Below are 55,397 nucleotides of genomic sequence, written 5' to 3' on the forward strand. Positions count from 1 at the left end.
CCGCCGCCCGGCCACACCCGGAATACGGAGTCCGCAGACCCCCTACGAATGCCCCAACTCCGCCGCGTCCTCGTCGAAGGCCCCCGGCACGGACCCCGAGTCCGCGGCCGGACGCAGCGGGAACGGGTCCACCGTCGTCTCGTCGATCACCGGCGGAGCCGGCCGGGGCGGCGTCGGCATGACCGCTGCCTCCGAGTGGCCGCCGCAGCCGTAGGCCAGGGACACCAGGCGGCCGTCGGCCGGGGAGAACTCGTTCGCGCAGACTCCGAAGGCCTGCCCCAGGGACCCTCCGACCGGCACGAGGAACCCGCAGCTCACGCAGGGCGCGGGCGCCGCCTGAGCCATCGGGGTCTTCGCGCCGTGCGCCTCCTCCCAGCGGTCGGCCGCGATGTGCAGGCCGTACCGGGACAGCACCCGGGCCCGCCGCATGCCGAGCTCCTCGGCGACCGCGGCGATGGAACCGCGCGCGGGGACGGCCGGAAGACCGGCCGGTGCGCCCGCGGTGACCTCGGCGTCCTCCGCCTCGGCCAGCTCGGTCAGCTCCTCCGAGACGGGCGCGTTGGGCAGCGGCTCGTCGTCGCCGGAGTAGCCGGGCTCCAGACGCAGGTCCTCGGCGTCCGTCGGGAGCAGGTCGCCCGGACCCATGTCGCCCGGCCGCAGGCGCTCGCTCCACGGCACCCACTCCGGCGCCAGGAGGGCGTCCGGCCCCGGCAGCAGGACCACCTCGTCCAGCGTGACGATCTTCGCTCGGGAGGCGCGGGCGACCGTGACGGCCCAACGCCAGCCCCGGTACCCGAGTTCCTTGCACTCGAAGAAGTGCGTGACCACGCGGTCACCCTCGGACACCAGACCCGAGTGCTCGCCGACCACGCCGGGCGCGGCGGCCTCCTCGGCGGCGGCGCGGGCGAGGTCGACGGCCTCGGCGCACAGGCGGTCGGGGGTGCGGCTTCGCGTGGTCGCTGCGCTCACAGGTATCGCTTCTCTCCTACGCCGTCTCTCGGGTGCGTCTGCCTGTCGGCGACGGGGCGGACGGAGCGGACCCGGGGACCGCGTCAACGTCCACGCCCGCTCACGCTCGGGCGCACCTGTACCACCCATTCTGCGGGATGGCTGAGATACGCACGCTACCTGTTCGTCGCCGGTTGGCCTACACCGACGGGACTGTTCACCGTCAGAAGTGCGCGTCCATACGCGCGGTAACTGCACTACGTGGGGCTTTCTCGGGGCACTATGACGGGGTGGCAGCCGCGAAGACGCCCCAAGGTGCCACCGGGATCGGTGGGTCCAAAGGGATCAGGGGGATCAGTCGAGGCAACGGATCGGGCCGTGTGGGCGGCTCTCTCCGCGCGATCGGCCGTGCCCTGCACCTTCCGGTGACCGGCCCCGCCCGCGGCATCCGCAAGGTGACCCACGCGCACGGGGCCGGCGAGTCCGGGCTCGGCAAGCTGATCGAACTTCACGGTGTGAACGGCGCCGGGGATGTGATGATCACCGTCGCGCTCGCCTCCACCGTGTTCTTCTCCGTCCCCACCGACGAGGCGCGGGGCCGTGTCGCGCTGTACCTCGCGATCACCATGGCGCCGTTCACGATCCTCGCCCCGGTGATCGGTCCGCTCCTCGACCGTCTCCCGCACGGCCGCCGCGCGGCGATGGCGGGCGCGATGCTCGCCCGGGCGCTGCTCGCACTCGTCCTGTCCGGCGCGGTGATCACCGGCAGCATCGAGATGTATCCGGCGGCGCTCTGCGTGCTGGTCGCGTCGAAGGCGTACGGCGTGGTGCGAAGTGCCGTGGTGCCCCGACTGCTGCCACCCAAGTTCTCCCTGGTGAAGGCGAACTCCCGGGTCACTCTGGGCGGTCTCCTGGCGACCGGGATCGCCGCGCCGATCGCGGCGGGGCTCCAGGCGATCGGGCCGCGCTGGCCGCTCTACGGCGCCTTCGTCATCTTCGTCGCGGGGACGTTCCTGTCCTTCTCCCTGCCGTCGAAGGTGGACTCCGCCAAGGGCGAGGACGTGGCGCTGCTCGCCGCGGACGAGGCTCATCTGCACGGGCCGCACCTGAAGCCGGTCAAGCGGCCCGGGCTGCGCACGGTCGGTATCGCGGTCACCCACGCCCTCGGCGCGAACGCCGCCCTGCGCTGCCTCTCCGGCTTCCTGATCTTCTTCCTGGCCTTCCTGCTGCGGGAGCATCCGCTGACCGGTGAGAGCGCCGCGGTGTCGCTCGGCGTGGTCGGGGTCGCGGCGGGGACCGGCAACGCGCTCGGTACGGCGGTCGGGGCGTGGCTGCAGTCGAAGGCGCCGGAGATCATCATCGTGACGGTGGTGGCGTTCGTGCTCGGGGTGGCGATCACGGCGGCCATCTTCTTCGGGGCGTTCCTGGTGGCGTGCCTGGCGGCGGCCGCCGGGTTCGCGCAGGCCCTCGCCAAGCTGTCGCTGGACGCCCTGATCCAGCGGGACGTGCCCGAGCAGGTGCGTACGTCGGCGTTCGCGCGCTCCGAGACGCTGCTCCAGATGTCCTGGGTGTTCGGCGGCGCGGTCGGGATCGTGATGCCCCTCAACGGCTCGCTGGGTCTCTTCGTGGGCGCCGGTTTCGTCGCCGTCGGCTGGCTGACCACGGTCCGTGGGCTGCTGAGTTCGGCCCGCCACGGAGGACCGGCCAGGTCGAGGGTGGCGTAACGCACGGCACGTCGCACCCCCGCGTAGGGGCGTGGGGGGACCTGCCCGATAACCTTCGGCCATGACCACGATGCAATCCGCTGTGCGACGCCGCCGCGCCGTCGCCGCCGCCGGCGCCGTATCCGCCGGACTGCTCGTCCTGTCGGCCTGTGACAAGCCGACACCGCGCACCACCGTCACGGTCGGCGGGAACTCGGTGAGCGCCGAGGCCAAGTGCTACGACGACGGCAAGAACCTCGGCCGCGAAAAGGCCACCAAGTGCGCGCTGAAGAAGGCGTCGGACGCGATCGAGGTGCCGCAGGGCGAGACCCTGCGCATCGGCGTCGACCCGGAGATCGCGGACACCGGCTGGGCCCTGTGGATCAACGGCCAGCAGGTCACCAGCGTGTACAAGAAGACGTACTACGCCTTCCAGGGCGTCGACCTCTTCGCCGACCAGCAGGGACAGGCCGCGCCGAAGACGCTGTACATCAGCGTCGTCCAGCAGAACAAGGCCGCCGACAGCTCCGAGTTCGAGGGTGTGTGGAACTTCAAGCTGGAGAACGGGGACGCCTGACCGGCGCCCGCGTCACGTCATGCGTGTCCTCGTAGCCACCGCCGTCCCGGCCGAACGGGACGCGGTGGCACACGCGTTCCCGGGGACCGCTCGGGAGGTGCGGCTGCCCGGAGCGGTCCCGCTCCGGCTGCCCGGCGGGTACGACCTCCTCGCCGCCGGTGTCGGCCCCGCCCTGGCCGCCGCCTCCACCGCCGCCGCGCTCACCGCGGCCGCCCTCGAAGGCGCCCCCTACGACCTGGTCGTCTCCGCCGGGATCGCCGGCGGCTTCGCACCGCGGGCCCCTGTCGGCTCGCTCGTCGTCGCCGACGAGATCACCGCGGCCGATCTGGGCGCCGAGACGGCCGAGGGATTCCTGCCGGTGACCGAGCTGGGCTTCGGGACCGTCACCCACCGTCCGCCGAAACCACTCGTACGGGAGGCCGCGTCGGCGACCGGAGCGCGTTCCGGCACCGTCCTGACCGTGTCGACCGTGACCGGAACCGCCGCCCGGGCAGCCGCGCTGCGGACCCGCCACCCCCGTGCCCTGGCCGAGGCCATGGAGGGCTTCGGTGTCGCCGAGGCCGCCGCCGCCCACGGGGTGCCGGTGCTGGAGCTGCGCGCGGTCTCCAACCCGGTCGGCCCGCGCGACCGCGCCGCCTGGCGTATCGGCGACGCGCTCACGGCCCTCACGGCGGGCTTCGGGAAGCTCGCGCCCGTACTGGAGAGTTGGAACCCACATGAGCCCCCTCACTGAGCCCCTGAAGATCGCCTACTCCCCCTGCCCCAACGACACCTTCGTCTTCGACGCGCTCGCCCACGGCCGGGTGCCCGGGGCGCCCGCGTTCGACGTGACCTTCGCGGACATCGACATCACCAACGGCATGGCCGAGCGCGGTGAGTTCGACGCGCTGAAGGTGTCGTACGCCGTGCTGCCGTACGTCCTCGACGAGTACGCCCTGCTGCCCTGCGGGGGCGCGCTGGGCCGGGGCTGCGGCCCGCTGGTGCTGACCCGGGAGGCGGGCGTCGACCTCACCGGCCGCACGGTCGCGGTGCCCAGCGAGAGGTCGACGGCGTATCTGCTGTTCCGGCTCTGGGCCGCCGACACCATCCGCGGCGGGGTCGGCGAGATCGTGGTCATGCCGTTCCACGAGATCATGCCCGCCGTGCGGGACGGGAAGGTCGACGCGGGACTCGTCATCCACGAGGCACGCTTCACGTACCAGAACTACGGGCTGCACAGGCTCGCGGACATGGGCGAGCACTGGGAGGCGACGACCGGGCTGCCGATCCCGCTGGGCGCGATCATCGCGAAGCGGTCACTGGGGGCGGAAAAGCTGACGCTGCTGGCCGATTCCATTCGCACGTCCGTCCGCGCGGCCTGGGACGACCCCGAGGTTTCCCGCCCGTATGTGATGGAGCACGCGCAGGAAATGGATCCGGCGGTCGCCGACCAGCACATCGGGCTGTACGTCAACGAGTTCACCGCCGACCTCGGTGAGGACGGCTATGCGGCGATCCGGGGGCTGCTCACACGTGCGGCGGCCGAGGGACTGGTACCGCCCCTCGGCCCGAACGCGCTCGATTTTCCGTAAGTCGCGGTCTCACCCGTCCAGTCGCGGTCTCACACGTCCAACTGGTCGGCGACCGCGCGCAGCAGGCCCGCGATCTTCGCGCCGGAGACCTTGTCGGGGTAACGGCCCTTCTCCAGCATCGGGGTGATGTTCTCGAGAAGGGTCGTCAGATCCTGGACGATGGACGCGAGTTCGTCCGGCTTCCTCCGCGTCGCGGCCGCGACGGAAGGCGTCGGGTCGAGAATCACGACCGAAAGCGCCTGGTCACCGCGCTGCCCGGCGACCACTCCGAACTCCACCCGTTGGCCGGGCTTGAGCATCTCGACTCCGGCGGGGAGGACCGAGGAATGGACGAAGACGTCACCGCCGTCGTCGCGGGAGAGAAAGCCGAAGCCCTTCTCGCTGTTGAACCACTTGACCTTGCCGGTAGGCACGTCTGTCCTCGTCCTCGTACTCGTCGGAAAACTGCTTCTGAAAGGGCTCTTGATAGCACTTGGGCGGGTCGTCGGGACCCGCCGGTACCAAGGCTAATGGTCTTCAGGCCGGTGACAAGACGTCACCGGGTTGTTCCTTCGCGCAGGGAACTACCCTGGTCCGGTGCGCGACAAAACCCAAACGAATTCCGCCGAGCCCGGTGACCGACTGATCCGCGCCGGTGCGCTCGTTTTCTTCATCGGTGCGGTGGCCACTCTGGTCACCGTGGCCCCGTTCCTCCTCGGTACGACGCCTTTTCCGACGTACATGTTCGGCCTGAGCATGCTCATGGGCGTCGGCTTCGTACTCGCCGGTGCGGGAGTGCTCCGGTCGATCGCGGCAGGACGCCGTCAGGCGCGGGTCGGACGGTAGGCGGAGAGCCAGGCCGGGAACTCGGTGAGGTCGGCGAGGACCACGTCGGCTCCGGCCTCGGTCAGTTCCGCGGTGTCGCACGGGCCCGTGGTGACGGCGACCGAGACGGCGTCGGCGGCCCGGGCGCCCCGGACGTCCCCGACGTGGTCGCCGACGTAGACACCGGCCCCGTGCTCGCGCAGCGCCTCCGCCTTCTGCTCGGCCCACAGATCGCCGACGACCGCGTCCGGTTCGATGCCCAGGTACTCCAGGTGCAGTTTGGCGTTGGGCTCGTGCTTGGCGGTGACGACGACCGCCCGCCCGCCGGCCGTGCGCACCGCCGCGATCGCCTCGCGGGCGCCGGGCAGCGCGGGCGTCGGTTCTATGGCGATCGCCGGGTACATCGAGCGGTAGAGGTCACTCATGGCCGCCACCTCGTCCGCCGGGAACCAGTGGATCAGCTCCTCGGCGAGCGGCGGCCCCAGCCTGGTGACCGCCAGGTCGGCGTCGATGTACGTCCCGGTGCGCTCGGCCAGCGCCAGGTAACAGGCGCGGATGCCGGGCCGGGAGTCGATGAGGGTCATGTCGAGGTCGAAGCCGACGGTCGGGGCGGAGAAGGCGGAAGAGGCTGAGGCGGAGGATGCGGGTTCGGTCGTCGAGGCCATACGGGCCATTGTGCCCAGGGCCGGTGACGGTCGGGCGTCCGCCCGGGGTGACCTGCGGCAGGCCTGCCCGGGGGCCGATGCCGATGGCTCACCGCCGTCCCAGGTCCACCGCTGGCCCACCCACTGCCGCACCCGCTGCCGCAGGCCTACCGCAGGCCTACCGCCGTCGCTGTGACCGCCACACCAGAAACAGCGCCGACGCGACGGCCGCGCCCCGGACCACCCACGGCCAGGTCTCGGAGATCGCGTCGTTCATGTGGCCCTCGGCGATCGGGGCACCCCAGCGGCCCTCGGTGCGGCCCCACAGCCAGACCAGCCCGGCCGTGACGGACAGGCTGGGCAGGATGATGACCGCCAACTTCGTCTCGGCGTCGCTCAGCCGCCGGGAGGCGTACGCGATGGCCCATCCCAGCACGAGGGCGATCCAGTTGCCGAGGAAGGCACCGGCGACGAGGAGTCCGGCGGCGAGCAGCAGGAAGGGGTTGGTCCAGCCGCCCGCGCCGACGGTCAGGAGCCGACGCCGGGTGGAAAGAGGGGCGTCCACGACGGCTTCCTCGGCCTTCGCGAGCGGCGCGGCTTTCCCGGCCTTCGCCTTGGGCCGCCACCAGGCCTTCCCGAACTTCCCCTGCTTCCCGGGCTTCCCCGTCGTCGTCCCACCGGCCCCGGCGGCCTTCTCCACGGCCGGGTCGGGCCGCCCCGCGGCCTCCTTCTCCGCCCCGGGGACCTCCTTCGGCGGTGGGGGCCGGAGCAGTTCCGGGATCTCCACCCCTCCGACGAACCCCGGCACGCTGTCCCCGACTCCGAAGGGGCTGCTGTCCACCCGCCACCAGTCGGGCTGAGTCCCGCTGTCGCCGAGCTCGTCCACACCCGCGAGGTGCGGCGAGAAGGGCGCGTTGTCGGCCGGCGCGGACTCCGCCGGGGTCTGGGCGGGGCGCGGGCGCGGCACGATCCGCCGCAGCCTCTTCGACCGGCCGGTGTCTCCGCTGCCCTCGCTGTCCCCGCTGTCCTCTCTCTCCACGGCTCGCTGTACGGGAACGGCGGCGGCCGTGGTCCGCGAGGCGCCCCCGGTGGCGTCGGCGCTGCCGCCCGCCGCGTCGACGACCTCGTCGGGGCTGCCGAGCCGGGAGATGATGCGGCGGACGGCGGCGGGGCTGTCGACGGGGGCCTTGGCGCGTCGCCGGTCGATCTCGTTGCGCAGTTCCGAGACCAGACGCATGCGCGTGGACGACGGCAGCTGACGCTGCTGTGCCACGTCGCCGACGCGGCTCAGATACTCGTAGACGACCTTGTCGCTCTCGATACCCACGAAGTTCCTCCGGGGGGCAGCGCATTGAGACCCCGTTGGATGACCGTACCGCGTCCGCGCGGCTGCCCGGAGCCGGTGCGGGGGTCGCCGGACGCTGCCCTCGCGGACCCCCGCTTCGGCCCGCGCGGCCTCGTCCTCGAACGCCGGACGGACGGGGGCACCCGCTACCGTGGGTTCGATGAGCACCCCGGCCACCTCGCCCCGTTCCCTCGCAGAGGCACTCCGCGTGCGGGACGACGCCTCCCTGGCCGCCCTGCTGTGGGCCCGTCCCGATCTCATCACCCCCGTTCCGACCGACCTCACCCAGCTCGCGACCCGCGCAGGCACCCGCGCGTCGGTCGTCCGGGCCCTGGAGCGGCTGGACCGGTTCGCGTTGCAGACGGCGGAGGCGCTGGCGGTGGCGGCGGACCCGGCGTCGTACGCGGAACTGCTGGGTCTGATGGCCGGCGACCAGGAGGACGGGGCGGTCGCCGCCGCGCTGCCCCGGGCCCTCGGCGCCCTGCGCGAACAGGCCCTGGTGTGGGGCGGCGACGACCGGCTGCGGCTGGTCCGCACGGCCCGTGAGCTGCTCGCGCCCTCGCCGCAGCACCCCTCGCCGACCGGCCTGGGACCGACCGTGCAGGAGGCGACGGCGGGCATGTCGCCGGGCCGCATCCAGGAGATCGTGACGGCGGCCGGGCTTCCCTCCACCCACGACTCGGTGTCCGCGGTCACCGCGCTCACCCGGCTGTTCACCCACCGCAAACGGATGGCGAAGCTGCTCGCGGGCGCCCCCGAGGAAGCCACGGAGGTGCTGTCCCGTCTCGTCTGGGGTCCGCCGTACGGGCAGGTCACCGCCGACCCGGCGACCCACCTGCGGTGGCTCCTCGACCGGGGGCTGCTGCTGCCGACCGCGCCCGGGACGGTCGTACTCCCCCGGGAAGTCGCCCTGCACCTGCGCGGCGGGCGCGCGCACCGCGCCGCCGAACCGCTGCCGCCCACGGTCGAGGTCGCCGCCACGCACCGTCCACAGGTTGTGGACACGACCGCGGCCGGGCAGGCGTACACCGCGCTGGCGACCGTCGAGGAGCTGCTGAAGGACTGGGACGAGGGCGGTCCGGCGGTGCTGCGGGCGGGCGGCCTCAGCGTCCGCGACCTGAAGCGGACCGCCGTCGCCCTGGACCTCCCCGAGCCGGCCGCCGCCTTCTGGGTGGAACTCGCCTACGCGGCCGGACTGATCGCCTCCGACGGCGAGACCACCGAGCGGTACGCGGCGACCCCGGCCTACGACGAGTGGCTGGAGCAGTCCCCGGGCCAACGCTGGACCCGGCTCACGGAGGTGTGGCTCACGGCCACCCGGACATCCGGTCTGGTGGGCGGGCGGGACGCGAAGGAACGTACGTTGTCGGCGCTCGGTCCGGGTCTCGACCGCTCCGCCGCGCCCGAGGTACGGCACCGGGTGCTGGCCCTGCTGGCCGCGCTGCCGGATGGCGCCTCACCGTCCGCCGAGTCGTTGCTCGCCCGGCTGCGCTGGGAGCGCCCGCCGCGCGGCCGGGTGGGGGTCCCCCCGCGCGAGCGAAGCCGAGCGTGGGGGAGCGAGGACGACCTGCGGACCCGGCTCGCCCGGTGGACCCTGTCCGAGGCGGAGCTGCTGGGCGTGACGGGCCGGGGCGCGCTGTCGGCGCACGGGCGGGCCCTGCTGGGCGCGCCCGCACCGGGGGCCGCGGGCACGACGAACGCCTCGACCGCATCCGGTGCGTCGACCCCGTCCGACACGTCGACCGGATCGGACACGCAACCGACCGGTCCCGGCGACAAGCTGCCCGTCCACCATCACCGCACCCCCCTCGAGCCCCTCGCGCCCCTCGAGCCACTCGCCCCTCTCTCGTCCCCCGAGCAGGCCACCGCCTCCGCCACCGCCGCCCGGCTCCTCGCCCCGCTCCTCCCCGAGCCCCTGGACCACGTCCTGCTTCAGGCGGACCTGACGGCGGTGGCGCCCGGTCCGCTCAAGCGCCCGCTGGCGGACATGCTGGACGTCCTCGCGGACGTGGAGTCGAAGGGCGGGGCCACCGTCTACCGGTTCACGCCCGGCTCGGTGCGCCGCGCCCTGGACTCCGGTCTGGCCGCCTCCGACCTTCAGGACTTCCTCACCGCGCACTCGCGCACGCCGGTTCCGCAGCCTCTCGCGTACCTGATCGACGACGTGGCCCGCAAGCACGGCCATCTGCGGGTGGGCGCCGCCTCCGCGTACGTCCGCTGCGACGACGACGCGCTGCTGAACGAGATCATGGCCGACAAGCGCGCCGCGGGCCTGCGGCTGCGCCGCCTCGCCCCGACCGTGCTGGCCACCCAGGCCGACCCGGCCGCCCTCCTCGACGGCCTGCGCGCGATGGGCTTCGCCCCGGCCGCCGAGTCCGCCGAGGGCGACGTACTGATCACCCGCGCCCTCGCCCACCGCACCCCGCCGCGCACGGCGCCGGAGCCGGTCCCGGACGGCCCCCCGGCCCCCGACGCGACCCTCCTCGCCGCCGCGATCCGCGCCATCCGCGCCGGAGACCTCGCCTCCACCACCCCCCGCAAGGCGAACGCGACCCCGGCCGGCTCGGGCGAACTCCCCCGCACCAGCGCCGCCGAGACCCTCGCCACCGTGCAGGCCGCCGTCCTCACCGGCGAGACCCTGTGGATCGGCTATGTCAACGCCGAGGGCTCCGCCACCCAGCGCGTCATCGCCCCGATCCGCGTCGAGGGCGGCTTCGTCACGGCGTACGACCACACCGCGGACGAGGTCAGGACGTATCCGCTGCACCGGGTCACCGGGGTCGCGGAGCTCGCCGACGACTGACCTTGATCGTCGCCGGTTGAGGCACACTGGACGTTTGGCCGTGCAGAGCCGTTGCAGAGCCACGCAGGTACCGCAGAAAGGCAGCCGCGCGTGAATGGTCCCCTCATCGTCCAGTCCGACAAGACCCTGCTCCTGGAAGTCGACCACGAGCAGGCCGACGACTGCCGTCGGGTCATCGCGCCGTTCGCGGAACTGGAGCGGGCCCCGGAGCACATCCACACCTACCGGGTGACGCCGCTCGGCCTGTGGAACGCCCGGGCGGCCGGACACGACGCCGAGCAGGTCGTGGACGCGCTGGTGCAGTACAGCCGGTACCCGGTGCCGCACGCGCTGCTCGTGGACATCGCCGAGACGATGGACCGCTACGGGCGGCTGACCCTCAGCAAGCACCCGGCGCACGGGCTGGTGCTCACCTCCACCGACCGGCCGGTGCTGGAGGAGGTGCTGCGCTCCAAGCGGATCGCCCCGCTGGTCGGCAACCGCATCGACCCCGACACCGTCGCCGTGCACCCCTCCGAACGCGGGCAGATCAAGCAGACGCTGCTGAAGCTGGGCTGGCCGGCCGAGGACCTCGCGGGGTACGTCGACGGCGAGGCGCACGCGATCGAGCTGGCCGAGGAGGGGTGGGCCCTCAGGCCGTACCAGAAGCAGGCGGTGGAGAACTTCTGGCACGGCGGGTCCGGTGTGGTCGTCCTGCCCTGCGGGGCCGGGAAGACGCTCGTCGGCGCCGGGGCCATGGCGCAGGCCAAGTCGACCACCCTCATCCTCGTCACGAACACCGTGTCCGCCCGGCAGTGGAAACACGAGCTGATCAAGCGGACGTCGCTGACCGAGGAGGAGATCGGCGAGTACAGCGGGACGCGGAAGGAGATCCGGCCCGTCACCATCGCCACGTACCAGGTGCTGACGACCCGGCGTAAGGGCGTCTACCCGCACCTGGAGCTGTTCGACTCCCGGGACTGGGGGCTGATCCTCTACGACGAGGTGCACCTGCTGCCGGCGCCGGTCTTCAAGTTCACGGCGGATCTGCAGGCGCGGCGGCGGCTCGGCCTGACCGCGACGCTCGTCCGTGAGGACGGTCGCGAGTCGGACGTGTTCTCCCTCATCGGGCCGAAGCGGTTCGACGCGCCCTGGAAGGAGATCGAGGCGCAGGGCTACATCGCGCCCGCCGACTGTGTCGAGGTCCGGGTGAACCTGACCGACTCCGAGCGGATCGCGTACGCCACCGCCGAGACCGAGGAGAAGTACCGCTTCTGCGCGACGACCGCGACCAAGCGGAAGGTGACCGAGGCGATCGTGCGGCGGTTCGCCGGGCAGCAGATCCTCGTCATCGGGCAGTACATCGACCAGCTGGACGAGCTGGGGGAGCACCTGAACGCGCCCGTGATCAAGGGGGAGACCAGCAACGCCCAGCGCGAGAAGCTCTTCGGCGCGTTCCGGGAGGGCGAGATCAGCGTGCTGGTGGTGTCGAAGGTCGCGAACTTCTCGATCGACCTGCCGGAGGCGACGGTCGCCATCCAGGTGTCGGGGACCTTCGGGTCACGGCAGGAGGAGGCACAGCGGCTGGGGCGGGTGCTACGGCCCAAGGCGGACGGGCACAAGGCCCACTTCTACTCGGTCGTCGCCCGCGACACCATCGACCAGGACTTCGCCGCGCACCGGCAGCGGTTCCTGGCGGAGCAGGGGTACGCCTACCGCATCGTCGACGCGGACGAGCTGCTGGCGGAGAGCTGACGGAGCGCAGGCCGACGCCTGGCCGAGAGCCGGCCGAGAGCTGACCGGCGCGGAGAACTCGCCGGTGCGGCGGCTTCTCCGGTCGGCCGAGGCGGTCACCTGCGGCGGACGCCCGCCTCTTCGCCGTACTCGCCGAGCACGACGACGTCGAACGCGGCGCCCGCGAACACCTTGACGGCACGCAGGGCCTCGCCGAACACGTGCCGGTGGCTGCCCAGGACAGGGGTGGCGCCGGCCGGGCGGGGCGGGCGCGGAGCTGGGGTGATGGTTGCTGCGCTCATGCCTCCATGGTCGCTCTCCCGGCATAAGAACAGCATCGGTCTGTGGGACTGACCCGCGCGGTCACCGCGTAGTACTTGCGGGCGAGAGCCGGCCCTCAGGGTGGAGGGGAGTCCCTGACGTCTCCCCCTAGGGGAAAGCCGGAGGCAGGCGGGGGCCGGAGTCCCTGTGAGTGGCCGCCTTCCGCTCCTGCTCCGTCAGCGGCGGCCCCTCCAGGTGCGGCTTCTTCGGGCCGAACAGCATCGGCACGAGCATGTCGGCGGAGAACAGGCGGGTGGCGGGCTTCTCCAGGCTCATCACGTCGAGCAGGGCGCCGAGGGCTCGCGGGCTGCGGGCCCCGGTGGCGACGGCCCGGTCCACGAAACGGGCGAGGCCCCTCTCCAGGGCGGTCGGGGGTGTGTCGCTCGCGCCGGGGTAGCGGGCGTCCTGTCCGACGGCCAGGTCCCAGGCGGCGGCCACGGGACGGGCGGTCGCGCGCTGGAGACGGCGTGCGGTGCCGGGGGCGGTGAGCGGGGCGGCACGCAGGACATTCCGGACGGCGAGGGCGCTCTGCGCCGCGACGGTGATGCCGTGGCCGTAGACCGGGTTGTATCCGGCGACGGCGTCCCCGAGGACCGTGAACCCGTCGGGCCAGTGCCGGGTCTTCTCGAAGTACCGGCGCCGGTTGGCGGTGCCACGGGTGGTCATCACGTCGGTCAGCGGGGTGGCGCCCTTGATCAGCTCACCGATGACCGGGTCGCCGAGACCGAGGGCGAAGTCGACGAACGCGTCCGGGTCGCCGGTGGGCGTCCCGCCCCGGGTGCCGGCGAGGGTGACAATCCAGCGGCCGTCCTCGATCGGCAGGATGATGCCGCCCCGGCCTGGGGCCTCGGCGGGGTTGGCCTGCACGTTGACCACCGGGAAGTCGAGATCCGCGGTGGTGCCGGGCGCCCGGAAGAGACGGGTGGCGTAGGCGACACCGGCGTCGACCTCCCGTTCGGCGACCGCGGGCAGGCCGAGGTCCGTCAGCCAGCGCGGGGCTTGGGAGCCTCGGCCGGAGGCGTCCACGACGAGGTCGGCGTTCAGGACGCTCTCCTGGCGGGAGGCCACGCCGTTGTCCTGACCTGAGGCAGGGTCGGCCCTGTCCCCCGTTGTCGTGCGTAACCGGACTCCGGTGACACGGCCGGCGTGGCCCTCCAGGCCCACGGCCGTGCGGTTCTCGCGGAGGGTGATGCGTGCGTCGCTCAGGACCCGCTCGCGGATCACCGAGTCCAGCAGGTCCCGCGAGCACACCAGGTTGCGATGGTGGGTGGCCGTGAAGCGCCGGAACCAGATCTCGTTGGGCGACCGCGAGACCATGTCGCCCATGATGTGGACCCGCCGAGCCCCCCGAGCGACGATCTCGCCGACGAGCCCAGGCAGCAGCTCGTCGAACGCTCGCACCCCGCCGCTCCACACCAGGTGGGCGTGGCGGGCCTGGGGCACCCCGCGCCGGGAGCCGGTGCCCTCCGGGAGGGTGTCGCGTTCGACGATCGTGACGTCGGCGAATTCAGCGAGCGCGGCTGCGGCGAGCAGGCCGGTGACGCTACCGCCGACGACGAGCGCGGTGGGCCGCGGGGCGGCTAATCCTTCAGGCATGTGGTGTCAGGCTTTCGGGCAGGAGGCGCGCTTCCCTGGAGGACACTCCCGGGTTCTCGCGCAGCCTACTTCCGCGAAAATCCGTTGGCCCCCGCCTCCCCCACTCACCTAGAATCTCCGCTCTTGCCCGCCTCCCGTACGGAGTGCCGCCGCCCGGACGGAAACCGGTCGGCATCTCGCAGTCACGTATGCGCGGTCACGTATGCGCAGCCGCGTACTTCGCAGCCCTGCACGTCTCAGCCACGTACCTCGCAGCCATGCGCTTCGCAGGCTGCATTCCGCTGGTCCACCGGAGGCACCACCTTGTCCACGCACGTCGGCGACGATCCCCTCGCCCGAGAACGCTCCCACCTCGCCGGCTCCCGCGCCGCCCTGCGGGCCATGCGGGAGGACGTCGAATCCCTCGACATCAGAGACGTCACCGCGAACTGGGTCAACGCCGAGGTCCTCTCCCGCCAGATCGACGACCGCATCAAGGCCCTGGCCGACCTGAGCGAGACCCCGCTGTTCTTCGGCCGCCTCGACTACCTGCACGCTCCCGGCGCCGAGCAGGCCGAGGGCGCGGAGGGCGAGCGCTTCTACGTCGGGCGCCGGCACGTGCACGACCACGACGGCGACCCGATGGTCATCGACTGGCGCGCACCGGTCTCGCAGCCGTTCTACCGGGCCTCCAAGAAGGACCCGATGGACATCACGCTGCGCCGCCGCTTCGGCTACACCGGCGGTGACCTCACGGCGTACGAGGACGAGCACCTCTCCGACCCGGCCGAGGCCGCGAAGACCAGCAAGCTGCTCCAGCGGGAGATCGAACGGCCGCGTGTCGGCCCGATGCGCGACATCGTGGCGACCATCCAGCCCGAGCAGGACGAGATCGTACGCAGCGGACTGGGCGGGACCGTCTGTGTGCAGGGAGGCCCCGGCACCGGGAAGACCGCCGTCGGCCTGCACCGGGTCGCCTACCTCCTGTACGCCCACCGCGAGCGGCTCGCCCGCACCGGCACCCTCGTCATCGGACCGAACCGGTCCTTCCTGCACTACATCGAGCAAGTGCTGCCAGCTCTGGGCGAGTTGACGGTGAGTCAGGCCACCGTCGACGACCTGGTCGGGCATGTCGAGGTGCGCGGCGCGGACGACGCGACGGCGGCGGTCGTCAAGGGCGACGCGAGGATGGCGGACGTCCTCAGGAAGGCCCTCTACTCGCACGTGACCATGCCCACCGAGCCGGTCGTGGTGGTGCGGGGCTCCCGCCGCTGGCGGGTGGCCGCGTACGAGGTCGAGGACATCGTCCGCGAGTTGCTGGAGCGGGGCATCCGTCACGGCGCCGCCCGCGAGGCCCTCCCGCAGCGCATCGCGCACGCCGTACTGGTGCAGATGGAGCGGTCGGGGGAGGCGCCGGACGACCGGGTGCAGGACGCGGTGGCCCGCAACGCTGCGGTGAAGGCGGTCGTCCAGCAGGTCTGGCCGCCGGTCGACCCGGCGAAACTGGTGCTGCGCCTGCTCACGGACGCGGACTTCCTCGCCACGCACGCGGAGGGGATCCTCACCGAGGAGGAGCGGAAGACGATCCTGTGGGCGAAGCCCGTCCGCAGCGTCAAGGCGGCCAGATGGTCACCCGCGGACGCGGTGCTGATCGACGAGGCGCAGGACCTGATCCAGCGCACCCACTCCCTGGGCCATGTGGTGCTGGACGAGGCGCAGGACCTCTCCCCCATGCAGTACCGGGCCGTCGGCCGCCGCTGCACCACCGGTTCGGCCACCGTCCTCGGCGACCTCGCGCAGGGCACCACCCCCTGGGCGACCCGGAGTTGGGACGAGGCCCTGGCGCACCTCGGCAAGACGGACGGCGTGATCGAGGAGCTGACGGCCGGTTTCCGCGTCCCGACCGACGTCATCACGTACGCCTCCCGGCTCCTCCCCCACATCGCCCCCGGCCTGACCCCGGTCGCGTCGGTCCGGGAGAACCCCGGCTTCTTCGACGTCCGCCCGATCACCGGTACCACCGAAGTCGTAGCCGCCTGCGAGGAGTTGCTGCGCAACGAGGGCTCGACGGGCCTGATCGCCGCCGACGCCCGCGTCCCGGCCCTGGCGCAGGCGCTCACGGCGGCCGGCCTCGGCCACCTGGCCCCGGGTGAGGAGACGACACAGGAGACCCGCCTGACCCTGGTCCCGGCCTCCCTCGCCAAGGGTCTGGAGTACGACTACGTGGTCCTGGACGAGCCCCAGGCCGTGGTCGACGGCGAACCCGACGAGCGCACCGGCCTGCGCCGCCTGTACGTGGCCCTGACCCGAGCGGTCTCGGGCCTGATCGTGACCCACGCGGCCCCGCTGCCACCGCAGCTGTCGTAGCCGGGCGCCGCGCTGCCCTCGCACCTGCCGTAGCCGGGCGCGCCGCTGCCATCGCAGCCGGGCGCCCCGCTGCCACCACACCCGTCGTCGCCGAGCGCAACGCTGCCACCACACCCGTCGTCGCCGAGCGCAACGCTCACCCCCGTCACCCCCCGTCCAGCACCCGCCGCCACTCCGTCACCGCGTCCGCCGACACGGGCCGCCCCCAGCCGTCCGGCCGGGCGGCTCCGCCGATGTGGAAGCCGTCGATGCCGGCGGCCAGCAGTCGCGGTACGTGATCGAGTCGCAGTCCGCCGCCGACCAGCAGCCGCTGCTCGTACCCGGGCTCCCCGCGCCGCGCCGCCTCCGCGAGCAGCGTGGGGAGGCCGTCGTCCACGCCCGACGCCGCACCGGCCGTCAGATACGTGTCGAGGCCCGGCAGCCCGTCCAGCTGCTTGCGCAGCGCGTCCCGGTCGGCGGCGTGGTCGATGGCCCGGTGGAAGGTCCACCGGCACCCGTCCAGTACGCCCGCCACCCGTTCCACGGCCGGCAGGTCCACCCCGCCGTCCGCGTCGAGGAACCCGAGCACGAACTCCTCGGCCCCGGCCTCCCGCAGCTCACCGGCGGCCCGGACCACCCGGTCCACCCCGGCGGCACCGCCCGCCGCGAACCCGTCCGTCAGCCGCAGCATCACCCGCAGCGGGATGTCGACGGCCGCCCGGATCCCGGCGACGGTGCCGAGTGACGGGGTCAGCCCGTCGGCCGCCATGTCGGTGACCAGCTCGAGACGGTTCGCGCCTCCGGCCTGGGCGGCGACCGCGTCCTCGACGCCGAGGGCGATCACCTCCAGGACTGCACGGTTGCTCATGGGACCCCATTCAACGACGACGACAGGTCTAGTCCAATTGAAAGACTACGCCCCTACGATCCACGCCCGCCCGCGCCACGAACAGAACACGGTGAGACCTCGAGGAGACCAGGACGAGCCCACGACGAGCCCACGACGAGCCCACGAGGAGAATGGGCCCATGGCCGACCTCGACGCCCTGCGCACCCGCTTCACCCACGCCCTCGAAGGAGCCCGGTCCCCCGAGGCCACCGGCCCCGACCCGGTGCCGTACGCCGACAACCTGCTCGCCCGCTGGCAGGAACCGCAGCGCCGCTACCACACGCTCACGCACCTCACCGCGGTCCTCGACCACATCGACGTCCTCGAAGCGCACGCCGCCGACCCGGACGTCGTACGCCTGGCCGCCTGGTTCCACGACGCGGTCTACTTCCCCGACCGCTCCGAGAACGAGGAACGCTCGGCCCGCCTCGCCGAACGCGCCCTCCCCGAGGCCGGGGTCTCCGCCGCGAAGACGGCCGAGGTGGCCCGCCTGGTCCGCCTCACCGTCACCCACGACCCGGCCGACGAGGACCGCGACGGCCGGGTCCTGTGCGACGCGGACCTGGCGATCCTGGCCGCGCCGCCGTCCGCGTACGCCGCCTACACGGCCGCCGTCCGGGAGGAGTACGGCTTCGTCCCGAACGACGCCTTCCGCCCGGGCCGCGCCGCGATCCTGCGCCAACTCCTCGACCTGCCACGGCTGTTCCGGACGCCGTACGGACAGGCGGAGTGGGAGGCGACGGCCCGCTACAACCTGCGGACCGAGCTGGAAATGCTGTCGACGTGAGGACACGGCCCTGCCTACGCTCGCGGCATGCGAGACATGGGCGGGGAACGGGTGGAGGAAGCCGTCGCGAGCTCCGTGGCGCTGCTGCGGACGGCGACGGACCGGGCCTGGGAAGGGGTGCGGGCCGGCGGGCTGGAGTGGAGCTGCCGCAGGACGGTGGAGCATCTTGCCGAGGCGCTGCTCAAGTACGCCAGTCAGCTGGCGGGACGGGCCGCCGAGCACCGGGTGCCCCTAGTCTTCGCCCTCGCGGACGGCACCGACGACGAGGGGGTGCTCGACGTGCTCCGGACGACCGGTTCCCTGCTCATCGCCGCTCTCCGCACCACCCCGCGCGAGGTCCGCGCCTTCCACCCGTTCCCCTTCCTCAGCGCGAACCGCGAGGGCTTCGCCGCGATGGGCGTCGCCGAGGTGCTGCTGCACACCCACGACATCGCCGAGGGCCTCGGGCTGCCGTACGAGCCGCCGGCCGGGCTCGCCGAGTACGTCCTGACGGGGATCTTCCCGCACGTCCGTCCCGGCCCCGACCTGTGGCGCACGCTGCTGTGGGCGACCGGCCGCGGCGAGTTGCCGGGGCGCGCGCGGCTCACCGAGTGGCACTGGAGCAACAACCTCGTCCTCGCCACCGACCGGCTCACCCTGGAGGGCGTCACCCCCGCCGCCGCCGCCGATCTGCGGGCGGGCGGCGACGGCGGCTTCGAGTGGCTCGACGGCGGCCCGTACGAGGGCACCCGGGAGGCCTCGGAGTGGATGATGAAGGCCTACGAAGGCGGGATACACCGCCCGGAGTTCGGCCTGTTCGTCCTGGTCCGCCGCTCGGACGGCCGGGCCGTCGGCGGCCTGGGCTTCCACAGCGCCCCCGACGAGGAGGGCCGCGCGGAGATCGGCTACGACCTGGTCCCCGGCGCCCGCGGCAACGGCTACGTCACGGAGGCACTGCGCGCCCTGTCCCAGTGGGCGCTGGCCCGCGCCGACGTACGGTCCCTGTTCGCGACCGTCGAGCGGGGCAACACCCCGTCCCAGGCGGTGCTCTCACGCGTCGGGTTCAGGCAGGTGAGCGAGGACCTCGACGACGAGGGGCTGCTGGCGTACGAGCTGCGCGACTGAGCCCACCTCCGCGGGCCTACGCGCCTCGCCACCGAGCCCGCATCCACAGACCTACGAGCCTCCTCGCCGAGTCCGCTCGCTCACGAACTGCGCGGCTGAGTCCGCCCCTTCGGTCTGCGCAGGCCCGCCCCGTGCAGCAGCCGCACCACCTCGCGGCTGCTGACCTCGACCGCGCCCGCCGCCACCACGTCCCCGTACCGATGCGAGGGAATGTCGTAGTGGTCGCGCTCGAAGGCCCGCCGGGGCACCCCGAGCGTGTCCGCGAACGCGTGCAGTTCGTCGTACGAGACATCGCTGACGAGGTGGGACCACATGCGTCCGTGGCCCGGCCAGGTCGGCGGGTCGATGTAGACCGTCACGACGGGTCCGGCCCTCCGATGGCGGCCCCCAGCGAGCCGACCGCCGCGACCTTCACTCCCGCCTTGTGGCAGACCCAGCGCGGATCCGGGCCGAGCTCCGGCTCCACCTCCAGCGCGTGCGGATCACCGCCCCCGCACACCGGGCACAGCGGCCAGCGGCCGTAGGCCTCCAGCAGGGCGTCCTGGACGTCCTGCGCGACCAGCCCGGCGACGAACTGAGCGCCCTCCGGCCACTGCTCGACCCACCAACGGCGCTGGACGACGGACTCCTCGACCATGGACACCACGTCGGCGGCGGCGACCTCGTTCGATGCCAGGTCGGCGAGCACGAGGGCCCGGGCGGCGTGCAGCGCCTGCTCCAGGGGGCTGATGGGGTCCGGGGCGCCGCTGGGGTCGTCGGCGGGGTCGTTGGTGGGGTCCATGCACCCATTGTGCGCACTCTTGACCGAGACACCGAGCCGAAAATATCTTTCACTCGTGACGCGCGAAGTGAAGGAAGTTTTCAGCCGGGGCGGCTCAGGCCCTCCGCCCGCGCCCGCCGCCCTCGCCGCCAAGGTGCGCACGCTGGCTCCGTCCATGACCCGTTCCATGCAACGGGTCGCCGAGGCCGTCGCGGGCGACCCGGCCGGCTGCGCGGCCCTGACCGTCACCGGCCTCGCCGAACTCACCGGCACCAGCGAGGCGACCGTCGTCCGCACGGCCCGGCTGCTGGGCTACCCCGGCTACCGCGACCTGCGCCTCGCGCTGGCCGGTCTCGCCGCCCAGCAGCAGTCCGGCCGGGCGCCCGCGATCACGACGGACATCGCGGCCGACGACCCGATCGGCGACGTCGTCGCGAAACTCGCCTACGACGAGCAGCAGACCCTCGCGGACACGGCGGCGGGCCTGGACACCGTGCAGCTCGGGGCGGCCGTGACGGCGCTGGCCGGCGCGCGCCGGACCGACGTCTACGGCGTCGGGGCCAGCGGGCTGGTCGCCCAGGACCTCACCCAGAAGCTGCTGCGGATAGGGCTGATCGCCCACGCGCACAGCGATCCCCACCTGGCGGTGACCAACGCGGTGCAACTGCGCGCGGGGGATGTCGCCATCGCGATCACCCACTCGGGCTCGACCGGCGACGTCATCGAACCGCTGCGGGCCGCCTTCGAGCACGGGGCGACGACGGTGGCGATCACCGGACGGCCGGACGGGCCGGTGGCCCAGTACGCCGATCATGTGCTGACCACCTCCACGGCCCGGGAGAGTGAACTTCGCCCGGCCGCCATGTCCTCGCGGACGAGTCAGCTGCTGGTGGTGGACTGTTTGTTCGTCGGGGTGGCACAGCGGACCTACGAGAAGGCGGCACCGGCCCTGTCGGCCTCGTACGAGGCGCTCGCCCACCGGCATCGCCGGTAGCCACCCCTGCCACCCCTGCCGTCCCGTGGACAAGACATCACCCCGGCGCATGTAGAAAGAGCCACCTTTCACCATGACCTCGCCCTCCGACTCCCGTGATCTCCAGGCCCAGTTGGGATCCCTCACCACCGAGGCCTTCCGTCCCGAGCTCGCCGACATCGACCGGCTGCCCACCCTCGAACTCGCCCGCCTCATGAACGGCGAGGACACCTCCGTGCCGACCGCGGTCGCGGAGCGGCTGCCGGAGATCGCCGCCGCGATCGACGCCGTCGCCGAACGGATGGCGCGCGGCGGACGGCTGCTCTACGCGGGCGCCGGTACCGCCGGACGGCTGGGCGTCCTGGACGCCTCCGAGTGCCCGCCCACCTTCAACACCGACCCCTCCCAGGTCGTCGGACTGATCGCGGGCGGCCCGAAAGCCCTGGTCACCTCCATCGAGGGCGCCGAGGACTCGGCGGAGCTGGCCCGGACCGACCTGGACGCGCTCGCGCTGACGCGGGACGACACGGTGGTCGGCATCTCCGCGTCCGGCCGTACCCCGTACGCCGTCTCGGCGGTGGAACACGCCCGCGCGCAGGGCGCGTTGACGGTCGGGCTGTCCTGCAACGCGGACAGCCCACTCGCCGCGGCGGCCGAGCACGGCATCGAGATCGTCGTCGGCCCCGAGCTGCTCACCGGCTCCACCCGCCTGAAGGCCGGCACGGCACAGAAGCTGGTCCTCAACATGCTGTCGACGATCACGATGATCCGGCTCGGCAAGACGTACGGGAACCTGATGGTCGACGTCCGCGCCTCCAACGACAAGCTCCGCGCCCGCTCCCGCCGTATCGTCGCGCTCGCCACGGGTGCGGAGGACGCCGAGGTCGAGCGGGCCCTCGCCGCCACCGACGGCGAGGTGAAGCCCGCCATCCTGACGATCCTCGCCGACGTCGACGGCCCGACGGCCGCCCGTCTCCTGGCCGACTCCGACGGCCATCTGCGCGCGGCGCTGGCGGCTGCGGCCCGCTGAACTGGCGCCGGCCCGCGCGCCTGAACGGGCTGCGGCTGCGGTGGCCGCGATCTGAAGGTGACTCAGACAGTGCTGCCCGAGGGCGTTCCTGTGGTGTCTCCAGAAGAGCGTTCACCCTCAGTTCATTGCAACGAACAGAGGTAGTGCTATTGCGTTAACTCTTGAACATTGCAACGAATTCATCACTCTCACCTGCACTGATGGTGATCACGCGCAACGAATCGATTGCCATATCTAGAAATGCAACGTAGCTTTTCCATCATCGGAAACAACGAGCCGAAGGAAAACACGATGCAGAAGTTCGACACCCCCGCCCCGGTGACCGCCGTCCTCGACATCCCCGCCGGCCGCATCCAGTTCATCGCGGCCGACCGGGCCGACACCACAGTCGAGGTCCTCCCCGCGAACGCCTCCAAGAGCCGCGACGTGAAGGCGTCGGAGCAGACCGAGGTCGCATACGGCGACGGCGTCCTGCGAATCACGGCCCCGCAGGCGAAGAACCAATTCCTCGGCCCTTCCGGATCCATCGAGGTGACCGTCCAGCTGCCCACCGGCTCCCGCATCGAGGCGACGGCGGCCCTCGCCGATTTCCGGGGCGTCGGACGGCTCGGCGACGTCTCCTTGGAGGGCGCGCAGGGCGCGGTCAAGCTCGACGAGGCCGCAAGCGCCCACCTCACCCTCCAGTCCGGCGACGTCTCGGTCGGCCGCCTGGGCGGCCCCGCACAGATCAGCACCCAAAAGGGCGACCTCCGTATCACCGAGGCCGTGCGCGGCACGGTCACGCTGCGCACCGAGTCCGGCGAGATCTCGGTCGGCGCCGCCCGAGGAGTCTCCGCCTCCCTGGACGCCGGCACCTCCTACGGCCGGATCCACAACGCGCTCAAGAACACGGACGGCGCCGACGCCGTCCTGACCATCGACGCGACCACCGCCTACGGCGACATCACCGCCCGCAGCCTGTAGGGGCACCCCCTCAGGCCCGACGATCCCGTCCGTTCAGTTGAATTTCATAACAGTTCTGAAGGAGCACACCACCATGTCCATCACCCTTACCGACCAGGACCGCCCGGAGCTGCAGAAGGCCATCGAGGAAATGGTCGATTCCGGTTTCACCGGGGTGACGATGCGCGTGCACGACGAGCGGGGCGAGTGGGTCGGCAGCGCCGGGGTGCGCAAGCTGGGCGAGACCGCGAAGCCGCCGACGAACGGGCACGTCCGGATAGGCAGTAACACCAAGACCTTCACCGCGACCGCGGTGCTGCGACTGGTGGCCGAGGACACGATCGGGCTGGACGACCCGGTGGCCGACCACCTGCCCGGGTTCGGGCTGGACCCGAAGATCACGGTGCGGATGCTGCTGCAGCACACCAGCGGGGTGTTCAACTTCACCGGCGAGTACTACGACGACGGGACGTTCGTGGCGGGGATCCCCGCCACGACCGCGGGCCAGGAATGGGTGGGCAACCGGTTGAAGTCCTACCGACCGGAGGAGCTGGTACGGCTGGCGTTGTCCAAGCCGGCGCGGTTCGAGCCGGGGACGGACTGGAGCTACTCCAACACCAACTACGTACTGGCCAGGCTGCTGATCGGGAAGGTCACCGGCCGCTCGCTCGCCGAGGAGATGCAGCGGCTGATCCTGGGACCGCTCGGACTGTCGGACACCGTGGTGCTGGACACCAGCCCGGAGATCCCCGAGCCGCACGCCCACGCCTACTACCGGTACGAGGACGCGGGCCGGGAGAAGACGGTCGACGTCACCCGCCAGAATCCCTCCTGGATCTCCAGCGGCGGAGACATGATCTCGACCACCCAGGACCTTCACACGTTCATCTCCGCACTGATGGGCGGCAAGCTCCTGCCGGCCCCGCTGCTCGCCGAGATGTGCAAGCCGCATCCCAAGGTCGGCTACGGGCTGGGGGTGTTCGTGCAGGACGCGGACGGAAACGGCGGCACCGTCATCACCCACAACGGCGGCATGGCGGGCCACGGGGCGCTGATGTACAGCACGCCCGACGGCAGCAAGACCCTGACCGCCGCGCTGAACTATGTGGACGACGCCGCACTGTCCCTGGCAGGGGCGTTCCAGACGGCGACGCAGAGACTCGTCAAGGAGGTGTTCGGCGGCGGGCAGGCCGGGTCGGCTGACGCGGCCGAGCCGGCTCAGTAGACAGGGTGGAGCGGCGTGGACCCGCACGGGTCAGGCCAGCTCGCTCACCCTGGCCGATGCCCGCCGGCGTCGACGGCCCGACGGCCGCCCGCCTCCTGGCCGACTCCGACGGCCATCTGCGCGCGGCGCTGGCGGCTGCGGCCCGCTAGGAGGCTCCGCTGCGGACGAGGATCGCGTGGGTGACGTTCGCGGAGCTGACCAGCTCGGACACCCGGTAGCCGTCGATTCCGTCGCCCAGGTCGTCAAGCAGCCGCTCCCCACGTCCGACGAGGAGTGGCGCGATCACCAGGTGGAGTTCGTCGATCAGCCCGGCGCGCAGATACTGCCGAATGACCGCCGCCCCGCCGCCGATCCGGACGTCCTTGCCGTCCGCGGCGTCGAACGCGCGCCGCAGGACCGCCTCCGGCGGCTCGTCGGTGAAGTGGAAGGTGGTTCCGCCGGCCATCTCGAGTGCCGGGCGCAGATGGTGGGTGTGGACGAAGACGTCGTGGTGGTAGGGCGGATTGTCACCCCACCAGCCCTGCCAGGACTCGTCCTCCCACGGCCCGCGCTGCGGCCCGAACATGTTCCGCCCCATGATCGTGGCGCCGATGTTCTGATCACCGCGGACGAAGTGGTCGACATCGATCCCGGACTTCCCCGCGGCCGCGTCCTGCGACGCGGACATGAACCAGCTGTGCAGGTCGTCGCCCCAGCCGACGCCGTCGCCGAACGGGGCGTCCAGCCGCTGGTTCGGACCGGCCATGAAGCCGTCGAGGGAGATCGTCACGTTGTGTACCCGGACCTTGGGCATGGCCTTCGCCTCTCGTGTGGTGTCGTGCTCTCACCCCTGCGTCGTTCCGAGCCTGCCTGGATCGACATCCCCGCGCACCTTTTTCCAGACGACCGTGTAGCGCCAGAAGAGCCGCCGCCTCAGCCGGGCGCCGGGGAGGAGGCGGCGGACCTCGCGGGCGAGCTCGGTGTACGAGACGTCCGGGTGGCGGGTCACGGCGGTCATCGCGACGGGACGGGGTGCCTTTCGTCCCCGGTTCTTGACCCACCCGAAGATCAGGTTGAGCGGGACGGAGGCGAGGCCGAGCAACTGCTGGGCACGGGTGTCCTCCTGGGCACAGCCGACGACCACCAGGGTTCCACCGGGGGCCAGTTGCTTCCGGAAGTGGGCAAGGGCGTCGGCCAGGGGGAGGTGGTGGAGTACGGCGACGCAGGTTACGACGTCGTAGGGGGCGCCTTCGTCGTACGACAGCCCGTCCGCGACGGAGAAGGTGACGGGGAGATCGGGACCGGTCGACTCCCTCGCCTCGCCGATGATCCGCGCGTCGCTGTCGATGCCGTGCACGTGGGTCGCCCGCGTGACCAGCAGCCGGGCCAGGTCGCCGGCACCGCAACCGACGTCGAGGGCACGGTCGAAGCCACGGGGCAGCTGGCGCATGATCCACGGGTGATAGTGAGCGTTGTGGCTCCAGGGGTGGGCGTTGTTGAAGCGGGCGAGGGCGTCCAGGAGAGGCATGGGTTCATTTCAACAGGGCATGCGGCCCTCGTTGTTGACCTTGCGCACCCTGGCCCGCAGCACGTCGGCCTGCGGCGCGGGCCCGGTGGACTCCGGCGGACAGTCCCACTCCCGGCCCCCGGCGACGGGCCGCAACTGCACCCTGCCCCCCACATGCCCCATGACCTCCCCGAGCCGTCCGTCCCGTACGTCCACGACATGCGTACCGATCGCCGGCCGCTCCCCACGCAACACGGAGGCCAGCCGCTCGGCGGTACGGACGTTGCACCGCCCCAGCTCCACCAGGGCGAACGGCTCGTCACTCGCACCGGTCACGGGATCGACGCACAGCGACGGCAGCACGATCCCGACGCCCACGAGGGCGTCCCGCAGGGTTTCCACGACTTCTTCGGTCGGCCGCACGGCCATCTCTCTCTACCTCCACGGTGAGTTGACGGTTCACCACGCAGCGTGTCCGGTACGCCTCTAACCTGGCCAGACCGGACGACCCAACAACCTCATCTGTCGGACAGGGAGTTGCCATGGCCGGACCGAAGGACCTCGACCCGTCTTCTTCGCCTCGCGCACTTCTCGGGGCAGAGTTACGTCACGCCAGGGAGAAGGCCGGACTGAGCCAGGAGGACCTGGGGGCAAGCTTGTTCGTGAGCGGGTCGTTCATCGGCCAACTGGAGGCGGCGACACGACGGATGCAGTCGGAGTACGCGCGACTGTTGGACGAGGCGCTGGATACGGGTGACTTCTTCCTGCGGAACTGCGGGGCAGCGAACAAATCCCGCTACCCCGAGCACTTCGCCGAGGCGGCGGAGGCGGAAACGATTGCCACGGCTATCCGCCAGTACGCGCCGATGCTGATCCCCGGCCTGGTCCAGACGCCCGCGTACGCACGGGCTGTGAACCGCGCCTACGATCCGACGGCGCCGGAGGAAACCATCGACGAGTGGGTCGAAGGCCGAATGGTGCGGACCCGTCTACTGGACCACCCAACAAAGCCGTTGTTGTGGCTGGTGCTTGACGAGGCGGTGTTGCGTCGGGAGACGGGTGGCCGGGCGGTGATGGCGGAGGCGCTGCGCCACGTCGCGGGCCTGGCCCGCCGGAGCCGGATCATCGTGCAGGTCCTGCCGTTCAGCGCGGGGGCGCATAAAGGGATGGAGGGCTCGATGAGGCTGATGGACTTCGAGGAAGCACCTCCGCTGGTCTACCTCGAAGGGCCCAGCACCGGACGGCTGGAGGACGACCCGGCCACAGTCGCCCAACTGAGGTTCACCTTCGACCTCCTCACGGCTTCAGCGCTCTCCCCAGAGAAGTCCTTGGCCCTCATCGAGGCATTGGCGCAGGATTACGCCCATGAGGAACATCCCTGACTACGACCTGAGCACGGCCACCTGGCGCAAGTCGACGTACAGCGGCGGCGGCGGCAACGAGTGCCTCGAAGTCGCCGACGGTCACCCCGCCCTCGTTCCCGTCCGCGACTCCAAGAACCCCTCCGGCCCGAAGCTCGCGTTCCGGCCGGAGGCATGGTCCGCGTTCGTCGAGAACCTCAAGCGCGTCTGACGCGACCAAGAGGACAGGATCTGGCCTATATGACTCCTAGCGTGTGGCCCTACCGACGGAACGGCAATCCACGGAGGGCCCACACCATGACCAGCACCACGAACGCCACCCTGACCACCACCGAGCGCACCGACCTGCTGGAGGCGCTGGCCAAGCAGCGGCACTTCCTGCGCTTCACCACCCGCGATCTCACCGACGAGCAGGCCGGGCAGCGGACCACCGACAGCGAACTGTGCCTCGGCGGCCTGATCAAGCACGTCACCTCAGTGGAACGCAACTGGGTGGCCTTCATCCAGAACGGCCCGTCGGCGATGGGCGACTTCACCGCCATGACCGAGGCCGACTGGGCCCGGCGGGCCGACGAGTTCCGGATGCTGCCCGGCGAGACCCTGGCCGGCGTACTGGCCGACTACGCGGAGACGGCCAACCGGACGGACGAGCTGGTCGCCGCCCTGCCCAGCCTGGACGCCGCCCATCCGCTGCCCAAGGCCCCGTGGTTCGAGTCGGAGGCCCAGTGGTCGGCCCGCAGGGTGCTGCTGCACGTCATCGCCGAGACCGCTCAGCACGCCGGTCACGCCGACATCATCCGGGAGTCCCTGGACGGCGCCAAGAGCATGAGCTGACCCACCGACCGGCCCGGCCCGAAGCTCAAGTCTCCAGCTCCGAGCCCTCTTTTCAAGGAATGGGTGGAGGGCCCCAACCCACCCACCCACCCCGCGTGTTGACTTGACGCGTTCAGCTTGCGACGCAGAGTCACGATCGTCTAGCGTGCCCGGATAACGAGACAGAACAGCCCCCGTCAGGTGCTGGAACACCTGCGGGGGCTTGACCTACGAGATCGAAGGAAAAGTTCGATCCCATGGCTGACGCCAAGCTTAGTGCTGCCTTCCTGCCCGCGCACGCCCTCTCCCACCCCTTCGCCAATCCGGGTTACGGCAAACGCTCCGCCCCCGACCAACGCCCCCGCACCGCACACGACTTCGCCCACCTCCCGCCCCGCGAAGCCGCCATCGCCGCGTACATCGACCGCCTCCCCGACGGCGCCGACATGGCCGTAAAGACGCTGGCCAAGCACCTCCCGTACGGACAGTGCGCACTCCGCACGGCCCTCAACCGCCTGCAAGAGGCAGGACACTTGCGTCGAGGACGGGAACACCTGGCGGCGTCCGACGGCGGCTCCCGTTGGATCACCCGAACGTGGTTTTCCCGTACCGCACGTGACGACGACTGGTGGGCGGGCTTCGTGCGGGGTGACGTACCGAAGGAGCAGCCGCCGGACTCACCCCGCCGGACCCGCTCCCGCGCCCACATCCTCCTGGCCGCCCTCGGCCGTACGAACCCCGCGCTCTCCCTCTCCGCGGCCGACTGCGCGAACCTCGCCCCGCTGCTGACGGAGTGGTTCGCGCGGGGTGTCACGGACGAAGCCGTCGTGCACACCCTGACCTCCGGCCTGCCCACCCCGGTCCACCACCCGGCCGCCCTCATTCACAACCGCCTGACCACCAAGCTCCCACCGGAGCCCGCACAGCCGCCACGCCCACCCCTCCGCATCCTGGAGTGCGCCAAGTGCGGCATCCCGGGCCGACCGGAGGCCCTGCCTGGCGGCGTCTGCGGTGCGTGCCGGGGCGAGCCCGTGCCCGCCCGGCACACCGGGTCCACGCCCCGCCCAACAGTCCACGCCCACGCCGCCGAGGTCCGCGCGGCGATGGCGCCACGATCAGAAAGGCCACGCGCATGACCGCACCGACCATCCACCGACATGCCGGTGCGTACAGTCTTGGTATGGACACGCATCCACTCGTGGAAGCCCGTAACCAGCTCGGCCAACTGGTCGGCCGGGTCCGGCACGGCCAGGAGCACATCCTGATCACGGAGTACGGCAGGCCCGCCGCCGCGCTCATCCCGATAAGCGAGCTGGAAGAGCTGCAGCGGCTGTGCGACGAGGCCGACATCGCCGAAGCCCGGGCCCGTGAGGCGGCTGCGACCGGCCCTGCCTTGACCCACTACGAGTTCATGGCTCAACTGGAGGCAGAGGACCGACAGGAAGCCCGGAGCCACACCCCATGAACCACGCCCAGCTCACCGCCCTAGGCCGCGCCCTCCGGGTCCTCGGAGAACACGGTGACGCCCTGACCGGCGACACCCCCGACACCAAGCTCCACGAGGTCAAGGCCGACATCAAGCGTGCCCTGGACCTGCTGGACGACAGCGTGAGCGGCGCCGCGCCCTCCACCCGGTGTCTGGAGCACCCCAACGGGCCGGTGGACGAGAACGCCCCCGACCTGTGTCTGCTGTGCGAGACCCGGCGACGGGCTGCTCGGCGTTCCGAGATCAACGGGCCCGCACCCGCGCACGCCCCCGACCCCACGCCCTCCCGGTACGGCGTACGGGAGGACCGGCCGCAGCCCCAGCAGCGGTGGCTGCCGGAGCTGTGGAACGGACAGGTGTGGCAGCTGTGCGGCACCCCGCGCCGGGACCGGCACGAGGCCGAGCTGTACATCAACGCCCAGCGACGCGGGCCCCGCGCGGCCATGGCCTACCGGCTGGTGCACGAGTTCACCGACTACGAGGTCCTGCGGGTCTGGGGCACCCCGGTACGCGTCGACATCGAGCCGCTCGGCAACCTCTAGAGACCTCGACCCGGCAGGGCAGCCGGTCAGCCCAACAACGGCAGCGCCGCGAACTCGTGACCCTCCCACAACCGCCTCGACTCCTCCGGGTACGCCCTGACCTGCGGCTGCGCGTCCAGCACCTGCACCAGCCGCGCCTCGGTGTCGTACGCCGGCCAGCCCGGGTCGCCGGTCTTCGCGAACGCCGTCCAGGACTGCCGGAAACGGGCCGACAGCGCCTCCGCCTCCGCCGTGACCTCCCCGGCGAACAGCAGCAGGCCGAGATCGGCGTTGAACGTGCCGAAGAGCAACGGGACATCGAGGCCGTGACAGGCACCCATGGCGCCTGAGATGGCCGGCGCCGACCAGGTCAGTTCGTAGACGTGCGCCCGGCCGCCGCCCGCGACCTGTGCCTCGGCCAGATGGAGACTCGGCATGGCGAACAGCCAGTCGGTGTGGACGCGTTCGTAGAGTTCGCCCGGCGAGGCGTCGGGGAACGCGGCACGGTACCTGTCCTCGCCCGACTGACCCGCCGCGCCCGACTCTCCCGCGGCGCCCGGCACACCCGCCGCGCCCGGCGCGAACATCCGCAGCGCCCCCCGCGCCTGATCCTCCGTGATCTTCCCCAGTTGCCTGCCCATCGCCAGGAACAGCCGGAACTCGTCCCGGTTGTGGCCGACCACCAGTTCCACGTCCCGGGCCGCCCCGGCCTTCAGCGCCTCCCAGGGCGTGACCGGCAGGACCTCACCGTCGACCACCGGGGAGAACGGGGTCACGGTGGGGGCGGCCTGGCCCCACCTGTCCACGTACTGGAGCATCTTCGCGCCCAGTGCCGCGCCCGCCGAGGTCAGCCGGTGCGGGGCGATCGTGGACAGGTCGGCGACCGTCGGACGCAGGCCCGCCTCCGCGGCGATCGCCGTCGCGATGTCACGGGCCAGCGGCTCGGAGAAGTACGTGCCCGGCACGCTCTGGGCGATGCCCCGCCGGAACAGTCCGGACGCGCTCTCCACGGCGAGCAGGGCCGCCAACGATCCGGCGCCTGCCGACTCGCCGAAGACGGTCACCTGGCCGGGGTCGCCGCCGAACGCCGTGATGTTGTCCCGTACCCACTCCAGCGCGGCGACCTGGTCGAGCAGACCGCGGTTGGCGGGCGCCCCCTCGATGAGGGTGAAGCCCTCGATGCCGACGCGGTAGTTCAGGGTGACGACCACGACGTCGCCGTCCCGCGCGATGCGGTGGGCGTCGTAGCCGGGGCTGCCCGTGTGGCCGAGCTTGTAGGCGCCGCCGTAGATCCACACCATGACCGGGCGGCGGGCGGCCGGATCCGGATCGGGCGTCCAGACGTTGACCGTCAGCCAGTCGTCACCCAGCGGGGCCTCCGGTGGGACGCCCTCGCCCAGTCCTGCCGCGTCCTGCGGGGGCGGCGGGCCGAAGGCGTACGCGTCCCGGACGCCGTCCCACGCCTCGGGCGGGCGGGGCGCCTGGAACCGTGCCCCGCCGACCGGTGGGGCGGCGAACGGGATGCCGCGAAAGACGGCCAGCCCGCCCTCCGCGCGCCCGCGCACCGCGCCCGCCACGGTGCGGACCTCTGGGTTTCGGGCCTCGGTAGTCGTCACGGTGGGCGCTCCTCGCCGTCAGGTCGATGGTTGGTCGCCTGAATCATTGCTGTCACCCACGACTTTGTCACCCATGTCCTCGTGGCGTACTCATCCCGCGTGATCCGCGACCACCCACAGACAGGGCCCGGCCCCCGCCGGAGGCGGGGGCCGGGCCCTGTCTGAGACATAGGCGGGGCGGGAGCGGGGACTCAGCTGAGAGTCGCCAGCGCCGCCGCGTCGTACGGCTTCAGCTCGTCGACGCGGCCGGCGAGGACCTTCGCGGCCCACTCCGGGTCCTGGAGCAGGGCGCGGCCCACGGCGATCAGGTCGAACTCCTCTGCCTCCAGGCGGTCGAGCAGGTCGTCGATGCCCCGGAGCGGAGCACCCTCGCCCTGGAAGCCCTTGATGAAGTCGCCGTCGAGGCCGACCGAGCCGACGGTGATGACGGGCTTGCCGGTGAGCTTCTTGGTCCAGCCGGCCAGGTTGAGGTCGGCGCCGTCGAACTCGGGGAGCCAGTAGCGGCGGGTGGAGGCGTGGAAGGCGTCGACGCCGGCCGCGGCGAGCGGGGCGAGGATGGCCTCCAGCTCCTCGGGGGTCTCGGCGAGGCGGGCGCGGTACGCCTCCTGCTTCCACTGGGAGTAGCGGAAGAGGATCGGGAACTCGGGCGAGACGCTCTCGCGGACCGCCGCCACGATCTCCTCGGCGAACTTCGCCCGGGCCACCGGGTCACCGCCGTAGGCGTCCGTACGGCGGTTGGTGCCCGCCCACAGGAACTGGTCGATCAGGTAGCCGTGGGCGCCGTGCAGCTCCACACCGTCGAAACCGATCCGCTCGGCGGCGGCCGCGGCCTCGGCGAACGCGCCGATGACGTCGTCGAGGTCCCGCTGGGTCATCGCCTTGCCGGTGGCCTCGTCGGCGCCGATGCGCAGTCCGGAGGGGCCGACGGCGGGGGCGTCCGCGTAGGGCGGCTGGCCCTGCTCGCGCACCATGCCGATGTGCCACAGCTGCGGGACGATCGTGCCGCCCGCCGCGTGCACCTCCTCGGCGACCTTCGCCCAGCCCGCGAGCTGCTCCTCGCCGTGGAAGCGCGGGATGGTGTCGCTCTGCCCGGCCGACGCGTGGTCGACGTACGTGCCCTCGGTGACGATCAGGCCGACACCCGCGGCGGCGCGGCGCGCGTAGTACGACGCCACGTCCGCGCCCGGGATCCCGCCCGGGGAGAACGCGCGGGTCATCGGCGCCATGGCGATGCGGTTCGGGACGGTCAGACCGCCCAGGTCGACGGGCCGGGACAGGACTTCGGCCGCACGGGAGGCGGAGGCGGCGACGGTCACGTGGGGGCTCCTCGGGGTTGGACCGGTGGGTATGTGCATGCGCATGGACAGTGCGTAGGCGTCAACCGCCATGTCCACGCTGGCATTCCGCCGATGTTGTGACCCCGGACACGCCCGAGGGCGGCACTCCCTGTCTCCAGGAAGTGCCGCCCTCGGTCAAGGACGGTTGATCAACCCTCAGGTCGATCAGAAGTCCATGTCACCGCCCGGCATGCCGCCGCCGGCCGGGGCAGCGCCCGCCTTCTCCGGCTTGTCGGCGATGACGGCCTCGGTGGTCAGGAAGAGCGCGGCGATGGAGGCGGCGTTCTGCAGCGCAGAGCGGGTCACCTTCGCCGGGTCGATGATGCCTTCCTTGATCATGTCGACGTACTCACCGGTCGCGGCGTTCAGGCCGTGACCGACGGGCAGGTTGCGCACCTTCTCGACGATGACGCCACCCTCGAGACCACCGTTGACGGCGATCTGCTTGAGCGGGGCCTCCAGGGCCAGCTTCACGGCGTTGGCGCCGGTCAGCTCGTCACCCTCCAGGTCCAGCTTCTCGAAGACCGAGGAGGCCTGCAGCAGGGCCACGCCACCACCGGCGACGATGCCCTCCTCGACGGCCGCCTTCGCGTTGCGAACGGCGTCCTCGATGCGGTGCTTGCGCTCCTTGAGCTCCACCTCGGTGGCGGCACCGGCCTTGATGACCGCGACACCGCCGGCGAGCTTCGCCAGGCGCTCCTGCAGCTTCTCGCGGTCGTAGTCCGAGTCGCTGTTCTCGATCTCGGCGCGGATCTGGTTGACCCGGCCCTGGACCTGGTCGGAGGAGCCGGCACCGTCGACGATGGTGGTCTCGTCCTTGGTGATGACGACCTTGCGGGCCTTGCCCAGGAGGTCGATGGAGGTGTTCTCGAGCTTGAGACCGACCTCCTCGGAGATGACCTCGCCGCCGGTGAGGATGGCGATGTCGTTCAGCATCGCCTTGCGGCGGTCACCGAAGCCCGGGGCCTTGACGGCGACGGACTTGAAGGTGCCACGGATCTTGTTGACGACCAGGGTCGACAGGGCCTCGCCCTCGACGTCCTCGGCGATGATCAGCAGCGGCTTGCCCGACTGCATGACCTTCTCCAGGAGCGGCAGCAGGTCCTTGACCGAGCCGATCTTGGAGTTGGCGATCAGGATGTACGGGTCGTCGAGCGACGCCTCCATACGCTCCATGTCGGTGGCGAAGTACGCCGAGATGTAGCCCTTGTCGAAGCGCATACCCTCGGTGAGCTCGAGCTCCAGACCGAAGGTCTGGGACTCCTCGACGGTGATGACGCCTTCCTTGCCGACCTTGTCCATGGCCTCGGCGATGAGCTCGCCGATCTGGGTGTCGGCGGCGGAGATGGAGGCCGTGGAGGCGATCTGCTCCTTGGTCTCGACATCCTTGGCCTGCTCGAGGAGGGCACCGGAGACGGCCTCGACGGCCTTCTCGATACCGCGCTTGAGGGCCATCGGGTTGGCGCCGGCGGCTACGTTGCGCAGGCCTTCCTTGACCAGGGCCTGGGCGAGAACGGTCGCCGTGGTCGTACCGTCACCGGCGACGTCGTCCGTCTTCTTGGCGACTTCCTTGACCAGCTCGGCGCCGATCTTCTCGTAAGGGTCCTCGAGCTCGATCTCCTTGGCGATGGAGACACCATCGTTGGTGATCGTGGGGGCGCCCCACTTCTTCTCGAGGACGACGTTGCGACCCTTGGGGCCGAGCGTCACCTTGACGGCGTCCGCGAGCTGGTTCATGCCGCGCTCGAGGCCGCGCCGTGCCTCCTCGTCGAACGCGATGATCTTGGCCATGTGAAGTGGTCCCTCCAGGACTGGGGGTGATTCCTTCGGACCGCGCCCGCGCCCGCGACGGACGGCTCGCATGCCTCGTGGTTCCTTGCCCCACCTGGCCTGCGGGCCTCACCGACTCGGTCCTTCTTGTCACTCTCACCTTCAGAGTGCTAACGCCAATGATTAGCACTCGCCCCCCGAGAGTGCAAGGCGCACTCGCGAAGCGAGTGCTCGTTGAGGGGTGGTGGTCGGGCGACGGGCGGGCGCAAGCGCCTCGGAAGGATCCGCAGGTGAACAGCGTCCGACGGCCGCGCCCCGAGGGCGGCCCGCCGCGCCCCGGACACGCTCCGGGCGAGCACCCCGACACACCGGCCGGCCCGCACCCGGACACACCGAAGGGCTCGCACCCCGTGAGAGGTGCGAGCCCTTCGAAGAAGAACAGAAGAACGTCGCTGCTTACCCGGCGCGATTCAGCCGGTCGCCAGACGAACCATGTCCGCCTGCGGCCCCTTCTGACCCTGTGAGATCTCGAAATCGACCCGCTGCCCCTCTTCCAGGGTGCGGTACCCGTCCATCTGGATGGCGCTGTAGTGGACGAAAACATCCGCACCACCGTCGACCGCGATGAAGCCGTACCCCTTCTCCGCGTTGAACCACTTGACGGTGCCCTGAGCCATGCCTAACTCCCCTATTACTGGCCCTTGCACAGATCCACACTTCATGGATCCGGGTCAGACCTCACCCCCCACATGATTGGGGGCGTGCGCCGGAACGCGTCGACCGCGGCCGAATGTATCCGCCCAACTGCCGTCTGCAACAGGTCAATCGGACGAGAATTCTGGACGCGAGCGATCCGGAATGTGGTGAGAATTCACCTGAATTCGGGGCAAGTCGGACCCCACAAAGAACACAAAAGCCACGAAAGAGGCGCACACTTTGGCTACATCTTGTCGGGCGTAAGGAAGAAATCAAGGCTGCCGACCTGTAAAACGGCGGCGCCTTCCCCAACTGTACCGCGCTCAACCACATTGAATTGCCCCCTCCGCTTCTCTTACGGAGGGGGCAATTCGATGAACGCTCGGTAACTGAAGTTACCGAAGGTAATGATCAGCCGCCGGCGACGGCCGGAATGATGGAGACACCGGCGCCGTCCGGGGTCGCGGTCTCCAGACCCTGCTCGAAGCGGACGTCGTCGTCGTTCACGTACACGTTGACGAACCGGCGCAGCTTGCCCTGGTCGTCGAGAACGCGCGCGGCGATGCCGGTGTGGTTCTTCTCCAGGTCGGCGATGACCTCGCCGAGGGTGCCCCCCTCGGCGGCGACCTCGGCCTTGCCGCCGGTGTAGGTGCGCAGGATGGTGGGGATGCGGACGTTGACGCTCACGATGTGACCTCCGGTCGGGGTTACTGGCCTAGGGCGCGGGGCTGTGTGGGATGTGCGGCTGCCGTCGCGCGGGCGCGACCGGCCGCACCGGCCCGCAGACGGACGACTACCTCTCAGACGAGCCCGGCCTCACGGAACGACTCCAGGTTGGGACGAATGGTCGCGGTCAGCCCCGTTCCCGCCACCGCGTCCAGCGTCTTGAGCCCGTCGCCGGTGTTGAGCACCACCGTGGTCTTGGCCGGGTCGAGAAGACCGTTTTCGATCAGCTTCCTCGTCACACCCACCGTCACGCCACCCGCGGTCTCCGCGAAGATGCCCTCGGTCCGCGCCAGCAGCTTGATCGCGTCGACGACCTGCTCGTCGTTCACGTCCTCCACCGCACCGCCGGTGCGACGGGCGATGTCGAGCACGTAGGGACCGTCGGCCGGGTTGCCGATCGCCAGCGACTTGGCGATGGTGTTCGGCTTCTGGGGCCGGACCACGTCGTGCCCGGCCTTGTAGGCGACGGACACCGGCGAGCAGCCCTCGGCCTGCGCACCGAAGATCTTGTACGGCTTGTCCTCGACGAGCCCGAGCTCGATGAGCTCCTTCAGACCCTTGTCGATCTTCGTGAGCTGCGAGCCGGAGGCGATCGGCACGACCAGCTGGTCCGGGAGCTGCCAGCCGAGCTGCTCGCAGATCTCGTACGCCAGCGTCTTGGAGCCCTCGGCGTAGTACGGCCGCAGGTTGACGTTGACGAAGCCCCAGCCCTCGCCGGCCGGGTCGCCGATCAGCTCGGAGCAGAAACGGTTCACGTCGTCGTAGTTGCCCTCGATGCCGACGAGCTCTCCGCCGTAGACGGCGGCCATGACGACCTTGCCCTGCTCCAGGTCGTGCGGGATGAACACGCAGGAACGGAAGCCGGCCCGGGCGGCGGCGGCGCCCACCGCACCGGCGAGGTTGCCGGTGGAGGAGCAGGACAGGGTGGTGAACCCGAAGACGCGGGCGGCCTCGATGGCCTGGGCGACGACCCGGTCCTTGAAGGAGTGCGTCGGGTTGCCCGAGTCGTCCTTGACGAACAGCTTGCCGGCGTCGACGCCCAGCTCACGGGCCAGGTTGTCGGCCTTGACGAGCTTGGTCCAGCCGGGGTTGATGTTGGGCTTGTCGGCCACGTCCGCCGGGACGGGCAGCAGCGGCGCGTAACGCCAGATGTTCGCGGGGCCCGCCTCGATCCGCTTGCGGAGCTCCTCGGCGTCGTAGGCGGAGAAGTCGTAGGCGATCTCGAGCGGGCCGAAACACTCCTCGCACGCGAAGACCGGGCCGAGGGGCACGCGGTGACCGCACTCGCGGCAGCTCAGCGCTGCGGCGGGGCCGAGGTCTACGGTGTTCGTGGTGCTTGCATCAGTCTGCACAGCCATGGAGGCGAGGCCCTTTCTCCTCATCTTCCTCACGACGCACTTCGCCGTGAGACGGATTTGGCACCTTCCCTAGTCGGGAGCCTCGCTGGTGACGAGAACCGACTGGAGGGTTGCCGGGGCTTCATCGGGCCGTATCCCTCTGCCCCTCTGGATGAGCGGTATGTGGTTGTTGATCGGTGAAACGAGGCGGCGACCCCCGACATGCGATGGTCATCCGCGTTGTTCAAGACTGTAACCGAAGGCCAGGACAGTTGAGATAGCCGTCCGAACCGCGAGATGGATCACATGGCCCACACGAGGCCATGGACAGCAGCTCGCCGAGAGAACGCAGAGGAGCCGCGCACTGTGCTGAATGAAGTCGAGCGCTGGCTGAGCACCCGCTCCTGGTCGAAGACCGATCGCCCGCTCCACAAGATCCTGGCAGCGAAACGCGCCACGGGCCAGTCGGTCAGCGTGGTGCTGCCGGCGCTGAACGAGGAGGAGACGGTCGGTGACATCGTCGCCGTGATCCGTCACGACCTCATGCAGCAGGTCCCGCTCGTCGACGAGATCGTCGTCGTGGACTCGGGATCGACCGACCGCACGTCCGAGGTGGCAGCCGCGGCCGGGGCGAGAGTCGTCCACCGCGACGACATACTGCCCCGCATACCGACCGTCCCCGGCAAGGGCGAGGTGCTGTGGCGCTCGCTCCTCGTCACCGGCGGCGACATCGTCTGTTTCATCGACGCCGACCTGAAGGAGTTCTCCTCGGACTTCGTCTCCGGGATCGTGGGCCCGCTGCTCACCGACCCCGGGGTCCACCTGGTCAAGGGCATGTACGACCGTCCGCTGGGCGGCGCCGCCGGTCAGGGCGGCCGGGTCACCGAACTGATGGCCCGCCCACTGCTGAACATGCACTGGCCGCAGCTGGCCGGTTTCGTCCAGCCGCTGGGCGGTGAGTACGCGGCCCGCCGCTCCCTCCTCGAACAGCTGCCGTTCCCCGTCGGGTACGGCATCGAGCTGGGCATGCTGGTCGACTCCCTGCACCTGGTGGGCCTCGACGCCCTCGCCCAGGTCGACATCGGCGTGCGCATCCACCGTCACCAGGACGGACAGGCGCTGGGCCGCATGTCCGCCGCGATCTACCGCACGGCCCAGCTCCGGCTGGCCCGCGGCCACCTCATCCGGCCCTCCCTCACCCAGTTCGAACGGAGCGGGGACGGCTTCGAGCCACGCACCTACTCGGTCGACACGGAGGAGCGCCCGCCGATGGCGGAGATCGCGGAGTACACGGCACGGAAGGTCGCCTGACGCGGGTGTGCCGTCGTATGCCATCGCCGTGTGACGCGGACCGTAGTACGTGCTTCTACGGTCCGTGGCGAAGGTCATCCGTACGTTTGAGCGTTTCCGGGCCGGGCTAGGTTGTGGCGTATGGCCTCCACCAGCGGTGCTGCTCAGGTACTCGTCGCGTCCAACCGCGGCCCGGTTTCGTACGAGGTGCGCGAGGACGGCTCGCTGCACGCCAAACGGGGCGGCGGCGGGCTGGTCTCGGGGCTGTCCGCGATCGGCTCGGACGCGGGTTCCCTGTGGGTGTGCTCGGCGCTGGGTGACGGCGACCGGGAGGCGGTGCGGCGCGGGGTCGGCGAGGACGGCGTGCGGATGCTGGACATCCCGGCCGACGTGCACGCCGACGCGTACAACGGCATCGCCAACTCGGTGCTGTGGTTCGTCCACCACATGCTGTACCAGACCCCGCTGGAGCCGGTCTTCGACACGGAGTTCCGGCGGCAGTGGGCGTCGTACGAGACGTACAACCGGGCCTTCGCCGAGGCGCTGGCCGAGGAGGCGGCGCAGGGCGCGTCGGTCGTGGTCCAGGACTACCACCTGACGCTGGTCCCGGGCCTGCTCCGGGAACTGCGCCCGGACCTGCGGATCGGCCACTTCTCGCACACGCCGTGGGCGCCGCCGGAGTACTTCCGGATGCTGCCGGACGACATCGGGCAACAGGTCCTGCGGGGCATGCTGGGCGCCGACCGGCTGGGCTTCTTGACCCACCGCTGGGCGGACGCGTTCACCGCGTGCGCCGAGGAGTTCGCCGGGGGGCTCGGGAGCACCCGGATCGGTGTGCACGGTCTCGGCGCGGACGCGGACTTCCTGCGGAAGCGGGCGCACGAGGCGGACGTCGACGAGCGGATGACGGCACTGCGGGCCGAGATCGGCGAGGGCCGGAAGGCAATCGTCCGGGTCGACCGCACCGAGCTGTCGAAGAACATCGTGCGCGGGCTGCTGGCCTACCGGCAGCTCCTGGACGACCATCCGGAGTGGCGCGAACGGGTGGCGCACGTGGCGTTCGCGTACCCCTCGCGGCAGGACCTCGCGGTGTACCGGGACTACACCGCCGACGTGCAGCGCCTGGCCGAGGAGATCAACTCCCAGTACGGGACGCCGGGCTGGACCCCCGTCGTGCTGCACGTCAAGGACGACTTCGCCCGCTCGCTGGCGGCCTACCGGCTGGCCGACGTGGCCCTGGTGAACCCGATCCGGGACGGCATGAACCTCGTCGCCAAGGAGATTCCGGTCCTCTCCGAGGAGGGCTGCGTGCTGGTGCTGTCGCGGGAGGCGGGGGCGTTCGAGGAGCTGGGGGACGACGCGATCGCGGTGAACCCGTACGACGTGGTGGCGACGGCCCGGGCCCTGCACGAAGCGCTCACCCTGCCGCCCGGCGAACGGGCCGAGCGCACCAAGCGGCTCGCCGCGGCGGCCACCGCGCTGCCCCCGGCCCAGTGGTTCCTGGACCAGTTGCACGCGCTCGACGCTCAGTCCAGCTGAGCCGCCAGCGCCTTCAGCAGCCGCACGACACCCGCCGGTCCGTCCACCACCAGGTCCGCCCGCTCCCTCAGCTCGGTCACCTCGTCGCTTCCGCTGCACACCAGCAGGCCGGGGGTGCCGTCGGAGCGGAGTTTGTCGACCGCGGCGAAGGCGGGGAGGTCGCCCAGGTCGTCGCCGCCGTAGAGGACGGACTCGGCGGAGATCTCGCGCGCGTACTCGATGAGGGCGACGCCCTTGTCCATGCCGGGCGGGCGCAGTTCGAGGACCATCCGGCCGGGTTCGACGATCAGCCCGTGCCGGGCGGCCAGCTCGGTGAGGGGGGCGCGCAGGGCCTCGAAGGCGGCCTGCGGGTCCGAGGCCCGGCGGGTGTGGACGGCGAGCGCGCGGCCCTTCTCCTCGATCCAGGTGCCCTGCCAGGCGTCGATCCGGTCGAGGAAGCCGGGCAGTTCGGCGCGGGCGGCGGCGACGCCGGGGTGCGGGGCGGGGGCGTTGACGGTGCCGGTGACGGCGTCCCAGCGTTCGGCGCCGTAGTGGCCGAGGACGACGAGGTGTTCCAGGCCCGGGACGCCCGCGAAGCCGCCGTGGCGCACCGCGACGCCGGCCGGGCGGCCGGTGACCACGGCGACGGCGGCGACCTTCGGTGCGAGCGCGGCGAGCGCGGACACCGCGTCCGGGTGCGCCCGGGCCTGTTCGGGGTCCGCCACGATCGGCGCGAGTGTCCCGTCGAAGTCGAGCGCGATCACCGCGTGGGCGGGGTGCGCGAGGATGGCGTCGAGTCCGTCGCGGCCGGCGGGAGTCGTCGGCGTCGGCAGAGGGTCAGTGGCGTGCGGGTCCGTGGAGTCCGTGTGGCTGCCCATGGATCGACCTTATCCGCGAACGGGGCGCGCACTCTCGGTACACCTCGGGCTTTTTCGATCAGGTCTCGACCGGGCGTTCACTGATCGACCGCTCACCGCTCACCTCGCCGTGCGTCCCGTACCCGGCGCAGCCGGTTCACCGTCACCGGGTCGAACGCCAGCGCCCTCTCGTCGTCCAGCAGTGCGTTGAGCAACTGGAAGTACCGCACCGGCGCCAGCCCCAGCTCCTCCCGTATCGCCCGCTCCTTCGCGCCGGGCCCGCTGAAGCCCCGTCGTTCCAGCGCGAGGATGTCCCGCTCCCGGCGGTCGAGCCGCTGCTGCTCCTGGTCCATGCCCGGCACGCTAGCCGCCGCCACTGACAGCGACCACCGTGCTCCGGGCACCACCGTGCACCGTGCAGGCCCCGGCTACTCCGCGCTCTGTGCGGTGGTCGCCGTCGCCTGGAGCTGGTCCAGGACCGACGACGGGCTGCCGTTCGGGGCGACGGCCCGGCCGATCCGCTGCTTGATGTCCGCGCTGACCTCCGCCCAGGAGGTCTGCCCGGCGGGGTACAGCTCGGAGACGGGCAGCTCGTCGAGGAACGGCTTGAGGGCCGCGTCCCGCTTCGTCCCGCTCATGACCTGGGACGCGGACGTGGTCACCGGCAGCAGGTCGTACTCCCGCGAGAAGTCGAGGACGTTCTTCTCCTCGTACACGAAGTCGAGGAAGTCGCCGATCTGCTCGGCGTGGCCGTTCTTCCGGAACGCGGTCATCCAGTCGGCGACGCCCATCGACACCTTGCTGGGCCCGTCCTGGCCGGGCATCGGCACCATGCCGAACTTCACGCCCTTCTTCTCGGCCATCTTCATCAGCGAGGGATGTCCGTTGAGCATGCCGACGTCCCCGTTGGTGAACGCGGTGAACGCGGCGGCACGGTTGAGCTCGCCGGGGGCGACCGGCCCGGTCAGGCCCTTGTCGACGAGGTCGCTCTTGAGCCAGGTGAACGTGTTGACGTTCTGCGTGGAGTCGAGGTCGTAGCCGCCGCTCTCCGCGGTGTAGCCGCCCCCGCCGCTGAGCAGCCACTGCATGGTCTCGGCCTGCGCCTCCTCGGGGCCGAGGGGCAGCGCGTACGGGTACTTCACGCCGCGCGCCTTCAGCGCCGCGGCGTCGGCGGCGAGCTCGTCCCAGGTGGTGGGCGCGCTGAGGCCCGCCTTGGAGAAGAGGGTCTTGTTGTAGAAGAGCACGCGGGTGGAGGCGGCGAACGGGAGGCCGTACTGCACCCCGTTGACCTGGCCCGCCCGGCCGAGCTGGGAGACGAAGTCGGCCTGGGTGGATATGGAGAGCAGGTCGTCGGCCGTGTAGAGGAGGTTCTTGGCGGCGTAGTCGGCGTACGAGCCGATCTGCGCCATGTCGGGCGGGTCACCTGCGGCGACCATCTTCTTGACCTTGCTGTCGATGTCGTTCCAGGAGTACACGGTGACGTCGACCTTCACGCCCTCGTGCTTCGACTCGTACTCCTTGACGAGCTCGTCCCAGTATTTCTGGGAGCTGTTCGCCGAGGCGTCGCCGTAGTCGGCGGCCACCAGCTTCAGGGTCACCTCGCCCGAGTCCCCGGTGAGGCCGCAGCCGCCCAGGACCGCCGTCATGCCCAGCGCGGACACCACCGCGATCGTTCCCGTCCTACCCCGCCGCCGCTGCACTGCCAACCGCCCCAAGATCACTGATCGAAACTTTCGAAAGGTCATACATATTAACGAACAAGGTCTACACCACGTAAGTGGACTAGACCTCTTGTGGGTACTCGGGCCACACTAGACCCCGTGAGACATGTCATCGCCCTCGACGTGGGCGGCACCGGGATGAAAGCCGCCTTGGTCGGGCCGGCGGGCGAGCTGCTGCACCGCGCTCGCCGCGCCACCGGGCGCGAGCGCGGACCGGACGCGGTCGTCGAGGGGATCCTCGACTTCGCCGCCGAACTGCGCGCGCACGGCGTCCGGCACCTCGGTGAGCCCGCGGCCGCGGCCGGTGTCGCCGTCCCCGGGATCGTCGACGAGGAGCGGGGCGTCGCCACCTACTCGGCCAACCTGGGCTGGCGGGACATACCGCTGCGCGAGCTGCTCGCCCAGCAGCTGGGCGGCCCGGTCGCCCTCGGTCACGACGTGCGCACCGGCGGCCTGGCGGAGGGCCGGATCGGCGCGGGCCGGGGCGCGGACCGCTTCCTGTTCGTGCCGCTGGGCACCGGCATCGCGGGCGCCATCGGCATCAGCGGCCGGGTCGAGGCGGGCGCGCACGGCTTCGCGGGCGAGATCGGCCACATCGTCGTACGGCCCGGAGGGGCGGCCTGTCCGTGCGGGCAGCGCGGCTGCCTGGAGCGGTACGCGTCCGCGGCGGCCGTCAGCGAGGCGTGGGCGGCGGCCTCCGGGGACTCAGAGGCGGACGCGGCCGACTGCGCGAAGGCAGTCGAGTCCGGCGACCCGAACGCCGTAGGCGTCTGGCGGGACGCGGTCGACGCGCTCGCCGACGGCCTGGTCACCGCCCTCACCCTGCTGGACCCGCGCACCCTGATCATCGGTGGCGGCCTGGCGGAGGCGGGGGAAACCCTGTTCACACCACTGCGGGACGCCGTCCGGCAGCGGGTCACCTTCCAGAAGCTGCCGACGATCGTCCCGGCGGCCTTGGGGGACAGCGCCGGCTGCCTCGGTGCGGGCCTCCTGGCCTGGGATCTGCTCGACACCACACCTACGACGCCCGAGGAGCCCACGTGACGGCCACCCCCTCAGGGGCGCGGGACCGCGCCGATATGCGGCCTCGCCGCGGGGCGCGACCAGCCACACTCGCCCCGCACCCCGCGACCGGCCATGCGCCCCTGGTCCTCTCCGGCGCCAACGTGGTCATGCCGACCGGAATTGTCGAAGAGGGCCGGCTGGTCGTCGAGGGCACCCGCATCTCCGCCACCATCCCGGAGAACGCCCAGGTCATCGACGTAAGCACCCACTGGCTCGTCCCCGGCTTCATCGACCTCCACAACCACGGCGGCGGCGGGGCTTCCTTCACCTCCGGGACGGTCGACGAGGTCTTCAAGGGCATCCACACCCACCGACTGCACGGCACCACCACGCTCGTCGCCTCGACGGTCACCGGTGACATGGACTTCCTCACCCAGCGGGCCGGCCTGCTGTCCGAGCTGGCCGAGCAGGGCGAGATCGCCGGCGTCCACTTCGAGGGGCCGTTCATCTCCCCGTGCCGCAAGGGCGCGCACTCCGAGGCGCTGCTGCGGGATCCGGACCCGGCGGAGGTGCGCAAGCTGATCGACGCGGCGCGGGGCCGGGCGAAGATGGTCACCCTCGCCACCGAGCTGCCCGGCGGCATCGACTCCGTACGGCTGCTCGTGGAGCACGGCGTGATCGCGGCGATCGGGCACACGGACGCGACGTACGAGCAGACGACGGCGGCGATCGACGCGGGCGCGACGGTGGCGACCCACCTCTTCAACGCGATGCCGACGCTCGGCCACCGCCACCCCGGCCCCGTCGCGGCCCTGCTGGAGGACGAGCGCGTCACCGTCGAGCTGATCAACGACGGCACGCATCTCCACCCCGCCGCCCTTGAACTGGCGTTCCATCGCGCGGGCGCGGACCGGGTGGCGTTCATCACGGACGCGATGGACGCGGCCGGATTCGGCGACGGCCGTTACTGGCTCGGTCCCCTGGAGGTCGAGGTCGCCGACGGGGTGGCCCGGCTGGTGGAGGGCGGCTCGATCGCGGGCTCCACCCTCACGCAGGACCGCGCGTTCCAGCGGGCGGTGACGGTCGACCGGCTGCCGGTGGAGGCCGTGGTCGCGGCCCTCTCCGCCAACCCGGCCCGGCTGCTCGGCATGGACGACCGCATCGGCTCCCTGGAACCGGGCAAGGACGCCGACCTGGTCCTGCTCGACGCCGACTTCGCCCTCAAGGGCGTCATGCGCCGGGGAGAATGGGTGGTCGATCCCCAACTGGGGTGATTGATTCCGCTGTTGAGGAGGAGGGTCGTCCTGCGAAACTGGGACGACCGTCGTCCGTTTGAGATGATCGCTCTCCGGACAGCCAGACGGGAGGGGAGGTCGGTCCAGTGATTCTCACAGTCACGCTGAACACCGCTCTCGACATCACCTATCGCGTGGGTTCCCTGCGCCCGCACGCCTCCCACCGGGTCACCGAGGTGACCGAACGGCCGGGCGGCAAGGGCGTGAACGTGGCCCGGGTGCTCGCCGCCCTCGGACACGAGGTGACGGTCACCGGTTTGGTCGGCGGCGCCACCGGACGTTCCGTACGGGAGGGGCTCACCGTGGTGCCGGGGCTGGTGGACGCCCTGGTCCCGGTCGGCGGCCCGACCCGGCGCACGATCGCCGTCGTGGACGAGCAGAGCGGCGACACCACCCAGCTCAACGAGCCCGGCCCGACGGTCACCCCCGCCGAGTGGCAGGCCTTCCAGGATGCGTACGAGGACCTCGTCCCGTCCGTGCACGCGGTGGCCCTGTGCGGGAGCCTGCCGCCGGGCGTGCCGGTGGGGGCGTACGCGGGACTCGTACGGACCGCGAAAACGGCCGGTGTCCCCGTCCTCCTCGACACCAGCGGCGAGGCGCTGCGCCGAGGCGTGGCCGCCCGCCCCGATCTGGTGAAGCCGAACGCCGACGAACTGGCCGAACTCACCGGCTCCCACGAGCCGTCGCGCGCCACCCAGGACGCGCGGCGCCGCGGCGCCCAAAGTGTGGTCGCCTCCCTCGGCGCGAAGGGCCTGCTCGCGGTGACCCCCGAGGGCCGCTGGCGCGCCGCCCCGCCCGCCCATGTCCACGGCAACCCCACGGGCGCCGGCGACTCGGCGGTCGCGGGCCTGCTGTCGGGACTCGTGGAACAACTGCCCTGGCCGGACCGGCTGGCCCGCGCGGTCGCCCTGTCGGCGGCGACGGTCCTGGCACCGGTGGCGGGCGAGTTCGACCGGGGGGCGTACGAGGAGCTGGTGGGGCGGGTGGCGGTGACCGGGGAGGCCGGCGCGGCCTAGGAGTCGACCCAGCCCTTCACGAGCCACATCTGGTCCAGCAGGGCGTCGCACTGGTTGCCCTGCCCGCAGGACACCTGCAAGGTGTTGGTGCCCTTCTTCAGCTGGACCCAGTTGTAGGTCTTCGTCCAGCCCTTCGCGTAGTCGCCCTCGGGGCCCTTCGCGTAGTTCTCCATTTTGACCGGCGTGCTGGCGGCCGTGCCGTTGACCGTGAGGGTGGCGTTGGCGTCCTTGCCGGGGACGCTGTAGCCGACGTACAGGGTGTACTTGCCGTCCTTGGGGATGCTGTTGGCCGTCCAGGTGACCGAGGCACCGACCTGGTTGAACCCGGTGACGTAGGTGCCGCCGTCGGCCTTGGCTCCCTTGACGTCCGTGGCGGTCGTCATGCCGGGCGTGAGCCTGAGTGCCTTCACGTCGGTCGTCGGCAGGTCGTCCTGGCTCGCCGCGCCGTTGCTGTTCGACGGGCTCGGCTGGCTGCTCTGCGAGGTCGTCGGTGTCGTGGACGCCTCGTTGCCGGCCTTGTTGTCGTCCTCGCCGCCGCCGTTCATCATGGCCACGCCGATGCCGATGACGACCGCCGCGACCACCGCGATCGCGCCGATCAGCAGGCCCTTGGTGTTGGGACCGCGACGGCCGCCGCCACCGCCACCGCCGTACGACGACTGCTGGGTGGCCGCGGCGCCGCCGGGGAGGGTCTCGGGGGCCGCGTAGTGGCTGTTCGGCTGGGCGTAGGAGGCCTGGCCCTGCTGCGGGACCTGGCCGTAGGGCGCGGTCGCGGCGGCCTGACCCTGCTGGCCGTACTGCCGCTGGCCCACCGCCCGCACCCGGTTGACGGAGTTCGGGTAGCCGTAGCCATTGGACGGCGGCTGGGCTCCGTTGGCCTGCCCGTCCGCGTACAGATAGCCGAACGGGTCCTCGTCCTCGGGCGTGCTCGCGCCGTTGTTGCCGGCCGTCATCCCTTGGTCTCCTCAACAGGTGCGGATGCGATTCATACGGTGAGAAGGGCGAGCCTACCCGCTCCTGATGCCCCAAACGGGTGACTCGGATCGCATCAGCTCGCCGGCCTGGGGATCAGCCCGCGCGTCTGTGTTGTTTGGGACGAGATCGTTTCTCGACGTACATCCGCTCGTCAGCGGATTTCAACACCTCGTCCGCCGTCATTCCGCAGTGGGCCCAGCCGATGCCGAAACTGCCGCCGACCCGCATCGCCCGTCCGTCGACCCGGATGGGCTGGATGATCTCGTTGCGCAGTCGTACGGCCAGGTCCTGGGCGTCGGCGCGGCCGAGCCCGTCGGCCAGCACGACGAACTCGTCGCCGCCGAGCCGGGCCACGGTGTCGCCGTCGCGGACGGCCCGGGACAGCCGGCGCGCGACCTCGATGAGGACCGCGTCGCCCGCGTTGTGCCCGAACCGGTCGTTGATCGACTTGAAGCCGTCGAGGTCGCAGAAGAGAACCGCGAGCCCCTTGGTGCCGTCGTCCCGCTCACTCTCAGGAGTGACGGTGTGCACATGGTGGTCGTAGCCGTCGAAGGTCTGGTTGACCGGCCGGAAGTCGAAACCGTCGCCGCTCGCGGCGAAGGCGGGGTGCCCGTAGGCCGCGTCGACGGACTCCAGCTCGCCCGTGGGGCGCTGACACAGCCGTGAGGAGAGCCGGGCGCGCAGCTCGGCGGAGTTCGGCAGGCCGGTGAGGGAGTCGTGGGAGGCGCGGTGGGCGAGCTGCAGCTCGCGGCGCTTGCGCTCCTCTATGTCCTCGACGTGGGTGAGGAGGAAGCGGGGCCCGTCGGCGGCGTCGGCGACGACGGAGTTGCGCATCGACACCCACAGGTAGGTGCCGTCGCGGCGACCGAGCCGGAGCTCCGCGCGACCGCCCTCGGCGGAGGTCCTCAGCAGGGTGCTGATGTCCTCGGGGTGAACGAGGTCGGAGAAGGAGTAGCGGCGCATCGCGGACGCGGGGCGGCCCAGCAGCCGGCACAGCGCGTCGTTGGTGCGCAGGATCCGGCCGTGCTGGTCGCCTCCCATCTCGGCGATGGCCATGCCGGAGGGGGCGTACTCGAAGGCCTGCCGGAAGCTTTCCTCGCTGGCGCGCAGGGCCTGCTGCTCCCTTTCGAGCCTGACCAGTGCACGCTGCATGTTGGCGCGCAGACGCGCGTTGCTGATCGCTATGGCGGCCTGGAACGCGTACATCTGGAGCGCTTCGCGCCCCCATGCGCCCGGATGACGGCCGTTGCGCGGCCGGTCCACGGACAGCACGCCTATCAGCTCGCCGCACGAGCCGCCGCCCGGCGCGGCGGGCGTGTACATCGGGGCGAAGAGCCGGTCGGAGGGGTGCCACTCGTCCTCGAAGCGGGGCGCGGGGCCGTCGGTGTACCACTGCGGTACGTCGTCGTCGTCGAGGACCCAGCCCTCGGTGTGCGGGATGAAGACCAGGTCGCCCCAGTGCTCGCCCATGCCGAGGCGGCGCTCCCAGGACTCGCGGGAACCGACCCGGCCGGTGATCAGCGCCTCGGCGGCGGGGTTGCCCGCGAAGGCGGCGACGACGAGGTCGCCGTCGGGGCGTACGAGGTTGACGCACGCCAGCTCGTACCCGAGAGCCTGGACCACGCCGTCGGCCACGGTCTGCAGTGTGTCCGCGAGGCTGCGGGCCGTGTTCATGTCGGCCATGACCTGGTGCAGCTGTCGCAGGGACGCAAGACGGACGTAGGGTTCCGACTCGGTCTCCATGCTCGCCCTCCCCCCGAGACCTCGCAGTGAATCAAGGGTTCTCTTCGGCGCTTCTTATCAGTTGATGTGCCTGCGTCTTCCCCAGCCACTGAATCACAGCGCGCTGCTCACTCGGTACACAGGGTCAACAATTAGTCCCCCTTGTGACTCAAGTCACAGCTGAAGATGAACAATTGAGTGGGGTTTCTGCGGTTTTCTTGTGCGTTTACTGAACGCAAACTTGGTGCCGATGTGGAGGACGTGCGGAAACTCGGCCGTGAGTCCTAGGACCGCGCTCCGTCCCGGGCCCGATGCGGTCCGCGTGGGTCGGTGACTAGCGTTCCGGGTGTGCCGAACACTCCCCTCGCCCCATCCGCCGCCTTCCCCTCGCCCGCCTCCGGGCATGCTGTGGGGGTGAGCAACGACGAGTTCCGCGCCGCCATGTCCCGGCTGGCCGCCGGAGTGGTCCTGGTGACCGCGAGGGAGACGCCACTCGACCCGGACGATCCCGGGGCGCCGGCCGGCGAGGACGTCGGCATGACGGCGACGGCGTTCATGTCCGTCTCCCTCGACCCGCCCCTGGTGCTGGTCAGCGTGCGTGAGGGCTCCCGCATGGACGACCTGCTCGACGAGCAGCCCCTGTGGGCGGTGTCGGTGCTGTCCGAGAGCCAGCGGCACATCGCCGGGCGCTTCGCCATGAAGGGCCGCATCAGCGACCGCCTGCTCTTCGAGGACATCCCGTACGTCCGCGGCGAGGTGTCCAGCGCTCCCCTGGTGGGCGGCGCCCTGGCCACCCTGGAGTGCCGAACGGAACAGCGCATGACGGCCGGCGACCACACCCTGGTCGTCGGCCGTGTCCTGACGGCGGCCGTACCGAGCGCGGACGGCGGCCCGCTGACGTATTTCCGGGGCCGGTACCGGCAGTTGGGCTGAGTACCGGCAGTCGGGTCGACCGGGAATTCACTCGCACCTGGGCGATCCGCCTTCTTAGGGTGCCCGCATGACGACGACTTCCGCGCTCCGCCTCGAAGAGGTCACACCCCGCAACTTCGAGGCGGCGACCGGCATAAAGGTCCGCCCCGAGCAGGAACGCGCGGTCGCACCGGTGATGAAGTCACTCGCCGAGGCGTACGTCCACCCCGCGGGCGTCGCCTGGCCCCGCCTGATCGTCGACGGCGACCGTCCCGTCGGCTTCCTCATGGCCTTCTTCGACATCGACTGGCGGGAGGACGGCACCCTGTTCCGCTCCGGCCTGTGGCGCCTGAACATCGCGGCCGGTGAACAGGGCCGGGGCTACGGCCGGTTCGCCGTGGAGTCCGTCGCCGCCGAGATCCGCCGCCGGGGCGGCCAGGAGCTGTACGTCACCTGGCACCCCGGGCCGGACGGCCCCGAGAACTTCTACCTGGGGCTCGGCTTCCGTCCCAACGGCGAGACCAGCGGGGACCAGACCGTCGGAGTGCTGAAGCTGTCCTGAGGGGGCCCGGTCCGGGTGGGGCAGCTCAGCCCCAGTCGCGGCCGGTGCGGCCCCGTTTGGTGTCCGAGCGCTGCTTCTTCTCCCGCAGGCGGCGTTCGTTGATCCCCCGGGGGATCCGGGTGGCCCGGCGCGGCTTGGGCGGCGGGGCCGTCGCCTCGGCGAGGAGGGCGGCCAGGCGTACGGCGGCGGTCTCGCGGTTGCGCCACTGGGAGCGGTGCTCGGAGGCGCGGACGGTCACCACGCCGTCCACGAGCCGCCCGGCCAGCCCGGCCAGGGCCCGCTGCTTCCACACCTCGGGCAGGGCCTCGGTGCGCGCCACGTCGAAACGGAGCTCGACCTGCGTGTCGCTGGTGTTGACGTGCTGCCCGCCCGGCCCTGACGACCGCGAGAAACGCCACATGAGCTCGGCCTCGGGGAGCGAGACGGAGCCGCGGATGAGATAGGGACCGGACATGCCGTACATGTTCCCGCGTCTGACCCGTCCACGTCACCCCAATAACAGCCGACGGTACCGGGAGGGTGGAAAAGTACGCCGAAAGGGCGGCGCAAGCGCTGCGGAAGTGCCGCGCAAGTGCTCCGGAAGTGCTCCGGAAGTGCTGCGGGTAAAGAAAGTAAAGACACGGGGAACCTTGGACACCCCGCGCGGCGTTCATAGGGGTAGCTGTAGCTTCGTGCCAATAGATAACGAGGGAAGGGACTCCCAACAATGGCTGTAAGCCTGTCCAAGGGTGGCAACGTCTCGCTCACCAAGGAGGCACCGGGCCTGACCGCCGTCACCGTGGGCCTCGGCTGGGACGTCCGCACCACCACCGGCACGGACTTCGACCTCGACGCGTCCGCGATCGCGGTCAACCCGCAGGGCAAGGTCTACTCGGACGGTCACTTCGTCTTCTTCAACAACAAGCAGACGCCGGACCAGACCATCGTCCACACCGGTGACAACCGCACCGGCGAAGGCGCGGGCGACGACGAGGCGATCAACGTCAACCTCGCCGGCCTCCCGGCCGACGTCGACAAGATCGTCTTCCCGGTCTCGATCTACGACGCGGAGAACCGCTCGCAGAACTTCGGCCAGGTCCGCAACGCCTACATCCGCATCGTCAACCAGGCCGGCGGCGCCGAGATCGCCCGCTACGACCTGTCGGAGGACGCGGCCACCGAGACGGCCATGGTCTTCGGCGAGCTCTACCGCAACGGCGCCGAGTGGAAGTTCCGCGCGGTCGGCCAGGGCTACGCCTCGGGCCTGGTCGGCATCGCCCAGGACTTCGGCGTCAGCGTCTGACGAGCGCCTCGCTGCGCGGGACCCCTGGCTTCGGCCGGGGGTTCCCGCATGTTCCCCAGTAGGTTGCCCCCGTGATCCTGACCCCCCTCGCCCTCTCCCCCGACCACGACATCCCGGGCCCGCTCCTGACCGAACTCACCGCGCTCTACGCCGCCAACCGCGAGTTCCAGGCGCTCAGCGGTGACTTCCCGGATCCGGACGACATCCGCCCGGAACAGGTCGCGGCGGCCCTGGCGGAGGAGCTGGCCCACCCGGACGTCGAGGTACTGCTCGCACGCGGCTCGGGCCGTCTGGTCGGCATCGCGATCACCCTCGCGCGCCACCCCGACCCGGCCGACCCGGACCCGTGGATCGGCCTGCTGATGGTGGCCGCGGACGTCCACCGCCAGGGCTACGGCCGCCGACTGGCGACCCTCGTCGAGGACCGTTTCCGTGACGCGGACCGCACCGCCGTCCGCCTGGCCGTCCTCGACACCAACCCGAAGGCCCTCGCCTTCTGGACGTCCCTCGGCTACGAGCCGATCGCGCACCGCGCGGACCGTCAGAGGGCCCGCCCCTGCACGGTTTTGCGCAAGCCGCTGCACGACTCCCCCGGATCTCCCGGCCCCCTCTAGCCCTTCGCCGGCTTCCCGTCCCCGTACAGCCACTCGTCCCAGATCCCGCTGAAGTCCTCGCCGGGTGCCTCCTTCTCGACGTACGCGGTGAAGTCGGCGGTGTCCGCGTTCCCGTGACGGTGGGCGGCGGCCCAGCCCTGGACGATGTCGTAGAAGGTGTCGTCGCCGACGGTCTGCCGGATCCGGTGCAGGACCATCGCGCCGCGCTCGTAGACCGGGCTGTCGGAGATGTGCGCGGCGCTCGTCGGCCGCGCGGGCGGGAAGGACCAGAGGCCCTCGTGGGTCTTTGCACCGTGGTCGTAGAGGGCGTCGAAGGTCTCCTGGGCGCTGTCGCCGCCGTGGTCCTCGTCCCACAGCCACTCCGCGTACGTCGCGAACCCCTCGCTGAGCCACATGTCCCGCCAGGACTTCGGGGTGACGGAGTTCCCGTACCACTGGTGGGCGAGTTCGTGGACGAGGGTCGCGGTGTCGGGCGTGCCGGGGAAGACCGGCCGGTTCTGGGTCTCCAGGGCGTAGCCGGCGTCGGCGTCGCGGTCGACGATCGCTCCCGTCGAGGAGAAGGGGTAGGGGCCGAAGTTGTACTCGGCCCACTCCATGATCTCGGGAATCCCGGCGAGCACCTTCCGGCTCGCTTCCGCCTTCGTCGGGTCGACCGCCACGTACACGGGCAGGCCGGAAGGGGTGGTGGAGCGGGTGATGGCGTAGTGGCCGACGGCGAGCGTGGCGGCGTGGCTCGCCATGGGCTCCGCGGTGTGCCAGGTGTAGGTCGTACGGCCCTTCTTGGTCCTCTCGCCCGTCAACTCCCCGTTGGAGACGGCCTGCAGGCCCTCCGGAACGGTCACGGCGAGGTCGTACGACGCCTTGTCGGAGGGGTGGTGGTTGCCGGGGAACCAGGCCATGGAGCCGGTGGGCTCACCGAGGGCCAGCGCCCCGTCGGCCGTGCGCAGCCAGCCCTCCCGCGAGCCGTCCGGGTCGGTGATCGGCTCCGGGCTGCCTGAGTAGCGGACCGTCACCCGGAACGTCTCGCCGTCGTCGAGGCCGTCGCTCGGGTGGACCGTCAGCTCCTGTCCGGCGCGGTTCCAGCGGGCGCTCCGGTCCCCGACGGTGACGCTCTCGACGTCCAGGCCCCTGAGGTCCAGGTCGAAGGCGGAGAGGTCCTGGGTGGCGCGTGCGGTGATCGCCGCCGTACCGGACAGACGGGCCGTGTCCGGGTCGTAGGCGAGGGTCAGGCCGTAGTGCGTGACGTCGTAGCCGCCGTTGCCCGCCTTCGGGAAGTACGGGTCACGCACACCGGAATCGCCGGACCCGCCGTGATCCCCCGCGCCACACGCGGTCAGGACGATGGCGAGGACGACGACGGCACAGGTCGGGGCGACCGGTACGGATCGGGACACGCCAGTGATCCTATGAGGACCGCGTGGCACCATCTCGTACGTGCTCGACATCGGCTACGCCCTCTCCAACCGTTTCCCCGACCCCCCGCAGACCGACTACCGCCGCGCGGACGTCCGCGCCCTGCGCCACGACCTGTTCTGCGGTGACGTCTACCTCGCCGACACCAAGGCGGACCGGGAACTGTCCACAGCCTGGGGATGGGTGCCCGTGCTCGACTTCGCGTGGGCGCTGTGCGACATCGTGGAACGGATCGACCGCGACCCGGCGGGCTCCCGAGCCGCCCGCCCCCAGCGCGCGGAACTGGACTTCACCGAGTCGACCGACCGGATGCTGTTCGAGCGCCGCTTCGGCTGGGTGGACGTCGAGGCGGACTGGATGCCGGCGGAGGAGCCCCCGCTGAGCTTCTCCCACACCGCACTGCGCCGCGAGGCCCGCGACTTCCTGCACGACCTGATCGCCGACCTGGTGGACCTCCACGACGACCTGGGCGAGAACCCGGCGATCTGGACACTGCAGGCCCGGTTCCCCAGAGTGCGGTGACCTCCGGTGGACGTACCGGGCCCGCGCTGGAAGTTCTTGTCACCCCCGGGCTCGCAGCCACCCCCTGATCCCGGTCCCCCGTCGTCCCCCGGTCGTCCCCCGGTCGTCCCGGTCCCCCCGTCGCCCCTGCCGTCCCCGTCGCCCCTGCCGTCCCCGTTGCCCTCGCCACGGCCGTACTCCCAGTCACCTCGTCGCCGCGGCCACCCCCGTCGCCCCCCGTCAACCCTCCACCCGGATCCCCAGCGCCCCCGCCAACACCGGTGCCAGATCCAGCAGTTGAGCCGGACTGATGACGGCCCCCGCCAGCCGCTCCACCCCTCGCGCGATCTCCAGTGACGCGGCCCCCCGCAGGTCGACGTCCCTGAGGGTCGCCCCGGTCAGGTCCGCCCCCTTCAGCGCGCAGTCCACGAACTCCACCCGCTCCAGCCGGGCACTCCCGAAGTCCGGCTCGACCAGGACGCAGCTCTCGAAGACGACGTCTGTGAGCCGGGCCGTCCGCAGGTTCAGATAGTCGATCTTGCCGCCGCGGATCAGGACCCGCTCCAGGACGGCTCCGTGCAACTGGACCCCGCCCATACGGGCGTCGACCACCTCCACGTCCCGCAGGGTCGCCTCCGCGAGGTCGGTGCCCACACCCCGCGGGCCGGTGAGAACAGAGTCCAGGATCCGGGCGCGCGTCAGACGGGTCTCGTCCAGCGCGCACCCCGCCAGCGCGCAGTCCATGAAGCGGGCACCCCCGCCGTCCTGCCCGGCGAAGTCCGCCTCCCGGAACTCCAGCCCGTCATAGTCCCCGTCCGGCTCCAACTCCCCGCCGTCGAACGGATCCAGGGGCGGCAGCCGCAACTCCGGCCGCCGCGCCCCCTTCACCCCGGAACCCCCAGAACTTCCCGAACCCCCGGAGCCCCCGACACCCCTGGCACCACCGACACCGCCCGACCCACCGCTTCGACCACGCCCACCACTCCCGCCAGCCGCTCTCCTCGCCATGCCCCCATGCTGCACCCCCGCACTGACAATCACCCCGACCTGCGAAAACACCGCCCATGTCACATTCCGGCGCCTCAGATCGGTCGTATCCACAGAACAGAAAACAAGAAAGGCGCCCCCCACCCCGAGGGAGACCACAGACATGCACCGCATCACCGTCATCGGCGGCGGCTTCGCCGGATTGACCGCCGCCATCACCGCAGCCGAGGCGGGCGCCAAGGTCACCATCCATGAGGCCCATCACACCCTCGGCGGGCGGGCCCGTACCGCCGAGGGCCCATACCGGACGAACGACGGGCCACACGCCCTCTACAACGGCGGCCCGCACTGGGCCTGGCTCCGGCAGCGCGACCTGATCGGACCGCTCGCCCCCATCCCCCCACTCGAAGCGGCCCGACTGCGGCTGCGCCACAAGGGCGCACTGCGCCGCACCCCGCCCTTCGCCATGCTCAGACTGCTGCGCCCCGGCGCCCGGCAGGCACCCGTCGACGTCGACT

57 protein-coding genes and 1 riboswitch (1 of these 58 cut by a window edge) are annotated in these 55,397 nt (G+C 71.3%); of the genes, 31 read left to right on the forward strand and 26 right to left on the reverse strand.

Translation table 11 applies throughout. The annotated features are described in order from the left end of the window. Positions 1-42: 42 nt before the first annotated feature. Positions 43-969, reverse strand: coding sequence for a DUF3027 domain-containing protein (locus OHA64_RS21655; protein ID WP_405615496.1), 927 nt, complete (start codon positions 967-969; stop codon positions 43-45). A 269-nt stretch (positions 970-1,238) separates the two neighbouring features. Between OHA64_RS21655 and OHA64_RS21660 the strand changes: the two genes are divergently transcribed. The 4 genes from OHA64_RS21660 (at position 1,239) to OHA64_RS21675 (ending at position 4,799) form a co-directional block, all read left to right on the forward strand. Further along, positions 1,239-2,672 carry an MFS transporter gene (locus OHA64_RS21660; protein ID WP_405615498.1) on the forward strand — a complete coding sequence of 478 codons (1,434 nt, stop codon included), beginning with the start codon at positions 1,239-1,241 and terminating at the stop codon, positions 2,670-2,672. 61 nt (positions 2,673-2,733) lie between these two features. Next, on the forward strand, positions 2,734-3,228 hold the full coding sequence (locus OHA64_RS21665; protein ID WP_405615500.1) for a hypothetical protein: 495 nt from the start codon (positions 2,734-2,736) through the stop codon (positions 3,226-3,228). Positions 3,229-3,247: 19 nt separating this feature from the next. Continuing rightward, entirely contained in the window at positions 3,248-3,961 is a 714-nt protein-coding gene (locus OHA64_RS21670) for a futalosine hydrolase (protein WP_405615502.1), read from the forward strand. Beyond that, the gene (locus OHA64_RS21675; protein ID WP_405615504.1) at positions 3,945-4,799 is read left to right on the forward strand and encodes a 1,4-dihydroxy-6-naphthoate synthase; all 855 of its coding nucleotides are present in this window, start codon (positions 3,945-3,947) and stop codon (positions 4,797-4,799) included. Before OHA64_RS21670 ends, OHA64_RS21675 begins: the two co-directional genes overlap by 17 nt. Positions 4,800-4,828: 29 nt before the next feature. Here the strand turns inward: OHA64_RS21675 and OHA64_RS21680 are convergent, their stop codons facing one another. After that, complete coding sequence (locus tag OHA64_RS21680) at positions 4,829-5,212, reverse strand: cold-shock protein (RefSeq protein ID WP_362448126.1); 384 nt, start codon at positions 5,210-5,212, stop codon at positions 4,829-4,831. A gap of 163 nt (positions 5,213-5,375) precedes the next feature. On the opposite strand from OHA64_RS21680, the gene OHA64_RS21685 reads away from it, so the two are divergent. Beyond that, positions 5,376-5,624, forward strand: coding sequence for a hypothetical protein (locus tag OHA64_RS21685; protein ID WP_405615506.1), 249 nt, complete (start codon positions 5,376-5,378; stop codon positions 5,622-5,624). Here OHA64_RS21685 and OHA64_RS21690 read toward each other — a convergent pair. Both OHA64_RS21690 and OHA64_RS21695 read right to left on the reverse strand, forming a co-directional pair. Beyond that, positions 5,603-6,268, reverse strand: a complete 666-nt coding sequence (locus OHA64_RS21690) for an HAD family hydrolase (RefSeq protein WP_405615509.1) — start codon at positions 6,266-6,268, stop codon at positions 5,603-5,605. The two genes, OHA64_RS21685 and OHA64_RS21690, sit on opposite strands and share 22 nt — an antisense overlap. Before the next feature lie 157 nt (positions 6,269-6,425). Beyond that, a complete protein-coding gene (locus OHA64_RS21695; RefSeq protein ID WP_405615512.1) occupies positions 6,426-7,574 on the reverse strand; it encodes a hypothetical protein in 1,149 nt (382 codons plus the stop codon). 178 nt (positions 7,575-7,752) lie between these two features. On the opposite strand from OHA64_RS21695, the gene OHA64_RS21700 reads away from it, so the two are divergent. Next, positions 7,753-10,395 (forward strand): helicase-associated domain-containing protein, encoded by a 2,643-nt coding sequence (locus OHA64_RS21700; RefSeq protein ID WP_405615514.1) that lies wholly within the window; start codon positions 7,753-7,755, stop codon positions 10,393-10,395. 90 nt (positions 10,396-10,485) lie between these two features. After that, positions 10,486-12,129 (forward strand): DNA repair helicase XPB, encoded by a 1,644-nt coding sequence (locus OHA64_RS21705; RefSeq protein WP_405615516.1) that lies wholly within the window; start codon positions 10,486-10,488, stop codon positions 12,127-12,129. Positions 12,130-12,224: 95 nt separating this feature from the next. On the opposite strand, the gene OHA64_RS21710 is transcribed toward OHA64_RS21705, so the two are convergent. After that, entirely contained in the window at positions 12,225-12,410 is a 186-nt protein-coding gene (locus tag OHA64_RS21710; protein ID WP_405615518.1) for a hypothetical protein, read from the reverse strand. A gap of 127 nt (positions 12,411-12,537) precedes the next feature. Next, entirely contained in the window at positions 12,538-14,025 is a 1,488-nt protein-coding gene (locus OHA64_RS21715) for an NAD(P)/FAD-dependent oxidoreductase (protein ID WP_405615520.1), read from the reverse strand. A gap of 381 nt (positions 14,026-14,406) precedes the next feature. Here OHA64_RS21715 and OHA64_RS21720 point away from each other — a divergent pair, with 381 nt between their 5' ends. After that, positions 14,407-16,371, forward strand: a complete 1,965-nt coding sequence (locus tag OHA64_RS21720) for a HelD family protein (RefSeq protein ID WP_405624046.1) — start codon at positions 14,407-14,409, stop codon at positions 16,369-16,371. A gap of 145 nt (positions 16,372-16,516) precedes the next feature. Here OHA64_RS21720 and OHA64_RS21725 read toward each other — a convergent pair whose 3' ends face one another. Then, positions 16,517-17,218 (reverse strand): copper homeostasis protein CutC, encoded by a 702-nt coding sequence (locus OHA64_RS21725; RefSeq protein WP_405615522.1) that lies wholly within the window; start codon positions 17,216-17,218, stop codon positions 16,517-16,519. 160 nt (positions 17,219-17,378) lie between these two features. Between OHA64_RS21725 and OHA64_RS21730 the strand changes: the two genes are divergently transcribed. After that, complete coding sequence (locus OHA64_RS21730; RefSeq protein WP_405615525.1) at positions 17,379-18,026, forward strand: hypothetical protein; 648 nt, start codon at positions 17,379-17,381, stop codon at positions 18,024-18,026. A 27-nt stretch (positions 18,027-18,053) separates the two neighbouring features. Further along, a complete protein-coding gene (locus OHA64_RS21735) occupies positions 18,054-19,130 on the forward strand; it encodes a GNAT family N-acetyltransferase (RefSeq protein ID WP_405615527.1) in 1,077 nt (358 codons plus the stop codon). 80 nt (positions 19,131-19,210) lie between these two features. On the opposite strand, the gene OHA64_RS21740 is transcribed toward OHA64_RS21735, so the two are convergent. Both OHA64_RS21740 and OHA64_RS21745 read right to left on the reverse strand, forming a co-directional pair. Then, positions 19,211-19,489 (reverse strand): DUF4031 domain-containing protein, encoded by a 279-nt coding sequence (locus tag OHA64_RS21740; protein ID WP_405615529.1) that lies wholly within the window; start codon positions 19,487-19,489, stop codon positions 19,211-19,213. Continuing rightward, on the reverse strand, positions 19,486-19,911 hold the full coding sequence (locus tag OHA64_RS21745; RefSeq protein WP_405615531.1) for a hypothetical protein: 426 nt from the start codon (positions 19,909-19,911) through the stop codon (positions 19,486-19,488). The genes OHA64_RS21740 and OHA64_RS21745 overlap by 4 nt, the downstream gene beginning before the upstream one ends. A 55-nt stretch (positions 19,912-19,966) precedes the next feature. On the opposite strand from OHA64_RS21745, the gene OHA64_RS21750 reads away from it, so the two are divergent. The 4 genes from OHA64_RS21750 to OHA64_RS21765 all read left to right on the forward strand — a co-directional run bounded on the left by OHA64_RS21750 (position 19,967) and on the right by OHA64_RS21765 (position 24,060). Continuing rightward, on the forward strand, positions 19,967-20,884 hold the full coding sequence (locus tag OHA64_RS21750) for a MurR/RpiR family transcriptional regulator (RefSeq protein WP_405615534.1): 918 nt from the start codon (positions 19,967-19,969) through the stop codon (positions 20,882-20,884). Positions 20,885-20,957: 73 nt separating this feature from the next. After that, entirely contained in the window at positions 20,958-21,893 is a 936-nt protein-coding gene (gene murQ, locus OHA64_RS21755; RefSeq protein WP_405615536.1) for an N-acetylmuramic acid 6-phosphate etherase, read from the forward strand. A 291-nt stretch (positions 21,894-22,184) separates the two neighbouring features. After that, positions 22,185-22,856 (forward strand): DUF4097 family beta strand repeat-containing protein, encoded by a 672-nt coding sequence (locus tag OHA64_RS21760; protein WP_405615538.1) that lies wholly within the window; start codon positions 22,185-22,187, stop codon positions 22,854-22,856. A gap of 73 nt (positions 22,857-22,929) precedes the next feature. Next, positions 22,930-24,060, forward strand: coding sequence for a serine hydrolase domain-containing protein (locus OHA64_RS21765; RefSeq protein ID WP_405615540.1), 1,131 nt, complete (start codon positions 22,930-22,932; stop codon positions 24,058-24,060). A gap of 145 nt (positions 24,061-24,205) precedes the next feature. On the opposite strand, the gene OHA64_RS21770 is transcribed toward OHA64_RS21765, so the two are convergent. Genes OHA64_RS21770 through OHA64_RS21780 form a run of 3 tightly spaced genes read right to left on the reverse strand, consistent with a single transcriptional unit; the run spans position 24,206 to position 25,969 of the window. After that, positions 24,206-24,853, reverse strand: coding sequence for a dihydrofolate reductase family protein (locus OHA64_RS21770; protein WP_405615542.1), 648 nt, complete (start codon positions 24,851-24,853; stop codon positions 24,206-24,208). A 30-nt stretch (positions 24,854-24,883) separates the two neighbouring features. Then, a complete protein-coding gene (locus OHA64_RS21775; RefSeq protein WP_405615544.1) occupies positions 24,884-25,567 on the reverse strand; it encodes a class I SAM-dependent methyltransferase in 684 nt (227 codons plus the stop codon). Positions 25,568-25,576: 9 nt separating this feature from the next. Next, positions 25,577-25,969: a hypothetical protein gene (locus OHA64_RS21780; RefSeq protein ID WP_405624047.1), complete on the reverse strand. Its 393-nt coding sequence runs from the start codon at positions 25,967-25,969 to the stop codon at positions 25,577-25,579. Positions 25,970-26,088: 119 nt separating this feature from the next. On the opposite strand from OHA64_RS21780, the gene OHA64_RS21785 reads away from it, so the two are divergent. The 6 genes from OHA64_RS21785 to OHA64_RS21810 all read left to right on the forward strand — a co-directional run bounded on the left by OHA64_RS21785 (position 26,089) and on the right by OHA64_RS21810 (position 29,748). Beyond that, the gene (locus tag OHA64_RS21785) at positions 26,089-26,928 is read left to right on the forward strand and encodes a Scr1 family TA system antitoxin-like transcriptional regulator (protein WP_405615546.1); all 840 of its coding nucleotides are present in this window, start codon (positions 26,089-26,091) and stop codon (positions 26,926-26,928) included. Next, positions 26,912-27,118: a DUF397 domain-containing protein gene (locus tag OHA64_RS21790; RefSeq protein WP_405615548.1), complete on the forward strand. Its 207-nt coding sequence runs from the start codon at positions 26,912-26,914 to the stop codon at positions 27,116-27,118. The genes OHA64_RS21785 and OHA64_RS21790 overlap by 17 nt, the downstream gene beginning before the upstream one ends. Before the next feature lie 86 nt (positions 27,119-27,204). Next, positions 27,205-27,741: a DinB family protein gene (locus OHA64_RS21795; RefSeq protein WP_405615550.1), complete on the forward strand. Its 537-nt coding sequence runs from the start codon at positions 27,205-27,207 to the stop codon at positions 27,739-27,741. 236 nt (positions 27,742-27,977) lie between these two features. Continuing rightward, entirely contained in the window at positions 27,978-28,856 is an 879-nt protein-coding gene (locus OHA64_RS21800) for a hypothetical protein (RefSeq protein WP_405615553.1), read from the forward strand. A 44-nt stretch (positions 28,857-28,900) separates the two neighbouring features. Further along, positions 28,901-29,185: a type II toxin-antitoxin system Phd/YefM family antitoxin gene (locus OHA64_RS21805; RefSeq protein WP_405615555.1), complete on the forward strand. Its 285-nt coding sequence runs from the start codon at positions 28,901-28,903 to the stop codon at positions 29,183-29,185. Beyond that, positions 29,182-29,748 (forward strand): hypothetical protein, encoded by a 567-nt coding sequence (locus OHA64_RS21810; protein WP_405615558.1) that lies wholly within the window; start codon positions 29,182-29,184, stop codon positions 29,746-29,748. Before OHA64_RS21805 ends, OHA64_RS21810 begins: the two co-directional genes overlap by 4 nt. 26 nt (positions 29,749-29,774) lie before the next feature. On the opposite strand, the gene OHA64_RS21815 is transcribed toward OHA64_RS21810, so the two are convergent. The 6 genes from OHA64_RS21815 to thrC all read right to left on the reverse strand — a co-directional run bounded on the left by OHA64_RS21815 (position 29,775) and on the right by thrC (position 37,230). Further along, positions 29,775-31,343, reverse strand: coding sequence for a carboxylesterase/lipase family protein (locus OHA64_RS21815; protein WP_405615560.1), 1,569 nt, complete (start codon positions 31,341-31,343; stop codon positions 29,775-29,777). Between the two features lie 191 nt (positions 31,344-31,534). After that, positions 31,535-32,698: an NADH:flavin oxidoreductase gene (locus OHA64_RS21820; RefSeq protein ID WP_405624048.1), complete on the reverse strand. Its 1,164-nt coding sequence runs from the start codon at positions 32,696-32,698 to the stop codon at positions 31,535-31,537. A gap of 147 nt (positions 32,699-32,845) precedes the next feature. Then, positions 32,846-34,471 carry a chaperonin GroEL gene (gene groL / locus OHA64_RS21825; protein WP_405615562.1) on the reverse strand — a complete coding sequence of 542 codons (1,626 nt, stop codon included), beginning with the start codon at positions 34,469-34,471 and terminating at the stop codon, positions 32,846-32,848. A gap of 449 nt (positions 34,472-34,920) precedes the next feature. After that, a complete protein-coding gene (locus OHA64_RS21830) occupies positions 34,921-35,127 on the reverse strand; it encodes a cold-shock protein (RefSeq protein WP_007493268.1) in 207 nt (68 codons plus the stop codon). A 430-nt stretch (positions 35,128-35,557) separates the two neighbouring features. Continuing rightward, complete coding sequence (locus OHA64_RS21835) at positions 35,558-35,833, reverse strand: MoaD/ThiS family protein (protein ID WP_362448042.1); 276 nt, start codon at positions 35,831-35,833, stop codon at positions 35,558-35,560. 113 nt (positions 35,834-35,946) lie between these two features. After that, positions 35,947-37,230 carry a threonine synthase gene (thrC, locus tag OHA64_RS21840; protein ID WP_405615564.1) on the reverse strand — a complete coding sequence of 428 codons (1,284 nt, stop codon included), beginning with the start codon at positions 37,228-37,230 and terminating at the stop codon, positions 35,947-35,949. Positions 37,231-37,247: 17 nt separating this feature from the next. Further along, positions 37,248-37,388: riboswitch (SAM riboswitch) on the reverse strand. A 187-nt stretch (positions 37,389-37,575) separates the two neighbouring features. Between thrC and OHA64_RS21845 the strand changes: the two genes are divergently transcribed. Both OHA64_RS21845 and OHA64_RS21850 read left to right on the forward strand, forming a co-directional pair. Then, positions 37,576-38,520 (forward strand): glucosyl-3-phosphoglycerate synthase, encoded by a 945-nt coding sequence (locus OHA64_RS21845; protein ID WP_405615566.1) that lies wholly within the window; start codon positions 37,576-37,578, stop codon positions 38,518-38,520. Between the two features lie 120 nt (positions 38,521-38,640). Then, a complete protein-coding gene (locus tag OHA64_RS21850; RefSeq protein ID WP_405615568.1) occupies positions 38,641-40,038 on the forward strand; it encodes a trehalose-6-phosphate synthase in 1,398 nt (465 codons plus the stop codon). Here the strand turns inward: OHA64_RS21850 and otsB are convergent. The 3 genes from otsB to OHA64_RS21865 all read right to left on the reverse strand — a co-directional run bounded on the left by otsB (position 40,026) and on the right by OHA64_RS21865 (position 42,520). Beyond that, complete coding sequence (otsB, locus tag OHA64_RS21855) at positions 40,026-40,895, reverse strand: trehalose-phosphatase (RefSeq protein WP_405615570.1); 870 nt, start codon at positions 40,893-40,895, stop codon at positions 40,026-40,028. The two genes, OHA64_RS21850 and otsB, sit on opposite strands and share 13 nt — an antisense overlap. Positions 40,896-40,987: 92 nt before the next feature. After that, positions 40,988-41,227, reverse strand: coding sequence for a DUF3263 domain-containing protein (locus OHA64_RS21860; protein ID WP_405615572.1), 240 nt, complete (start codon positions 41,225-41,227; stop codon positions 40,988-40,990). A 75-nt stretch (positions 41,228-41,302) separates the two neighbouring features. Then, positions 41,303-42,520, reverse strand: a complete 1,218-nt coding sequence (locus OHA64_RS21865) for an ABC transporter substrate-binding protein (RefSeq protein ID WP_405624049.1) — start codon at positions 42,518-42,520, stop codon at positions 41,303-41,305. A gap of 174 nt (positions 42,521-42,694) precedes the next feature. Here OHA64_RS21865 and OHA64_RS21870 point away from each other — a divergent pair, with 174 nt between their 5' ends. The 3 genes from OHA64_RS21870 (at position 42,695) to OHA64_RS21880 (ending at position 45,911) form a co-directional block, all read left to right on the forward strand. Further along, positions 42,695-43,639, forward strand: a complete 945-nt coding sequence (locus OHA64_RS21870; RefSeq protein WP_405615574.1) for an ROK family protein — start codon at positions 42,695-42,697, stop codon at positions 43,637-43,639. 128 nt (positions 43,640-43,767) lie between these two features. Further along, entirely contained in the window at positions 43,768-44,874 is a 1,107-nt protein-coding gene (gene nagA / locus OHA64_RS21875) for an N-acetylglucosamine-6-phosphate deacetylase (RefSeq protein WP_405624050.1), read from the forward strand. 107 nt (positions 44,875-44,981) lie between these two features. After that, a complete protein-coding gene (locus OHA64_RS21880; protein WP_405615576.1) occupies positions 44,982-45,911 on the forward strand; it encodes a 1-phosphofructokinase family hexose kinase in 930 nt (309 codons plus the stop codon). Here OHA64_RS21880 and OHA64_RS21885 read toward each other — a convergent pair. After that, entirely contained in the window at positions 45,908-46,864 is a 957-nt protein-coding gene (locus OHA64_RS21885; protein WP_405615578.1) for a CBM35 domain-containing protein, read from the reverse strand. The genes OHA64_RS21880 and OHA64_RS21885 overlap by 4 nt on opposite strands. Positions 46,865-46,979: 115 nt before the next feature. Then, positions 46,980-48,629, reverse strand: coding sequence for a diguanylate cyclase CdgB (gene cdgB / locus OHA64_RS21890; RefSeq protein ID WP_405615580.1), 1,650 nt, complete (start codon positions 48,627-48,629; stop codon positions 46,980-46,982). Between the two features lie 327 nt (positions 48,630-48,956). Here cdgB and OHA64_RS21895 point away from each other — a divergent pair, with 327 nt between their 5' ends. After that, positions 48,957-49,541 (forward strand): flavin reductase family protein, encoded by a 585-nt coding sequence (locus OHA64_RS21895; RefSeq protein ID WP_405615582.1) that lies wholly within the window; start codon positions 48,957-48,959, stop codon positions 49,539-49,541. 67 nt (positions 49,542-49,608) lie between these two features. Continuing rightward, positions 49,609-50,082 (forward strand): GNAT family N-acetyltransferase, encoded by a 474-nt coding sequence (locus OHA64_RS21900; protein ID WP_405615584.1) that lies wholly within the window; start codon positions 49,609-49,611, stop codon positions 50,080-50,082. 25 nt (positions 50,083-50,107) lie between these two features. Here OHA64_RS21900 and arfB read toward each other — a convergent pair whose 3' ends face one another. Beyond that, the gene (gene arfB / locus OHA64_RS21905; protein WP_405615587.1) at positions 50,108-50,545 is read right to left on the reverse strand and encodes an alternative ribosome rescue aminoacyl-tRNA hydrolase ArfB; all 438 of its coding nucleotides are present in this window, start codon (positions 50,543-50,545) and stop codon (positions 50,108-50,110) included. 243 nt (positions 50,546-50,788) lie between these two features. On the opposite strand from arfB, the gene OHA64_RS21910 reads away from it, so the two are divergent. Next, entirely contained in the window at positions 50,789-51,364 is a 576-nt protein-coding gene (locus OHA64_RS21910) for a TerD family protein (protein WP_086762889.1), read from the forward strand. 71 nt (positions 51,365-51,435) lie between these two features. Further along, a complete protein-coding gene (locus tag OHA64_RS21915) occupies positions 51,436-51,978 on the forward strand; it encodes a GNAT family N-acetyltransferase (RefSeq protein WP_405615590.1) in 543 nt (180 codons plus the stop codon). Here OHA64_RS21915 and OHA64_RS21920 read toward each other — a convergent pair. Further along, a complete protein-coding gene (locus OHA64_RS21920) occupies positions 51,975-53,372 on the reverse strand; it encodes a M1 family metallopeptidase (protein WP_405615592.1) in 1,398 nt (465 codons plus the stop codon). The two genes, OHA64_RS21915 and OHA64_RS21920, sit on opposite strands and share 4 nt — an antisense overlap. Before the next feature lie 40 nt (positions 53,373-53,412). Between OHA64_RS21920 and OHA64_RS21925 the strand changes: the two genes are divergently transcribed. Next, a complete protein-coding gene (locus OHA64_RS21925) occupies positions 53,413-53,913 on the forward strand; it encodes a hypothetical protein (RefSeq protein ID WP_405615594.1) in 501 nt (166 codons plus the stop codon). Positions 53,914-54,132: 219 nt separating this feature from the next. On the opposite strand, the gene OHA64_RS21930 is transcribed toward OHA64_RS21925, so the two are convergent. Further along, positions 54,133-54,963 (reverse strand): pentapeptide repeat-containing protein, encoded by an 831-nt coding sequence (locus tag OHA64_RS21930; protein WP_405615596.1) that lies wholly within the window; start codon positions 54,961-54,963, stop codon positions 54,133-54,135. Between the two features lie 79 nt (positions 54,964-55,042). Here OHA64_RS21930 and OHA64_RS21935 point away from each other — a divergent pair, with 79 nt between their 5' ends. Further along, positions 55,043-55,397, forward strand: partial view of an NAD(P)-binding protein gene (locus OHA64_RS21935; protein WP_405615598.1) — the 5' end (the start) only. The gene runs 806 nt beyond the window's last position; the window shows 355 of its 1,161 coding nt (coding positions 1-355); the start codon lies at positions 55,043-55,045; the stop codon falls past the right edge of the window.

The sequence above is a fragment of the Streptomyces sp. NBC_00076 genome (genome assembly GCF_045041235.1).
Taxonomy (GTDB): Bacteria; Actinomycetota; Actinomycetes; order Streptomycetales; family Streptomycetaceae; genus Streptomyces.

Bases quoted from the DNA above. Each gene is read 5' to 3' on its own strand.
- OHA64_RS21665 (WP_405615500.1), top strand. From the start codon at position 2,734: ATGACCACGATGCAATCCGCTGTGCGACGCCGCCGCGCCGTCGCCGCC.
- OHA64_RS21670 (WP_405615502.1), top strand. From the start codon at position 3,248: ATGCGTGTCCTCGTAGCCACCGCCGTCCCGGCCGAACGGGACGCGGTG.
- OHA64_RS21675 (WP_405615504.1), top strand. From the start codon at position 3,945: ATGAGCCCCCTCACTGAGCCCCTGAAGATCGCCTACTCCCCCTGCCCC.
- OHA64_RS21690 (WP_405615509.1), bottom strand. From the start codon at position 6,268: ATGGCCTCGACGACCGAACCCGCATCCTCCGCCTCAGCCTCTTCCGCC.
- OHA64_RS21700 (WP_405615514.1), top strand. From the start codon at position 7,753: ATGAGCACCCCGGCCACCTCGCCCCGTTCCCTCGCAGAGGCACTCCGC.
- OHA64_RS21710 (WP_405615518.1), bottom strand. From the start codon at position 12,410: ATGAGCGCAGCAACCATCACCCCAGCTCCGCGCCCGCCCCGCCCGGCC.
- OHA64_RS21715 (WP_405615520.1), bottom strand. From the start codon at position 14,025: ATGCCTGAAGGATTAGCCGCCCCGCGGCCCACCGCGCTCGTCGTCGGC.
- OHA64_RS21720 (WP_405624046.1), top strand. From the start codon at position 14,407: ATGCGGGAGGACGTCGAATCCCTCGACATCAGAGACGTCACCGCGAAC.
- OHA64_RS21725 (WP_405615522.1), bottom strand. From the start codon at position 17,218: ATGAGCAACCGTGCAGTCCTGGAGGTGATCGCCCTCGGCGTCGAGGAC.
- OHA64_RS21730 (WP_405615525.1), top strand. From the start codon at position 17,379: ATGGCCGACCTCGACGCCCTGCGCACCCGCTTCACCCACGCCCTCGAA.
- OHA64_RS21735 (WP_405615527.1), top strand. From the start codon at position 18,054: ATGCGAGACATGGGCGGGGAACGGGTGGAGGAAGCCGTCGCGAGCTCC.
- OHA64_RS21745 (WP_405615531.1), bottom strand. From the start codon at position 19,911: ATGGACCCCACCAACGACCCCGCCGACGACCCCAGCGGCGCCCCGGAC.
- murQ (WP_405615536.1), top strand. From the start codon at position 20,958: ATGACCTCGCCCTCCGACTCCCGTGATCTCCAGGCCCAGTTGGGATCC.
- OHA64_RS21760 (WP_405615538.1), top strand. From the start codon at position 22,185: ATGCAGAAGTTCGACACCCCCGCCCCGGTGACCGCCGTCCTCGACATC.
- OHA64_RS21765 (WP_405615540.1), top strand. From the start codon at position 22,930: ATGTCCATCACCCTTACCGACCAGGACCGCCCGGAGCTGCAGAAGGCC.
- OHA64_RS21770 (WP_405615542.1), bottom strand. From the start codon at position 24,853: ATGCCCAAGGTCCGGGTACACAACGTGACGATCTCCCTCGACGGCTTC.
- OHA64_RS21775 (WP_405615544.1), bottom strand. From the start codon at position 25,567: ATGCCTCTCCTGGACGCCCTCGCCCGCTTCAACAACGCCCACCCCTGG.
- OHA64_RS21785 (WP_405615546.1), top strand. From the start codon at position 26,089: ATGGCCGGACCGAAGGACCTCGACCCGTCTTCTTCGCCTCGCGCACTT.
- OHA64_RS21790 (WP_405615548.1), top strand. From the start codon at position 26,912: ATGAGGAACATCCCTGACTACGACCTGAGCACGGCCACCTGGCGCAAG.
- OHA64_RS21795 (WP_405615550.1), top strand. From the start codon at position 27,205: ATGACCAGCACCACGAACGCCACCCTGACCACCACCGAGCGCACCGAC.
- OHA64_RS21800 (WP_405615553.1), top strand. From the start codon at position 27,978: ATGGCTGACGCCAAGCTTAGTGCTGCCTTCCTGCCCGCGCACGCCCTC.
- OHA64_RS21805 (WP_405615555.1), top strand. From the start codon at position 28,901: ATGGACACGCATCCACTCGTGGAAGCCCGTAACCAGCTCGGCCAACTG.
- OHA64_RS21810 (WP_405615558.1), top strand. From the start codon at position 29,182: ATGAACCACGCCCAGCTCACCGCCCTAGGCCGCGCCCTCCGGGTCCTC.
- OHA64_RS21820 (WP_405624048.1), bottom strand. From the start codon at position 32,698: ATGCACATACCCACCGGTCCAACCCCGAGGAGCCCCCACGTGACCGTC.
- groL (WP_405615562.1), bottom strand. From the start codon at position 34,471: ATGGCCAAGATCATCGCGTTCGACGAGGAGGCACGGCGCGGCCTCGAG.
- OHA64_RS21830 (WP_007493268.1), bottom strand. From the start codon at position 35,127: ATGGCTCAGGGCACCGTCAAGTGGTTCAACGCGGAGAAGGGGTACGGC.
- thrC (WP_405615564.1), bottom strand. From the start codon at position 37,230: ATGGCTGTGCAGACTGATGCAAGCACCACGAACACCGTAGACCTCGGC.
- OHA64_RS21850 (WP_405615568.1), top strand. From the start codon at position 38,641: ATGGCCTCCACCAGCGGTGCTGCTCAGGTACTCGTCGCGTCCAACCGC.
- otsB (WP_405615570.1), bottom strand. From the start codon at position 40,895: ATGGGCAGCCACACGGACTCCACGGACCCGCACGCCACTGACCCTCTG.
- OHA64_RS21860 (WP_405615572.1), bottom strand. From the start codon at position 41,227: ATGGACCAGGAGCAGCAGCGGCTCGACCGCCGGGAGCGGGACATCCTC.
- OHA64_RS21865 (WP_405624049.1), bottom strand. From the start codon at position 42,520: ATGACGGCGGTCCTGGGCGGCTGCGGCCTCACCGGGGACTCGGGCGAG.
- nagA (WP_405624050.1), top strand. From the start codon at position 43,768: ATGCCGACCGGAATTGTCGAAGAGGGCCGGCTGGTCGTCGAGGGCACC.
- OHA64_RS21885 (WP_405615578.1), bottom strand. From the start codon at position 46,864: ATGACGGCCGGCAACAACGGCGCGAGCACGCCCGAGGACGAGGACCCG.
- cdgB (WP_405615580.1), bottom strand. From the start codon at position 48,629: ATGGAGACCGAGTCGGAACCCTACGTCCGTCTTGCGTCCCTGCGACAG.
- OHA64_RS21900 (WP_405615584.1), top strand. From the start codon at position 49,609: ATGACGACGACTTCCGCGCTCCGCCTCGAAGAGGTCACACCCCGCAAC.
- arfB (WP_405615587.1), bottom strand. From the start codon at position 50,545: ATGTACGGCATGTCCGGTCCCTATCTCATCCGCGGCTCCGTCTCGCTC.
- OHA64_RS21910 (WP_086762889.1), top strand. From the start codon at position 50,789: ATGGCTGTAAGCCTGTCCAAGGGTGGCAACGTCTCGCTCACCAAGGAG.